This window comes from Dyella sp. C9 (genome assembly GCF_003332825.1).
Lineage (GTDB): Bacteria > Pseudomonadota > Gammaproteobacteria > Xanthomonadales > Rhodanobacteraceae > Dyella.
Genome location: NZ_QIRF01000019.1, coordinates 1 through 56946, shown reverse-complemented (window position 1 = coordinate 56946; position 56946 = coordinate 1). Strand labels below are relative to the sequence as shown.

Sequence of the window (56946 nt, the reverse complement as noted above, 5' to 3'; positions counted from 1 at the left end):
GTCGTCCACGGTTGCGCCCATGGGCGGCGAGGTTAAGCCAAAGTGCCGGTGCGGGTAAGCGTCAGGCACCGGCGACACGGGCAGGGAAGCCGATGGCATGGGGTGGAAGCGTCGTGGCGTGGTCCATACCGGTGAAACGCACGCCGGGCGCAAACGGGGTCAAGCATCGGGGCAAGGCCCGTCAGGCCGGGAAGGCCAAGGCACATGGGCAAGCCTTCGGGACAACGGTGGCGATGCTATTGCGGCGTGTAGACCCACACCTTCGATTCGCCACCGGTGCGCAGGATGTGCCCGTTGCGGCGGATAAGGCGCTCCGTGCTGCGATCCCGTCCCAGCGTCATGTCGCCCAGCCGGGTCGTGCTCACCGTTTGCACGATGGCTTCCTTGCGGTCCTTGGACAGCTCGATGTTCTTGATCTCGACATCGACATCCGGCTCGACCAGGCCGCCGGTGGCGGCGCTGATGCGCTGGGTCAGCGCCGTACTTTTGCGGATGCGGTCGCACAGCCGCTGCTTGTCGTAATGCTGCTCGGTGGTGCTGCCGCCCTCCCGGGTGACCTCGTCGCCGGAGAAGTCGTCCGACAGCTGGTTGCACAGCGCGTCGGCATCAAACCGGCGCATGGCGGCGATGGTGTCGTCGTAGGCTGAGCGGATCTGCGCGTCGGTCATGCGACGGCTGACATCGAAATACCACCAGGCCAGGCCGGCAAGTACCAGCAGCAGGATCAGCTTCTTCATGCCCCTCTCCCTGTGAGCGCCTGTTCCCGGACAGGCAATACGCGTTATCCGTCACGCGTCGTAAGTTATTGCGACTATAACGAAGACCTCGGGCTTTGTCGCGCCTGCACGCGAACTCAGGGAATGGCTTCTCCAGGCGCAGGCAGGCTGAAGTCCTCGGGCTCCAGCCTGCGGGTGAAGCGGAATACGCCTTCATGCACGCGGCGCGGCAGCACGACGTCGAGCACCGTGGTCTGGTGCGCAGCCAGTACGTCCAGCAGATCGTCGCCGGGCAGGGTGGCGGCCTGCAGGTGATGCACCAGCCCCTGATGTATGGCTGGCTGCACGGCGGCCCCGTACGGCCGGTGCGCGTCGACTGCCGCGCGCAGCGTACGTCGACCGGAAGGGTTGCTCACCCTGGGCGTGCCGGCCAGCAGCGCGTGGTTGAGGAACAGCGAGATCACATGGCGTTGGCGGCTGTTGGCCTGGCGGTCGAGCAGGAAGCCGGCGGGCATCCAGTCGGGGTTCGGCGGGTCGCCTGCGGTAAGCAGCAGCCGGCTGCCCGTGAGTGCTTCGCCGCTTTCATCGGTGAGGCGAACGATCAGCAGGCAGCGCGGATCATGGATGTGGATGCGGTCGGGGAAGGGACCTACCGGTTCGCGTTCGACCTTGTCGGCATCGCGCTGCGCGTTTTCCCGGTCGAAGTCGTCGCACAGCTGCGCGTAGGCGGCGCCATCGGTCACCCTCAGGCAGCGCAGCAAGGCGTCCACGGTTTCGGTGGGAGCGCTGGCCATGATGCCCTTGGCTTCGCCGGAGTGCGCTGCACCGGCGACCAGCTTGAAAGCCGTGCGCGGCGCGCGGGTGACATGCAAGGCCAATGCATCGTCGGCGCTGCCGAGCGTATGCGAAAGCACCGCATGGCGGGCGTTGAGGTTGGCGGCGGCGATGCGCACCACGCCATCGGAACCATCCTCGCCGGTGTAGCTGTTGATGTGGTCGTAGAGCTCGCGGTCGGGACGGTCGCCGGTGAGCACGAACAGGAACCGGCCGCGTTGCGCGGGATCGTCGCCGTGGATGTGGTCGAGGTTGAGCGAAAGTGATTCGGCGCTGCCGAGCTCCAGCCAGTCGAGGACGCGCTGTCCCGGCTCCACCCCATCGGCCCAGGCACGCAGGCGACCGAGCACGCCCTTGCCCAATTGCGCCAGCGCCGAGCCGAAGTTGGCCGGCGCCAGCATCATCAGGTGGGTAAGCCGGATGGTGCTGAACGCGCCCGGCCGCTCGCGCTGCGCGCGCAACCATTCGCGCACCACCGGTCCGCCGGTGGAGTGGGTGATGCACGCGAAGCTCGCGTCGAGCAGGTGCAGGTCGCGCAGCGCGTGATCGAAGGCCCGCACGATGTCGACCATGGTGACGTCGTCGTCGAAGCTCACGTATTCGGAGAGCCAGATATCCGCGATGCGCAACGCCATGCCCGATGCGGCGGCCTCCTGCTGCAGGCGCAGCGGAAGGCGGCCATAGGTCGAGGTGTTGGTGACGCTCCAGCCGTGCACGAAGACGAGGGTGGTCATGCGGGTTCCATGATGGGCCGCGGGCGTCCATTGGTCATATCGCCCCGCGTGGCGGTCGGCCCTAAGATGCCATGACTGTCCACGGACCGGGAAACGGCATGCTTACCCTCCTGCTTGCGCTGCTGTTGCTGGCCGCCCTGCTGTACCGCTTGCGTTGGCGCCGTTGTGGACTGGCATGCGTGGTGGTGACGCTGGTGCTGCTTTTCGGGGTTGGCTGCGGCACGGTTCCGCGCATGCTGCTGCGCGACCTGCAGAGCCCGTACGACGTGGAACCCGCCATCGCGTGGGCGCCGCGCAATGCGATCGTGCTGCTCGGCGGGGGCACCGTGGTGGCCGGCGACGAGCCATTGCAGCCATCCTATTTCGCCGATGGCCGGGTGCTGCGCGCGGCGCAGCTCTATCACGACTGCAAGCAGGCACAGCGGGAGTGCAAGCTGCTGGTCACCGGCGGCGACTCGCAGGATCACGGCGAAGCGGAGTCCGTGGTGTACGCGCGGTCGTTGCGCAAGCTGGGCATTCCGAACGAGGACCTGATGCTGGAAACACGCAGCATGACCACCTGGCAGAACGCCCAGTTCAGCCGTCCGCTGCTCGCGCAGTACGCGCCGCAGCACACCGTGCTGGTGACCTCGGGCATTCATTTGCGCAGGGCGCTGTTGTACTTCGCGCACTTCGGCATCGTGCCGCAGCCGGTGGCCGGCGATTGGGTGAACACGCGGCGTGAAGTGCTGCCCGACTCCTGGAACTACCTGCTGACCGACGCGGTGCTGCACGAGTACCTGGGCCTGTTGCAGTACCGCATCTACAACCTGATGGGCTGGAACGCGCCCAAGGCCCCGCCGTTGCCGACTTGAGTGGCCCGCAGGCCGTTCATTTTCCAGCCAGCTATCGCGGCCGCACTCGCGTAACCTCTGCGCGGCCTCCGTTGCAGACGGCTCACGATGCCCCCCGATACGAACAACCCACCGCACTCGCGTGCGGCGCTTCCGCTCGCCCCTTCGCTGGATCCCACGCTCAGCGCAGCGCATATGCCGCGGCATTTCCGGCCACTGGAGCTGCGTGTGCTGTGGATCGCCGTACTGGCGATGGCACTGGGCCTGCTGGTGGCGCTGGCTGCGCAAGCGCTTACCGGCCTGATCGGCCTGGTGACCAACCTGGCGTTCTACGGCCGCTGGAGCACGCAGTTCAGCAGTCCGGCCGGCAACCACCTGGGACCATGGGTGATCGCGGTGCCGGTGTTGGGCGGACTGGTGGTCGGTGGCATGGCGCGCTGGGGTTCGCCGGCCATTCGGGGTCATGGCATTCCCGAAGCCATGGAGCAGGTGCTGCTCAACGAAAGCCGCATTGCGCCGCGGATGACCTGGCTGAAGCCGGTGTCGTCGGCGATCGCCATCGGTACGGGCGGCCCGTTCGGGGCGGAGGGGCCGATCATCGCCACCGGCGGCGCACTGGGTTCCTTGCTGGGACAGTGGCTGCACGTGACGGCGGACGAGCGCAAGACCCTGCTGGCGTCGGGCGCGGCCGCCGGCATGGCCGCGGTGTTTGCCGCGCCGATCTCCGCGGTGCTGCTTGCGCTTGAACTCCTGTTGTTCGAACGCCGCGCGCGTTCGCTGATTCCGGTGGCGCTGGCGGCGGCGATGGGCACCGGCCTGCGCTACATGCTCGAAGGCAGCGCGCCGATGTTTCCCATGCCGGGCATGGCCGTGGCGACGCTGCCGGCTTTGGCCGCCTATATGGCCATGGGCATGCTCACCGGCGTGGCCAGCGTCGGGGTCACCAAACTCACCTATGCCATCGAGGATGGTTTCGAGAAGCTGCCGATCCACTGGATGTGGTGGCCTGCGATCGGCGGCGTGGTGGTGGGCGTGGTCGGCTACCTGATGCCGGCGACGCTGGGCGTGGGCTACAACAACATCGCGGCGGAGATCGCCGGGCAGATCGGCATGGGCGGCATGCTCGCGCTATGCCTGATGAAGCTGCTGTCATGGTCGGTCGCGCTGGGCAGCGGTACGTCGGGCGGTACGCTGGCACCGCTGTTCACCATCGGCGGCGCGCTGGGCGGTGTGCTCGGGTTGGCATGCGTGACGTGGCTGCCCTGGTTGCAGGTGGACCCGCGCGTGGCGGCGCTGGTATGCATGGCGGCGATCTTTGCCGGTGCATCGCGGGCCTTCCTTGCCTCGGTGGTGTTTGCCTTCGAAACCACCCAGCAGCCGCACGGGCTGTTGCCGCTGCTCGCGGCCTGTGCCACGGCTTACCTAGTGTCGGGCCTGATGATGCGCAACACCATCATGACCGAGAAGATCGCCAGGCGCGGCGTGCGCGTGCCATCGGAATACGCCGCCGATCACCTGGAGCGGATCAGCGTGGGCGATGCGTGCAGTCGCCAGGTTTCCAGCCTGCGCGCTTCGATGCGCGTGGCCGACGCGCGTGCCTGGATGTCATCCGGTGATGGCAATGCGAAGCACCAGGGGTTTCCCGTGCTTGACGATGATGGCCGCCTGCTGGGCGTGTTGACCCGACGCGACCTGCTCGGCACGCAGGCGCAGGATGGACAGGCTGTGGCTGCCCTGCTGCATCGCCCTGCGCTGGTGGTTCGCGAGAATCACAGCCTGCGCGAGGCGGCCGACCACATGGTCGAGGCCGACGTGGGGAGGCTGGTGGTGCTGGGCGGTCAGGATGGCCGGCGGGTGGTGGGCATCATCACCCGTGGAGACCTGCTGGCGGCGCATGCAAGGCGCTTGCGCGAGGCGCGTGAAGCGAGCCGGCATTTCCGGCCACGCGCGGCGGGCGTACCCCGATAGTTGCCGCGCCCCGCGGATCGGCTCCGACGACCCCGCCTGCGCGGAATCGCCGGAGCCGGGCAGGCCGGCCTTAGCCGGCCTTCTTCAGCGAGGCGAGGTCGATCACGAAGCGATAGCGCACATCGCTCTTGAGCATGCGCTCGTAGGCGTGGTTGATGTTCTGGATGTCGATCATCTCGATGTCGCTGACGATGTCGTGCTCGGCGCAGAAGTCGAGCATCTCCTGCGTCTCGGCGATGCCGCCGATGGCGGAGCCGGAGATCGAGCGGCGACCGAGCACGACCATGCCTGCCTGCACCGGCGGCTCGATCGGCTCGAGCAGGCCCACCAGGCACAGCACGCCGTTGAGGTTGAGCGTGGCCAGGTAGGGGTTGAGGTCATGCTGCGACGGCACGGTGTCGAGGATGAAATCGAACTGGCGGGCGACCGCCTGCATCTGCGCCGGGTCGGTCGACAGCACCACGTGGTCCGCGCCCAGTCGACGCGCTTCCGCTTCCTTGCCGGGGGTGCGGGTGAACAGGGTAACGTCGGCGCCCATCGCCTTGGCGAACTTCAGGCCCATGTGGCCCAGGCCGCCCAGGCCGATCACGGCCACCTTGCTGTCCTTGCCGACCTTCCAGTGGCGCAGCGGGGACCAGCTGGTGATGCCGGCGCACAACAGCGGCGCGGCCGCCTTCGGGTCCAGCTTGTCGGAGATGTGCAGCACGAACTTGTCGGACACCACGATACGCTCGGAATAGCCGCCGAACGTCGGCAGGCCATCGTGGCGATCCTTGTCGTTGTAGGTCCAGGTGGCGCCCTTTTCGCAGTACGGCTCGAGGCCGGCCTGGCACGCGCTGCAGTGCTGGCACGAATCGACCATGCAGCCGACGCCCACCATCTCGCCGACCTTGAAGCTGGTGACCTCGGCGCCGACGACGCTGACGCGGCCAATGATCTCGTGGCCCGGCACCATCGGGTAGACGCTGCTATGCCACTCGTTGCGGGCCTGGTGGATATCGGAGTGGCAGACGCCGCAGTAGAGGATGTCGATCACCACGTCGTCCGGACGGGGCTCGCGGCGCTGGAACGAGTGCGGGGCGAGCGGCGTGGTCGCGGACTGGGCGGCGTAACCGAGGATGGAAAGAGCCATGCGTAACTCCTGGAAGGCGGGGGACGGCAATGGCGGGGAGTATGCGCGGCCGGGTGCGCGCCTCGGTAGCCGGATCCTCCGAGATCCTTGCACGATCCTGCAAGGCGACGACGTGGGCACTCGCCATGGGGTGGAGGAACAGGCAATCTAGGCTCTTCTGGTTTTTGGCAATGCCATGAATAATCAATCATTTGACCAAGCGGCCGGGCAGCGGCTTGCGCAGGGTCGCGAGGAATTGACAGCGATCGTTGAACGATTGGCGCAAAGCGAGGGTGTGCACGCCACCGCCTGGTCATCCCTGAGCCTGTTCCGTGCCAGCTCGCCGAGCGTGCGTACCTGCGCCATGTACGAACCGGGCCTGGGCCTGGCGTTGCAGGGCGCCAAGCAGATCCTGCTGGGCCAGCAGTCGTTCGTGCACGAGCCGGCCTCATACCTGGTGACCTCGGTGGATGTGCCGGTGTCCTCGCAGGTGGTGCGGGCCTCCCGCGAGGAACCCTGCCTGTGCCTCACCTTCCGGCTCGACCTGCAGCGCATCCGCGAACTGCTGCCCGAGGTGCAGGCGGCGCGCGGCCCACAGCCGTCAGTGCCCGGACTTTCGCTGAGCCCGCTGGATGGCCGGCTGCTCGATCCGCTGCTGCGCCTGATGCGCCTGCTGGATGCGCCGGACGACCTTGCCGTGCTCGGCCCGCTGATCGAGCGCGAGCTGATGTATCGGCTGCTCACGGGCGAGCAGGGCGCGCGCCTGGCGCAGATCGCCAGCGCCGGCAGCCAGAGCCACCAGGTGTCGCGCGCCATCGACTGGCTGCGTCGCCACTACGACGAGCCGTTGCGCATCGAGGCGCTGGCAGCGCGCGTGAACATGAGCACGTCGTCGCTGCATCATCATTTCCGCGCCATCACGGCGATGAGTCCGCTGCAGTACCAGAAGCAGTTGCGCCTGCATGAGGCCCGGCGGCAGCTGCTGGCGGGCGAGTGCGATGTAGCCACCGCGGCGCATCGCGTGGGTTACGAAAGCCCCTCGCAGTTCAGTCGCGAATACAGTCGCCACTTCGGTGCGCCACCATTGCGCGATGTGGCACGACTGCGCCTGGCCGATGCGGAATCGGCCGCGTAAGCGTGCCGTCAGCACTTGACGATGCGCGAGTGCAAGGCCGAGCATGCCGCCTCTCGATGGGCTTCATCCTTCGGATGAGTCCGCCTCATGGATGCGGCCGCAGGCCAGGGAGCACGCGTTGAATCTCGCCTTGTTCGATTTCGACGGAACCATCACCACGCGCGAGATGTTCCGGCCTTTCCTCGAGTTCGCCGTGCCGCGGCGCAGGCTGGCCTGGGGCGGCGCGGTGCTGGCACCGATGGTGGCCGGCTACAAGGCGGGCCTGGTGTCGTCCAACCTGATGCGCGCCAGCGCGCTCCGCTTCGGCCTGACCGGCATGGCCGCCGAACACGCCTCCGGGCAAGGGCGACGCTTCGCCACCGAGGTGTTGTCGCAGGTGTTGCGCCCGCACGCCATGGAGCGCATTCGCTGGCACAAGGCCCAGGGCGACCGGGTGGTGGTGGTGTCCGGTGGGCTGGACGTCTACCTGTCGCACTGGTGCCGCCTGCACGCGCTGGAACTGGTGTGCTCCGAGGTCGCGGTGAAGGACGGGCGTCTCACCGGGCGCTATCGCGGCGCGCAGTGCGTGGGTATGGAAAAGCCGCGGCGCGTGCGCGCGGCCTACGACCTGGCCGAGTACGCGCGGGTCTATGCCTACGGCGACACGCACGAGGACCTGGACCTGCTGCAGATGGCCCACCACCGCTACTACCAGTGGCAGGAAGTGGGCTGATCCTTCCGGCGGACGTGCTCAGCTCTTGGCGGTCGACGCGCGGGCGGCCTGCTCGCAGTGGCTGCCGTAGTCCTTGAGGTTGTTGCGCACGGCATCGAGGAACATGGTGAAGCCGTAGCGCACGTTGCCGCCCTTGTCGCTGAGCCAGGCGCCCATGGACTTGGCCGTGAGCAGCGGGTCGAGTTCGGCCAGCGGCATCGGCCGGCTGATCACCAGCGACTGGTCCACCGCGCTGATGCGTTCGCGATCGCCCTGCAGCGTGGGCTGCTCGTTGATTTCCAGGTAGGAACGATTGGCGCGCGCCGCGATGCGCTGGGCGCGATCCTGGCCGAGCATGTAGTACGCGGTGAAGGTCAGGCCGTCGGGCTTGCACAGCAGGGTGATGCGCCGCTCGCCGTCGCGTGAAGTCTGGCGCAGCGTCAGTTGGGGTGCGCCGGAGACCAGTGCGTAATCCGCGGCAGGTGGCAGGTAGCCGTTGTTGGCGATGCCGGTGGCCAGCATCTGGTCGCCACTGAGCCACACGGTGCGATCGACCGACGAATGCGAGGTGACGCCGAACAGCAGCGGGTCGAAGCCCATCTGGCGCAGATAGCCGGCGAGCTCACCCTTGTCGGCGGCGATCTTCGGCGCATCACCCGGGGCCTGCACGGCGAAATGGTCGTTGCCGGTCGGTGCCCAGCGATACAGGCCGCCGACATAAGCAAGCGCACAGGCGCCCTGGCAGCTTGCTTCGCGGGGCTGCGCCGGCGTCTGCGCATTGCGCCGCGGCACACCGAGGTGGGTGGTCATCTTGGCTTCGCGGAACAGCCGGCCCAGTGCCGCGCCGGCGGCCAGGTCGCCAGCGGGCGAATTGAGATAGATGTCCGAGCCGGCACGGATGCGACCGGAGCGGATCATCGCCTCGATGCGGTTCGGCGCGTCGGCGTCCAGGGTGCCGTAGAGATAGATCTGTGGCGCGCGCGTCACCGCCAGGGTGAGCTTGTCGTCATTGACCTGCACGGCCAGTGGCGGTGGTGGCGGATCGTTCGCGGCCGGCTGCGCCGCGGGTGTGGCGGGCGCCGTCGATGGCTGGGTGGTCTGTCCGTGGGCCATCGAGGCCAGCGCGACACTGGCGGCGAACCAGGCGCGCCGCAGCCAGGGGCGGCTACGCGAATGAGGGGAGAGCGGGGTGTGGAGCACGTGCACGGAACCGGTCCAGCCAGGCGAACGCCCTAGTTTCCGGGGTTTGACCTCGCTTGCAAGTGAGGCCGTGCAGCTGCGGCACAGGTAGCTGAACAGGTGGGCCGCCGGCCCGCCGGGTGGACCCCTGTCTTACGGCACTGGTGGCAGCCATGGGCCAGACGCTTGTATGCCGCTTCGCACTGGTGGGCTCCGCCAGCCGGCCCGGGCTTCGGGCAGCGGGCTGGCGAACCACGGGCGTCGTTTCCACGCTTGCCTCCATGAGATCGCTGATGACCCCTGATTCATCCATTCGCTCCCGTATGGTCCACGCCGCACGGGGTGCCGCCTGCTGTGCCGCGGTGCTGCTGGCCGGCCTGGCCTTCGCCCCCTGCTCGGTGGCCGCCGATGCCAAGCCGCCCGCAGCGGACGGCGCGGCGGACAAGAAGCCCGCCAGCGACCTGCCGCCGCTGCCGGCCGACAAGACCATCAAGCAGAGTGTGCGCGTGGGTGGCCGCACGCTCTCTTACGAGGCCACGGTGGGCACCATCCCGGTGCGCGACGCCACGGGCAAGAAGATCGCCGAAGTGGTCTACACCGCTTATACGGTGCCGGGCAGCGATCCGCGCAGGCCGGTGACGTTCGCCTTCAACGGCGGTCCGGGTGCCTCGTCGGTGTATCTCAACATGGGCGCGATCGGTCCCAAGCGCATCCAGTTCGGCGTGGAAGGCGATGCGCCGTCCGACGCCGCGGTGACCAAGGACAACCCGAACACCTGGCTGGACATGAGCGACCTGGTGTTCATCGACCCGGTGGGCACTGGCTATTCGCGCTCATTGGTCGACGAGGACCAGACCAAGAAGGATTTCTACTCCACTGAAGCCGACATCCAGTACCTGTCGCGCGTGGTGTATGACTGGCTGGTCAAGCATGGCCGCCTGCGTTCGCCCAAGTACGTGATGGGTGAGAGCTACGGTGGCTATCGTGCGCCGCGCATCGCCTACGCGCTGCAGACCAAGATGGGCGTGGGCGTGAACGGCCTGGTGATGGTGTCGCCGTACCTCGACCCGGCCGCAATCGGCGATGGCGATGCGCTGTCGCCGCTGCCGTGGATGATCAACCTGCCGTCGATGACCGCCGCCCACCTGGAATCGCAGGGCCGCCTCACCCCGGCCGCGATGGCCGACGTCGAAGGCTACGTGCGCACGCAGTTCGTCACCGATTTCCTCGCCGGCCGCTCCGATCCGGGCGCGATCAGCCGCATGGTGCAGAAGGTCTCGGCCTATACGGGCCTTGATCCGGCGCTGGTGGCCAAGCTGGACGGTCGTGTCGACATCGACACCTACCTGCGCGAAGTGCATCGCAACGAAAAGAAGATCGGCAGCGTGTACGACTCCAACGTGACCGCGTTCGACCCGTTCCCGGGCTCGGCCGAGCGCCAGTCGGGCGATCCGATCCTCGACGCGCTGCTGGCGCCGACCACCAGCGCGATGGCTGACTTCATCACGCGCGAGGTGGGCTGGAAGACCGACGCCCATTACGAGGCGCTGTCCTTCGCCGTGAACAAGGCCTGGGACCGCGGCGCTGCGGACGACAAGCCGGTGGCCGACCTGCGCAAGGCGATTGGCAACGATCCCCACATGAAGGTGCTGATCGTGCACGGCTACAACGATCTGTCGTGCCCGTTCTTCACCTCGCGCCTGATCATCGACCAGATGCCGAGCTTCGGACAGGCGCAGCGCGTGAAGCTGGCCGTGTATCCGGGTGGCCACATGTTCTACAGCCGTCCGGGCAGTGCCGAGTCGTTCAAGGCCGACGCGGCCGAGCTGTACAACAGTTCCAAGTGACATCCGGCCGGCTGCGCTCCACCTCGGGGTGCAGCCGGCTCATCCGGTGGTCACGGCGCCAGTCCGTCCGGCGGACGGACCTGGTAGCCCAGTGATTTCAGGCGCGCGATGTAGCCGTCCGGCGCCATCACCTGGTCCATGGTGAGTATCGCCACGGTGCTGCGGTTGCGGGTCAAGGCGGCTTGCGCCGCTTCGATCCAGGTGTCCTCGATGCGCTTGGGCAGGTCGGGCACGTTGAGCTGGTGCTCGAAATCCCCATTGATGGCCGCTACCACGCAAGGATCGTAGTGCGTGCCCTTCATGAGGTCCTGCAGCGACGTCATGTCGCCGGTGGCCCAGGCGTTGGCGCGCGCGGCAAGCGCGGGAATGTCCTTCTCGACCATATGCATGGTCTCATCCAGGCAGGCCACGCCCTGCTGCTGGTCCTTGTCGGTGGCTTTGACCGGCGGTGCACGCGTGATCACCAGCTCGTAGCGCACGCCGATCACGCGTACGCCGTGGCGATGGGCGATTTTTTCCACCAAGCCCGGTACGTCGACATCGTTGCTCAGCCCGGCCGAGCGCAGCGCCTTGTCGTAAAGTTGTTCGGCCACCACGATGGGCCGCTGGTACTCCAGCGCATCGTCGTCGCCCAGGTACTTGTGGCGCAGCACCCGCCAGCGCGCGTACATCTCCGGCGAAAGCAAGGACTCGAGCGTCACGCCCCCGGGGTTGAGCTTGGCCGAGGGTTGCAGGGCCAATCGCGAGAACAGGCTCGGCGGCATCTTCAGATAGGCCGAAGGCGCCTCCAGCAGCTCGGTGGAGTTGGCCAGCGCATTGTTGAGTTCCGGCGATTGCCACTCCGCGTGCGTCGGCAGTGGCAGCAGGGTGCCGATCACCCAGAGCACGTGGCTGCCCTTGCGTACTTCCCACAAGGCCGGTCCTGGCTGTTCGCCATGGACGGTTACCGTTTGCAGCTCCACTGCCGTGGCCGGGGATGCCGGTTGCACGGAACTGGCCGTGGCTGGCTGCGTCGATTGGGCAAAGGCCTGCGAAGCCAGTAGCAGGGTGCCTAGGCAGAGGGCGCTTTTCGCGTGCATCCGGCGAGCTCCATGTGGTGGACGCGACGGCTGGGGCCCGCCGTGTTCAGCGGGCCTCGCGATTGAACAACACCCGTGCCTGCGGCGCCATACATGGCAGGTGAAGGGGGCGGTCTGCCGGGACTGGCCGTTCGCTCCACTCCCGGGTCAGGCGGCCATCGCCGCCCGGAACCCAGAACGCTCAGAAGACCTGGCGGAGGACAACGTACAGCACGCCCGACAGCAGGATCGAGGCGGGCAGGGTGAGCACCCAGGCCATCAGCAGGTTGCGCACGGTGGCTGCCTGCAGACCGGAACCGTTGGCGGCCATGGTGCCGGCCACGCCGGAAGTCAGCACGTGGGTGGTGCTGACCGGCAGGTGGTACATGTCCGCGGCCTGGATCAGGCTCATTGCCACCAGCTCGGCGGACGCGCCCTGGGCGTAGGTGAGGTGCTCCTTGCCGATCTTTTCGCCCACCGTCACCACGATACGCTTCCAGCCCACCATGGTGCCCAGGCCCAGGGCGAGTGCCACCGCCGCCTTGACCCAGGGCGGGATGAACTGGATCGCCTGCGTGCCGAGCCCCCGCCAACTGGTCAGCGTAGCGGTCTGCTCCTTGCTCAGGCCCGGCTTGGCCAGCATCAGGGGAATGGCGCTGTTGGCCAGGTAGATGTCATTGCGCACGTTGCCCATCTGCTCCGGCGGCACCGACTTCAGCGATGGGCGGTTACCTACTTCGTGATCGATCTGGGCGATCAGTTGAGTGAGCGCCGGCGCGGTATCGGGCAGCGCCTGGCGTTGCTGCACGGCGGCGGTGATGGTGGTGCGTGGATCGCCGATGTAAGGCGCGCCACCCAGGCTGGAAAGCACCTGCTGGGTTTCCACCGACACCTCGTGGAAGGTCTTGACCTGTCCACTGGAAACGGCGCCATTGAGCGCATACGCGGTAGGCACCGTGCCGATCAGGATCAGCATGATCAGGCCCATGCCTTTCTGGCCGTCGTTGGAGCCGTGACTGAAGCTCACGCCGGTGCAGGTCAGTACCAGCAGTGCACGGATCGGCCACGGCGGCGGCTTCTTGCCTTCGGGAGCCCGGTACAGCGCCGGCACCTTCACGAACGCCTTGAGCAGCATCATCAGCAGGCCGGCCAGCAGGAAGCCGGCGATGGGGGAGAAGATCAGTCCCTTGAACACGCCGATGGCCGCGTCCCAGTTCACGCCGCTGGTGCCGGTGCGGCTGGAGATCAGCTGGTTGGCCAGGCCTACGCCGATGATCGAGCCGATCAGGGTGTGGGAGGACGAATTGGGCAGGCCGAAATACCAGGTGCCGAGGTTCCACAGGATCGCCGCGATCAGCAGCGCGAACACCATGGCGAAGCCGGCCTGTCCGCCGACCTGCAGGATCAGCTCCACCGGCAGCAGCGACACCACGGTGAAGGCCACCGCGCCGGACGAGGTAAGCACGCCGAGGAAGTTGAATGCGCCCGACCAGATCACCGCCATGTTGGCCGGCATCGAGTTGGTATAGATCACCGTGGCCACCGCGTTGGCGGTGTCGTGGAAGCCGTTGACGAACTCGAAGCCCAGCGCGATCAGCAGCGCCACGCCGAGCAGGACGAAGGGAGCGATCGAACGGGCGTGGACCGTGGAAAGGTCCTCGACCAGATGGACGCCGGCGTAGGAAACGCCGACCAGCAGAATCACCCCGAACAGCAGTCCGAAGATGCGGCCCGATCCCTGGGGTTGGCGTGTGGCAGTAACGACAGCGGCTTCGGTCTGCATGACGTGCCCTTCGTGGTCGGCCTCAAGAAAGCTAAGCACCCCCGCAAGACAGAACCGTGACAACCTGAAGGCTGTCCGCCACGCGCGTGCCTCTTGCGCTGACACGGCGTGGCGATGACCGAAGGCAGGCCTGCGCGGTCAGAACTCCCGCATCACCATCAGGCGCAGTTCGGTCATGTCCTCGATGGCGCAGCGCACGCCCTCGCGGCCGATGCCCGACAGCTTTACGCCGCCGTAGGGCATGTTGTCCACGCGGAAGCTGGGCACGTCGTTGACCACCACGCCGCCTTGTTCCAGCTCGTTCCAGGCGCGCATGGCGTGGGCGAGGCTGTCGGTGAAGATGCCCGCCTGCAGGCCGTAGTCCGAGTCATTGACCAGGGACACCACCTCGTCGAACGTCTTGAACGGGGCGAGCAGGGCGAATGGCCCGAACGCCTCCTGCCGATACGCCTTGGCGCTGCTCGGCACGTTTTCCATCAGGGTGGCTTCCAGCATGGCGCCATTGCGCTTGCCGCCGCACAGCACCTTGCCACCGGCCTTGCGTGCCTCCTCGATCCAGCCGTGCAGGCGCTCGGCGGCAGCCTCGTCGATCATCGGCCCGAGGAAGGTGTCCTTCTTCTTCGGATCGCCCGCCTTGAGCTTCTTCACCGCGGCGACCAGGCGCTTCTTCAGTTCGTCGTACAGCGACTCGTGCGCATAGATGCGCTGCACGCTGATGCAGCTCTGGCCCGACTGGTAGAAGGCGCCGAACACCAGGCGATCGATCACGCGGTCCAGGTGCGGCTTCTGGTCGGCGTCGATGATGCACGCCGCGTTGCCGCCCAGCTCCAGCGTGACCTTCTTGTGGCCGGCGCGGGTCTTCAGGTCCCAGCCGATCTGGCTGCCGGTGAAAGAGAGCAGCTTGAAGCGCGGATCCTCCACCAGCGGGTTGGCATGCTTGCCATCCAGCGTGAGCACCGAGAACGCGCCCTTGGGCAGGTCGGTTTCGGCCAGCACCTCGCCGATGATCAGCGCGCCGATCGGCGTGCGCTCGGCCGGCTTGAGCACGAACGGGCAACCGGCGGCGATGGCCGGCGCCACCTTGTGCGCCACCAGGTTGAGCGGGAAATTGAACGGCGTGATGAACGACACCGGACCCAGCGGCACGCGCTTGGTGTAGCCGTGGTAGCCGTCCAGGCGTCGGGCGATTTCCAGGTTGATGGTTTCGCCGTTCACGCGCACGGCTTCTTCGGCGGCGATGGTGAAGGTCTCGATCAGGCGGGTCACCTCGCCATCGGAATCCTTGATCGGCTTGCCGGCCTCCACGCACAGCGCATAGGCCAGTTCATCGCGTCGCTCCTGGAAGCGCTGCGCGCAATGCTGCAACACCTGCTGGCGCGCCCAGGGCTTGAAGTCGCGCATGGGGATCGTGGCCTTCACCGCCGCGGCGATGGCCTTCTCGGTGGCCTTGGCGTCGGGCACGGCCACGCGCGTGGCGACCTTGCCGGTGTACTTGTCCAGCACATCCATCGTTTCCTTGGAGGTCTGCGGCTGGTTGGCCAGGTAGTACGGGTAGTTCTTCGCGAGCATGGTGTCTCCGGCGATCAGACAGCTGCGCTGAGCTGGCGGATCTCTTCGTTGAGGATGCGGTGATTGTCCGAATAGTCGATGGCCAGGTCGATCAGGTGTACGCCGCCAGCGTCGAAAGCGCGCGTGAGTGTGGGCAGGAAGGCATCGGCGCTGTTGGGGCGATGGCCATGTGCACCATGGGCCTCGGCGAACTTCACGAAATCGGGATTGCCGAACACCATGCCGTAATCGGCATAGCCCATCTCGGCCTGCTTCCAGCGGATCATGCCGTAGGCATCGTCGCGCAGCAGCAGGATCACCAGGTCCAGCTTCAGCCGCACCGCGGTTTCCAGCTCCTGGGCATTCATCATGAAGCCGCCATCGCCACAGATGGCGAGCACCTTGCGCCGCGGGTAGACCATCTTGGCGGCCATGGCGGAGGGCAGGCCGGCGCCCATGGTGGCGAGCGCATTGTCGAGCAGGATGGTGTTGGGTTGGCGGGCACGGTAATAGCGCGCGTACCAGATCTTGTACATGCCGTTGTCCAGGCACAACACGCCATCGTCGGGCATGAAACGGCGGGTGTCATCCACCACGCGCACCGGATGCATGGGAAAGCGATCGTCGCGTGCGTGGTCGCCCAGCTGCAGCAGGAAGGCCTCGCGCACGCGATCAAAGAAGCCGAAGTCCCAATGATCCTGCGGCTGCAGCGCGTCGGTGAGACGCTCCACCGTATGGGCGATGTCCCCCACCACCTCGATCTGCGGGAAATACACCGCATCGACCTCGGCGCTGGAGAAATTGATGTGGATGACGGTGCGCCGCCCCTTGCGCATGAAGAACGGCGGCTTCTCCACCACGTCATGGCCGACGTTGATGATCACGTCCGCCGCATCGATGGCGCGGTGCACGAAGTCGCCATCGGAAAGCGCCGCGTTGCCCAGCCACAGCGGGTGATCCTCGTCGATCACGCCCTTGCCCATCTGGGTGGTGAAGAAGGGGATGCCCAGCTTGTCGACGAATGCGCGCAGCGCAACTGTGGTGCGCTGGCGGTTGGCGGCGGCGCCGATCATCAGGATGGGATGCCGGGCCTTGGTGATCGCTTCCCCGGCCTGCACCAGTGCGGCTTCATCGGGGGCGGGACGGCGCGCGTATTCGGTGGGCAGCAGGATGGCTTCCTCCACCGTGTCGCGGGCGATGTCCTCGGGTAGCTCGAGATGCACCGCGCCGGGGCGCTCCTCTTCCGCACGGCGGAACGCTTCGCGGATGCGCGCCGGAATGGTGGATGCGGAAACCAGTTGCCGCGTGTACTTGGTCAGCGGCTGCATCATGTCGACCACGTCGACCAGCTGGAACATGCCCTGCTTGTGTTCGCGTATGGGCTTCTGGCCGGTGATCATCAGCATCGGCATGGCGCCGAGCTGGGCATAGGCCGCGGCGGTCACCAGGTTGGTGGCGCCGGGTCCCAGCGTGGACAAGGCCACGCCTGCTTCGCCGGTGAGGCGACCCCAGGTGGCGGCCATGAAACCGGCGGCTTGTTCGTGGCGGGTGACGATCAGCCGGATCGACGATTCACGCAAGGCTTCGACCAGGTCCAGGTTCTCCTCGCCAGGCACGCCGAAGATGCTGTGCACGCCTTCGGCTTCCAATGCCTTCACGAACAGCGCTGCTGCCTTCATGCCGCGATCCTCGGGTTGAAGCGGCGAGCATGCGGTGCGGCGCGTTGACGGGGCGTGAGGCACGCCCTTGCCGGCTCGCGCAGGAGCGCACCCCGTGCGCGACCGGCGATACGTCGTTGCTGCAACGCAGACTTTTCGCGCACAGGGTGCGCCCCTACAGAGCGCGGTGCGGCCGTTATCGCTTCTTGGACTGTTCGCGCACAGGAGGCGCTGCCACGGAAAGCGGCAGTTCGCCATCGGCGAGGCGGGCGCGCAAGGGGGTGCCTTCGGCCACGTTCTGCGCCGAGCGCAGCACCTTGCCCTGGGCATCGAACAGGATCGCGTAGCCGCGATCCAGCGTGGCCAGCGGGCTGATGGCATGCAGGGCGCGGCCCGCCTGCTGCAGGGTGAGGCGGTCCCGCTCCAGTCTGCGTTCGATGGCCTGGCGCAGGCGCGGTGACATCTCGGCCAACTGTCGTTGCAGCAAGGCAAGCCGCTGTCGTGGATGCTGGGCCAGCAGGCGCGCGTGCACGCGCTCCAGTTGCATGCGACGCCAGCGTGCCTGTTCGCGCTGCGCGCCAAGCAGGCGCCGATGCAGGTTGGCCAGGCGTTCGTGGTCGCGGGTCAGGCGTGCCTGGGGACGCTGTGCCTGCAGGCGTGCGAACAGGTGGTCGACGCGCTGGATGCGCGATTGCAGTCGGCGCCGTTCCAGCGTCGCCAGTCGTTGCTGCAACTGGTGCAGGTGTCGTTGCAGTGCGTGCTTGTCGGGCACCAGCAGCTCGGCCGCGGCAGAGGGCGTGGGCGCACGCAGATCCGCCACGAAGTCGGCGATGCTGAAGTCGACCTCGTGGCCTACGGCGGACACCACCGGCACCGCGCTGGCGTGGATCGCGCGTGCGACCTGTTCGTCATTGAAGGCCCACAGGTCTTCCAGCGAACCGCCGCCGCGGGTGAGCAGCAGCACGTCATAGCGACCGCTGGCCGAAGCCCGGCGCAACATGTTGACGATGGCCGGCGGCGCCTCGCGGCCCTGTACCGGCACCGGCAGCACGTCCACTTCGGCCAGTGGCCAGCGCCGCGACATCACGCTGAGCACGTCACGCACGGCCGCGCCGGTGGCAGAGGTGATCACCCCGAGGCGCCGCGCGTACTGGGGCAGGGGGCGCTTGTGCGCGGGGTCGAACAGGCCCTCGGCGCCGAGCCGGGCCTTGAGCTGCTCGAACTCGCGCTGCAACGCGCCTTCGCCGGCCGGCTCCATATGCTCGGCCACCAGTTGGAACTCGCCGCGCGGTTCGTACAGCCCCACCCGGGCGCGCACCAGCACATGCGTGCCGTCCGCGGGCCGGAATTTGAGCCAGCCGCTCTTGGGGCGGAACATCGCACAGCGCACCTGGGCGCCGGCATCCTTGAGCGTGAAGTACAGATGGCCGGACGCCGGGCGGGCCACGTTGGACAGTTCGCCCTCGATCCAAATCAGCGGCAGTGCGTCCTCCAGCAAGTCGCGCACCAGCCGGTTGAGCGAGCTGGGCGTCAGGATCTGGCGTGAGGGCGGATGATCGTCGGACATCTGCATGGACTGTGCAGCCTATCACGGATCGCTTGGAGAACAATCGCTTGCCTGAACCTGTGCAAGCGCTTTCTCGCTTGTGCGAGGGTCAGTCCCCGGCCGCCAGACTGTCGCGCTGGCGACGCCGCCGGCTCAGCTGCCAGGCGCGGCCGGCAAGGTTGAGCGACAACCATACGGCGATGACCGCCAATGGCCAGCCCAGCACGGCGGGCCACCACACGCCGACCGCCGCCACCAGCAGCAGGACCAAGGCGCCGATCAGCAGCGGGCTGATCGAGGTGTCGCCCAGCACGCGCCGGTCGGTCAGCGCCGCACCCATGGTGTTGGCGATGCGCAAGGCACCCGCGGCGGTGCGACTGGAGCTGCCGCCCGCATGGCGTTGCCGCGGCGGCCGCGCGGTGCTGCTGCGCACCTGGTCGCTGTGCTGCCGCCAGCGGCGCGGGGCCAGCACGATTTCGGTGGCGTTGGCCAGGTCCTTCTCGTATTGCATGGCCAGCGCCGTGGCGAAACCGGCGTCCTCCACCGCCACGTCGATCTCGCGGTTGCTCAGCCAGCTGGCCACGTTGAGGTTGGACGAACCCACGCGTGCCCATTGGCCGTCCGCCACCGCGGTCTTGGCATGCAGCATCGAGCCATTCCACTCGAACACACGGATACCCGCCTTGAGCAGCGGCCGATAGCCCGAGCGGGACATGCCGGCGACCATGGGAATATCGCTGGTGCCGGGCACCAGCAGGCGTACGTCGACACCGTCGCGCGCCGCCGCGGCCAGCGCCTGCACGTAGGGCGCGACGCCGACGAAATAGGCATCGGTCAGCCACAGCGTGCGCCGTGCCATGGCGGCGATCAGCTGGTCGAGCCGGTACATGCCCGCGGTGGCGGGCTGGGTGGCGATGACGCGCAAGGCCACGTCGCCGGCGGGCGCCGCCTCGTCGATGTCCGGATGCAGTGGCGGCAACGGCGTGCCGATGCTGGACCAACTTTCGGCGAAGGCGTCTTCCAGTTCGGTCACGGCAGGGCCCCGCAAGGCCACGCCCGTGTCGCGCCATGGCGCCACGCCGTGCGAGGGATCGCCCAGCCATTTCTCGCTGATGCATACGCCGGACAGGAAACCCAGCTCGCCATCGACTACCAGCAGCTTGCGGTGGTCGCGACTGATCCAGCCGAACGGCTGGCCGAAGCGTGGCGGGTTGAACGCACGCACCTGGCCACCGGCCACCCTCAGGGGTGCCCAGAAACGATCGCCGGATTGACCGCGGCAGCCCAGCCAGTCGTAGACCACGGCCACCAGCACGCCGCGTTCGGCGCATTCCACCAGCGCCTTGAGGAAAGCCCGGCCGATGTCGTCGTCGCGAATGATGTAGTTTTCCAGCAGCACCCGATGGCGTGCACCGCGAATGGCCGCCAGCCAGGCATCGTAGTGGGCCGCGGCGTCGATCAGCAGTTCGGCAGCGTTGCCACCCAGCAAGGGGGCGCCGGCGGCGCGGCTGAGGGCCTGTGCGGCAAGCAGGCGGGCAGGCGCGGGGGCAAGCAGCATGGGGCTCATGGGGTCGAGTGTAGGACATGCATGCGGCGGTTCTTCAAGTCGTGTTCACTGCTACCGTGCGACCAATACGCGCCACTGTCCGACCGTGCCGTTCCCATGAACCTTCTGCCATGATCGCCCCATGTCGCCAGAGCAATGTCACACGGACACCGAGGGTTGCGCGCAGCACATCGCCGAACGTATCGGCCCTGACCTGCGCGTCGCCGCGCCATTGGGGCTGGGCAAGCCGCATGGCTTGCTCAATGCGTTGTACCGGCTGACGGTTGCGGACACTTCACGCTCGCTCTCGATCTACACGGCGCTTTCGCTGACCCGGCCACAGCCTGCACCGGGACTGGAAGCGCGTTTCCTCGGGCCCTTCGTGGCACGCCATTTCGGCGCCGACGCGGAAGACCTGCAATACGCCATCGACCAGGCGCGCAACGCGTTGCCGTCCAACGTGGCGGTGCACGAGTTCTACATGCAGTCCGGCGCGCTGCTGCATTCGGGCAGCGCGCAGCGCAACTACATCAGCCAGAACTACACGCACGTGGCGCGCGACCTGGCCGTGCAGGACATCAACGTGCTGGTGCAGCTGGTGGCACGGCGCGAGACGCCGGAGGGCGTGCGTTACAGCCTTTCGTGCAATCCCGACCTCACACTCGACTTCATCGACCAGGTGGTGCAGGCCGGCAAGGCGCGCCCGCTGTGCGTGGCGGTGGTGCACCCGGACCTGCCCTACGTGAGTGGCCATGCGGAGGTCGCGCAGGATTACTTCGACGTCGAGTTGCGCCCGGAAAGCCTGCCGCCGCTGTTTGCATTGCCGCGCCAGCCGGTGGACCTGGTCGAGTACGCGCTGGGCATGCACGCCAGTGCGCTGGTTCGCGATGGTGGCTGCCTGCAGATCGGCATCGGCGCGTTGTCCGATGCGCGCGTGCACGCCATGCGGTGGCGCCAGGAGGACAACACGCAGTGGCGGCGGGCGCTGGTGGCGCTGGATCCCCGCGGCGGTACCCACGCACTGGCCGCACGGCTCGGCGGCTTGGCGCCGTTCCGCAGCGGTCTGTACGGCGCCAGCGAAATGGTGATGGACGGCTTCATGCACCTGCAGCGTGCCGGCGTGCTCAAGCGGCGCGCGTGGGACAACATCGCGCTGGAACGCGCCGCTGCCAGCGGGCGCCTGTCGCCCGAGACGCCGGGCGGGCACTATCTGCGCGGTGCGTTCCTGCTGGGCTCGCGTGAACTCTACGACTGGGTCTCGCAGTTGGAGGCCGACGACCCCGATGCGCTGGACATGTGCCGCGTGTCCAACGTCAACCAGCTGTACGGCGACCACCAGGCGCTGGCCGTGCTGCAGCGCCGTGGCGCGCGTTTCTTCAACACCTGCATGATGGCCACCTTGCTCGGCTCGGCGGTATCGGACGGGCTGGAGAACGGCGAGGTGGTCAGTGGAGTGGGCGGGCAATACAACTTCGTCGCGATGGCGCACGAATTGCCCGACGGGCGCTCGGTGCTGCTGCTGCGCTCGACCCGACGGGGGCGCGCGGGAGTGGAGACCAACATCCGCTGGAACTACGGCCACACCACCATTCCGCGCCACCTGCGCGACATGTACGTTACCGAATACGGCGTGGCCGACCTGCGCGGCAAGACCGACAGCGAGTGCATCGAGGCGATGCTCTCGATCACCGACGCGCGCTTCATCGACGCGCTGTGCGCGGAGGCCAAGGCGCACGGCAAGCTGGCCCCGGATTTCCAGGTGCCTGAACGCTGGCGCAGCAATCGCCCGGAAACCCTGCACAACGCCCTGGCGTCATGGCAGGACAAGGGACTGCTGCCGCCGTTCCCGTTTGGCAGCGATTTCACCGCGGTGGAGCAGCGCCTGCTGCCGGCGCTCAACTGGCTGAAGGCCCGCAGCACCACGTGGCGCGGGAAGTGGCAGATCCTTCGCGCGACGCTGCACCCGGGCGCGCCGGTGGAGGGGGAGGCCGAGGCGATCGAGCGCATGGCATTGCAACGTCCGGCGGGCATGGGTGAGCGGGTGCTGCAGCGGCTGCTCGTCGCTGCCTTGCGCCGAACCTGATGCAGCGGTTCCGTCCGGGCATCATGCTGGCAGACCAGCCAAGAGGAGAACGCGACCATGCTTGAGGGAAGCTGCCACTGCGGCTGCATCGCCTTTGATGTCGAGGGCCAGCCCGTGGAAGCGTTCGAATGCAACTGCACGTACTGCAGTCGCAGGGGACTGTTGCTGTGGTTCGTGCCGCGGGACCAGTTCCACCTGCGCACCCCGGAGGAAGCGATGTCCAGCTACCGGTTCAACCGGCACGTCATCGATCACCGTTTCTGCCCCCAATGCGGCGTACAGGCCTTTGCGTTCGGGCAGGATTCCAAGACGGGCGGCGCCGTGGTGGCAGTCAACGTGCGCTGCCTGGAAGGAGTGGATCTGGCGGCCATCGAGCGCAAACCCTTCGATGGCCGCCATCGCCTGTGAAGCCCGGTGCCGGACTCAGTGCATCAGCAGCGACTGGCCAAGTTCGCGCAGGGCGGGCAGGTCGAGCACGTTCAGTCCATGACGATCCAGTGACACCAGTCCGCGCTGGCGGAAGCGGCCCAGCAGCCGGCTCACGGTTTCGGTGGTGAGGCGCAGGTGGTTGCCGATATCCGCACGCGACATCGGCAAGGGCAGGTAGTCGGCCGACAGGCCGAGCATGGCGCGACGGTCGCGCAGGTCGACGATGAAGGCGGCGAAGCGTTCCTCGGCAAGGTAGTTGCCGCCGCTCAGCTGCAGTCGCGAAATGCGCTGGCTGGCTGCCTGCATGAGATGCCAGGGCACTTCAGGCTGCTCGGCCGCGACCTGGCGCAGGGCGGCGAACGGGAAGCGGCAGAATTGCGTCTTGCCCAGCGCGACCACCGCGTTGTCGTGAAACTCGCGGTCGATCGCATCGAGCCCGATCATCTCGCCGGGAAGGTGGAAGGCCAGCACCTGCTCCCGCCCGGCGATATCCACCGCGACGGTCTTGGCCATGCCCGACTGCACCGCATAGATGGCGCGAAATGGCGACATGGGACGGTACAGGTATTCGCCGGTGCGCAGGGGGCCGATGCGTTCGGCGATATGGCGCAGGCCCGACAGTTCCGGGCGGTCGAAGCCGCCCGCCTGGCAGACCGCGGCATGACCGCAGCCGGCGCACGAGGGCGAGGGCGTCATGGCCCGGCACGTTTCCTGGCGATGATGTGTCGTGAGCATGTGCGTGAGGCCTCCTGGTCCTTGCCCGTTTCCGGCTTCCTATGATCCTCGTCCAAGTGTCTGGCGCGGCGGGGATGTGCGTTTTTGCCGCATAACGGCGCGGTGCCGGAGGGTTGCTAGGGCGTGCGAAGGCGTTCGGGTATCCTCTGCCCGTTGCCGCCGGTGGCGGCCCAACCCGTGCGACCCTTGCAGCCCATGAGCGACCATTCCCCGCGTCCCGCCCAGCCGTCAGCCCGCCGCCCCAGCGTGGGCGTGAAGATCGGCAAGATCACTGTCGGCGGGGGAGCACCCATCGTGGTGCAGTCGATGACCAATACGGATACCGAGGACCCGGCCAGCACCGCCAGGCAGATCGCCGAACTGGCCCGCGCCGGCTCGGAGCTGGTGCGCATCACGGTAAACCCGCCTGCCGCCGCGGCCGCGGTGCCGCGCATCCGCGAAAAGCTGGAGATGATGGGCGTGGACGTGCCGATCATCGGCGACTTCCACTACAACGGACACCAGTTGCTGGAGGCCGAGCCGGCCTGTGCCGAAGCACTGGCGAAGTACCGCATCAACCCCGGCAACGTGGGCTTCGGCAAGAAGAAGGACAGCCAGTTCGCCTCGATCATCGAGATGGCGCTGCGCTACGGCAAGCCGGTGCGCATCGGCGCCAATTGGGGTTCGCTGGACCAGAGCATGGTCGCCACCCTGATGGACGAAAACCACAAGCGCGCCGAGCCGTGGGACGCCTCCCACGTGGCGCGCGAGGCCTTGATCCGTTCCGCCCTCGACTCGGCCCATCGCGCCGAGGAAATCGGCCTGCCGCGTGACCGCATCATCCTTTCCTGCAAGGTGTCGGGCGTGCAGGAACTGATCGCGGTGTACCGCGATATCGCCGGTCGTTGCGATTACGCGCTGCACCTGGGCCTGACCGAAGCCGGCATGGGTTCCAAGGGCATCACCGCTTCGTCGGCGGCGCTTGCCGTGCTGCTGCAGGAAGGCGTGGGCGACACCATCCGCATCTCGCTGACCCCTGAGCCGGGAGCGTCGCGTACCGGCGAAGTCATCGTGGCGCAGGAACTGCTGCAGACCATGGGTCTGCGCGCGTTCACCCCGCTGGTGACTGCCTGCCCGGGTTGCGGCCGCACGACCAGTGAATTCTTCCAGGAACTGGCGCGCACCGTGCAGTCGCATGTGCGCGAGCAGATGCCGTTGTGGCGGGTGAAATACGACGGCGTGGAGAACCTCACGCTGGCGGTGATGGGCTGCGTGGTGAACGGGCCGGGCGAATCCAAGCACGCCAACATCGGCATTTCGCTGCCGGGCAATGGCGAGGCGCCGTCGGCACCGGTGTTCATCGACGGCGAGAAGGCCATGACGCTGCGTGGCGACAACATCGCCAACGAGTTCATCGGCATCCTCGACAACTACGTGGCCACCAAGTACGCCAGCCGCGGCGGCTGATCCAGGCCATGACCGCGCGGCCGGACGAAGCGCAGATCCTCAATGCCTGGCTGGCCAACGCCGGGCCGTGGGAGCGGGCCGTCCGCGAGGGCCGCATCGAAAGCCGCCAGCTGGTCACCGACCGCGCCATCGTCGAGGCGGTGCTCGCCCGGGCGCCGCGCCGGGTGATTGACCTGGGGTGTGGCGAAGGCTGGTTGGCCCACGCCCTGGCGGCCAAAGGTATCGAGGTGATCGGCGTCGACGCGGTGCCTGCGCTGATCGACGCGGCTAGCGTGCAGGGTGGCGATTTCCGCGTGATTTCCTACGAGCAGATTGCTGCGGGCGCCCTGCGCGAGCAGGCGGACGTGGTGGTGTGCAATTTCTCCCTGCTGGGCGATGCCTCGGTCTCCGGCCTGCTGGCGGCGGTGCCGGGGCTGCTCGCACCGGGAGGCGTACTGCTGGTGCAGACTCTGCATCCCCTGGCGGTGGCGACCGACGAGCCGTACAGCGACGGCTGGCGCCAAGGTTCGTGGATCGGCTGCGGCGACGGCTTCGGACAGCCCGCTCCCTGGTATTTCCGTACGCTGGGCAGCTGGCTGGCGGCCTTCGCCACGGCGGGCCTGCAGCTGCATTCCCTGGCCGAGCCCGTGCATCCCCACACAGGCCGGCCCGCGTCCGTTATCTTCATGGCGGGGGCAAGCTAGGGGAGCGGGGCATGAACAGGCATCGTGCGGTCGCGTTTCGCGCCATCGTGCAGATCGGGCCCAGGCACTGGGCCGTGGCTCTGCCGTTCGATCCGGTAAGCCAGTGGTCCACACCCGCGCGGCCGCTGTGGAAATGCGGCCACGGACATCGTGTGCGCGGCAGCCTCAATGGGCAGAGCTTCAAGGGCTCGGTGGTGGAACGCGCAGGCGCGTTCTGGTTGTTGTTGGAAGAGTCGCTCACGGCTGCCATGGGCGTCAGCATCGGACAGTCGGTGGACGTGTTGATCGAGCCGGAAGACGCCTGACGGGAAGGGTGTGACAAAGAGCCGCCTTTCCCGTCGCGATACGGGTATGCTCCGTCCGTTCCCCGCAGGGTGGGAGTTCGGCGGAGAGTGGGGAGCAGGGGGCTTGGTGAGGCTGAAGCCGCAAATTCGCATCGTCTTGATCTACGTGTTGCTCGCGTGGCTGTGGGTGTTCTTTTCCGATCGCCTGCTGTTCTCTTTCAACTACGACAAGCACACGCTGAGCATGCTGCACTCGGCCAAGGGCGGCTTCTTCGTGCTGTGCACGGGCATCCTGCTGTACTGGATGATCGATCGCGCGATGAAGCGCATGGATCGCCTCAATCACCTGCTGCTCACCGGTAACGAGCAGTCGCTGCGTGCCCTGGTGTCGGCCATGGACGTGCGCCACAAGGAAACTCGCGACCATTCCGAGCGCGTGATGCGCATGACCGTAGCGCTGGCGCGTCGCGCGGGGCTCGATGGCGATGCGTTGCGCCACGTGCGTTTCGGCGCGTTGCTGCACGACATCGGCAAGCTGGCGCTGCCCGACGCGATCCTGATCAAGCCCGGCCCGCTGACGCCCGAGGAGGTCACCGTGATGCGTACGCATCCTATCCTGGGCCGGGACCTGCTGATGCGTACTGCCTTCTTGCGTCCGGCGGTCGATATTCCCTACGCACACCACGAACGCTGGGATGGCACCGGCTACCCTCGGGGCCTGCGTGGCGAGGAGATTCCACTGGCCGCGCGCCTGTTCAGCGTGGTGGACGTGTGGGACGCCTTGAGTTTCCCGCGCGTCTACAAGCCCGCATGGCCCGAGCAGGAGGTGCTCGACTACCTGCGCAACGCGGCAGGCAGCCAGCTCGATCCGCAGATCGTGGCGTTGTTCCTGGAGCATTACGACGAGCTGAAGGCCATCGGCATGGACGAACTGTCGCCGGATTGAGCGCCTCCGGCTTCTGCGCTGGCACCCTGGCAGGTTAGGCTGTACCCGGTCCAGCAGGAATCGGAAGCCTATGTACGTCTTGCTCGATTACGTCGCCTTCGGCTTGTTGGGCCTGTTGCCCATTGCCAACCCGCTCACCAGCGCCACCGTCCTGTTGGCCCTCACCGGTCGCTATCCCGAGGCGGAACGAAACCGCCAGATCAATCGCGCCACGCTGTACGTGGTGATCGTGCTGCTCATCTGTTTCTACGCCGGCAATGCGGTGATCGGCGGCTTTGGCATCTCCATCCCCGGCCTGCGCGTGGCCGGCGGCCTGATCGTGGCCTTCATCGGCTTCGGCATGCTGTTTCCGCCAGCGCGTGCAGCAGAGGACGAAGTTCAGGCCGAGATGGCCTCGCATGAATCCAGCGCGAAGCTGAAGGACATCGCCTTCATTCCGCTCACCATGCCGTGCACCACCGGCCCGGGCACGATCGCCTTCATCATCAGCGCGGGCTCGTCGATTCCCGGCGGCAAGCTCACCATGATGGTGCACCTGGTGGTGGCGGTCACCACGCTGCTGTTCGCGCTGGTGTTCTGGCTGTGCCTGCGCGGCGCCACCAAGATCATGCGCTTTCTCGGCGAGACCGGCATCGATGCGTTGTCCCGCGTGATGGGTTTCCTGCTGGTGTGCATCGGCGTGCAGTTCGTCATCAACGGCGTGTACGACCTGCTGCTGGGTTGGGGACTGGTCGCCGTTTCCTGACAATCGGTCCCGCGTCTTGCTTCGCCGCGTTGGCGGCCAGCGCCGCCGCTCACTCGCCGCCTGAGGCTTGCAACTGGGCCAGCGCGGAGAACGGCGCCCAGCTTCCCGGCTGCCCGGGCAGCTGGCTGAGCTGGGCGATCGTGCGCAGGAACTGGGCGCGTGGGTATTCCACCGCGCCCAGCTGCAGCAGGTGGGGGTTGGTGACCTGGGCATCGATCAGCGGAAAGTCCCAGCCACGCAGCACCTGGGCCAGCGCCACCAGCGCGGCGCGTGAGCCGCCGCTTTCGCGGCTGAACATCGACTCGCCACAGAACAGCCGCCCCACCGCGATGCCGTAGATGCCGCCGACCAGGCTGTCGCCGTCCCAGACTTCTGCGCTGTGCGCATGCCCGAGCCGGTGCAGATGCTCATAGGCGTCGATCATCGCCGGCACGATCCAGGTGCCGGCCTGTCCCGGGCGCGGCGCGGCGCAGGCTTCCACCACCTCGCGGAATGCCTGGTCGAGGGTGATCCGCCAGGACACCTCGCCGAGGCGGCGGCGCAGGTTGCGATTCACCCGCAGGGACGCCGTGTGGAACACGCAGCGGGGATCGGGCGACCACCACAGCAGCGGCTCATCCTCGTTGAACCAGGGAAAGATGCCCTGCGCATAGGCGGCCAGCAGCCGGCGAGGCGAAAGATCGCCGCCGAAGGCCAGCAGGCCGTTCGGCTCGTCCAGCGCCTTGCGCGGATCGGGAAAGTGCTCCGGCTTGGCCGAATCGAGCAGGGGCAATCGGATCATCGCGGCATTCGAGGAGGGCGACAGACCAGGGTGGCCATAAGACACATGCTACCGGCATGCCGGCGTGATTAGCATGCTCCACCCTTGTCGACCTTGCGGATAACCATGCGTCGCTTTGCGCTATCCCTCTCGTGGCTGGCCCTGGCGCCTGCTTTTGCAACGGCCAGCCAGGCCGACCGGCCACCGACGGCGCGCATCGATGCCGACGTGCAAGCGGTGCTGCAACGAACCGCAACGCCCGGCGCGGTGATCGCCGTGTACCGGGACGGCAAGCTGATCTATGGCCATGCCTATGGCTACCGGGACCGGGAGCGTCGGCTGCCGGCGACCATGGACACCTGGTACGAGATCGGCTCCATCACCAAGCAGTTCACCGCCGCGGCGATCCTGCAACTGCAGGAGGCCGGCAAGCTGGATATCGACAAGCCGTTGTCCACCTGGTTGCCGACCGCGCCGCATGCCACGGAGGTGACGCTGCGGCAGCTGCTGTCGCATACCAGCGGCCTGCCCGAATACCTGGATGGTCCCGACGTGGAGCAGTTCGCCACGCGGCCGGCCACCTTCGACCAGCTGATGGCGCGCATCAAGGACAAGCCGCTCGATTTCAAGCCGGGCAGCCGCTGGTCCTATTCCAACACCGGCTACGCGCTGCTGGGACGGGTGATCGAGGTGGTTTCCGGCGAGGATTACCGGCACTACGTGCGCATACACCTGCTCGATCCGGCCGGCATCTCGCACACGCATGGCGTGGCCGATGAAGAGCGGCTTTCGCCCATGGCCGTGGGCTACCGCCATGAGGGCGGCAAGCTGGAACGGGCCCCGACCATTCATGACTCGGTAGGCGGCGCCGCCGGCTACCTGGTGTCGACGGTGGCGGATCTCGAACGCTGGAACGAGGCGCTAGTCAGTGGCCGCATCGTCACGCCCGCTGACTACGCCATGATGATCACCTCGGTACAGACCACCGGCAGCGGCAGCGCCGACTACGGCCTGGGCCTGTTCGTGGACGAGATGGAAGGGCAGCCGCGCGTCGGCCACACCGGAGGCTCGCTGGGCTTCACCACGGCCAACGAATACTTCCCCCGCCAGCGCGTGCGGATCATTGCCTTCACCAACAACGGCGATAATCCCGAGCCTGGTGAGATGCTCACCTCGGCCATCTTCGATGATCTGTATCCCGCCGTTGCCGCCGCTGCGCGCGCGCCGGCCGCGGGCGAGGACACCGAGGCCACGGCCGCGGCGCGCGCCTTGTTCGTGCAGATGCAGCAGGGCAAGGAAGATGCCTCACGTTTCGGCGGGCATCTCGGCGCCAAATTGAATGCCGGCCTGTCGGCGCGGCTGGCCGACAAGCTCGCACCGTTCGGCGAACCCACCGCGTTCGTGTTCAAGGGCCAGCGTGACCAGGACGGCGTGCACTGGAACGACTACCTGATCGCATTCGGTCCGGGCAGCCTGCTGAAGTTCGCGTTTGGCCTGGATGCGAACGGCAAGGTCGTCAGCATCTCGTACGGCTGAGTCGCCGAAAGATGCATCAGAGCGATGCGACGTGTTGCTTGTGGCGCAGGGGATCGGCCGAAGCCACGTGCTCGATCGGTATCACATGGCCAATGCGGTAGCTGATGGTCACGCCGTGCGAGCTGAATTCCTGGGTGTCCACGCGCGAGGCCGTATCCACGTCGATCTCGAGATGGTTCGGCGACAGCCAGCGCACTGTGGGCGGCTGGTTGCCGTCGTCTTCATCGTCGCCGTTGTCCACCGGTTCGTAGACGAATACCGTGGCGTCTGAGCCGAGCAGGCCGGCGCCCTTGAGCTTCACATGCACGAAGTTGAGCGTGCCATTGGCGGTACACGATTCGCCGCGAACCTCCACGGCATACTTCGATGGACCACCGGCGACCATCGATGCGTCGCTGGAGCAGGCGTACTCGTGCCACGCATACCGTCCGGTGGCCGCGACGGCGAGCACGGCAAGTGCGATGAATGCCACCGCCACCAGGGCGGGCCAGACGCTGAGTCGCTTCGTGTTCATTGGGTCCACGCCCCCACGCGAAAACTTGAGCCAGTCCCCTGATTGCCTGCCACAACCGACCGCGCCCTCGATACGGTCAGCCTGAAGCGATCGTGCACTTCGAATATGTCACTGCGCCGACAGTGGCAAGGCGGTTGCCAACTTAGGACGTCAGGCAGTCAAGGCAGCGTGAAGCGTGCCTAGGTAGTGGGTGCGTGCCTGGCGTATGGACTGTGGGTCTCAAGATCCTGCGCGTAGTCGTCCATCGCTTCGGCCTCGCGCAGCAAGGCGGTGCGAACGGCCTCGCGGAAGCCGGTGTTCACCAGGTAATGGCGTGAATGCGTGCGCACCGGCAGGAAGCCGCGGGCCAGTTTGTGTTCGCCCTGGGCTCCCGGCTCGAACCGCTGCAAGCCGCAACGGATCGCGTGCTCGATGCCCTGGTAGTAGCAGAGCTCGAAGTGCAGGCCCGGCACGTCGACCTCGGCGCCCCAATAGCGCCCGTAAAGCGCTTGCCCGCTTTGCAGGAACATCGCCATGGCGACGATCCGGTCGCCGTGACGGGCCAGTGCCAGCTGCGTGGCATCGCCAAGCGTCTCACCGATGCCGAGAAACAAGTCGCGGGTCAGGGCGGCGTGATTGCCCTTGGCGTCGAACGTGGATTCGTACAGTGCGTGGATGCGCAGCCAGTCTTTGGAGGCCAGTTCGCGCCCGCTGCGCCATTCCACCGACAACCCGCTGGCCGCCACATGGGCGCGTTCCTGGCGAATGTTCTTCCGCTTCTTGTGATTGAGCGTGCCGAGGAACTGGGCGAAGTCGGCGTAGCCAGGGTTGCGCCAGTGAAACTGCACGTCGGAGCGTGCCAGCCAGTGCAGATCGAACGCTGGCAGTTCGTCGTCGCGCAGGAAGTTGGCGTGCACCGACGACAGGTTCATGCGCTCCGCGAAACCGCGCATGGCGGTCAGCAGCGCCTGCTGGAGGGGCAGCACACCGGCCCCGGCCCCGGCCAACAGGCGCGGCCCCGGCACGGGGGAGTAGGGCACCGCGTTGAGCAGTTTCGGGTAATAGTCGCCGCCCGCGCGCTCCCACGCGCTGGCCCAGCTCCAGTCGAACACGAACTCGCCGTGCGAATTGCCCTTCAGGTAGAGCGGCGCGGCGGCCAGCAGCCGGTCGTGTTCGTACAGGCCCAGGTGGTGGGCCTGCCAGCCCCAGTCGGGGCGAATGCAGCCGGTGCGCTCCAGCAGGGACAGGAAGGCGTGCGAGACGAACGGATTGTCGTCAGGACGCAAGGCATCCCACGCCGGGGCGGGGATGCTGTCGATGCGGTCGTGGAAACGGGCTTCGATCACGTCTCAATCAAGGCGGGGAGGCCGCATCGGACATCGATGCGGCCTGTTCGGCGCAGGCTTCAGCTCGCCGGGCCCTGCTGGTCCAGCCAGCGCTCGGCGTCCAGCGCGGCCATGCAGCCGAAGCCGGCCGAGGTGATCGCCTGGCGGTACACATGGTCGGCCACGTCGCCGGCGGCGAACACGCCCGGCACCGAGGTCATGGTGGCCATGCCGCTCAGGCCGCTGCGGATCTTGATATAGCCGTCGTGCATGTCCAACTGGCCGTCGAAGATGCCGGTGTTCGGCGTATGGCCGATGGCCACGAAGAAGCCGGTGGCCGGGATGTCGCGCGTCTCGCCGGTGTTGATGTCCTTGACGCGCACGCCGGTCACGCCGCTGTTGTCGCCCAGCACTTCGTCGACGGTGTGGTTCCACACCAGCTCGATCTTGCCGGCCGCGGCCTTGTCGAACAGCTTGTCCTGCATGATCTTCTCGGCGCGCAGCTTGTCGCGGCGATGCACCAGGGTGACCTTGCTGCAGATGTTCGAAAGGTACAGTGCCTCTTCGACCGCGGTGTTGCCGCCGCCGATCACCACCACTTCCTGCTCGCGGAAGAAGAAGCCGTCGCAGGTGGCGCAGGCCGACACGCCCTTGCCCTTGAAATGCTCTTCGCTGGCGATGCCCAGGTACTTGGCGGTGGCGCCGGTGGAGATGATCAGCGCGTCGCAGGTGTACTCGCCCGAGTCGCCCTTGAGGCGAAACGGACGCTGCTTGAGATCGACGCTGTGGATGTGGTCGAACACCATGCTCGTCTCGAAGCGCTCGGCATGCTGCGCCATGCGCTGCATCAGCTCCGGTCCCTGCACGCCCTTGTCGTCGCCCGGCCAGTTGTCCACCTCGGTGGTGGTCATCAGCTGGCCACCCTGCTGCAAGCCGGTGATCAGCGTCGGCTTGAGGTTGGCGCGGGCAGCGTAGACGGCGGCGGTGTAACCGGCGGGGCCGCTGCCCAGGATCAGCAGGCGGCTGTGCTTGGTGGCAGTGTTCATGCGTTCCTTCTGTCCGCCTCGCGGGCGGATATCTGCTTGGGTCGGGTTGAAGATGGGGGCGATCCAACCGTCGGGGTGGGAGACGCTCCGGCGAATGGTAAGTGGGCGAGCCCCCATGATGGGGGCGAACCCCCGGGATTTCATCGGGGCGCCCGTATCCCCTTGAGTTTACTTGCCCCCGGCGCACAACTGGAGTCTGGCTGGCCGGGGCAGGGTGCCTGAAGCGGCAGGCCTGCCCCGTGATCCCGGCGGGCAGCCAGGCGTTGCGGCGCCCGCGCAAGCCGCGGCCACGTCACGAATATGCGGCCTGTCATCTCGCAGACCTCGTCGATGACGAACTCTGCCGTTATCCTTGCCCTGCGTGACGCGCGCAGGCCGAGGGCCGGCGCAGGTTGCGCGGGGGCATCGATGTCGACGGCGGCGGGCTGGTTCATCCAGCGCTCAAGGTCATGATCTAAGGTCTTGCCTGCCGATACGGCGGATGTAACGCGGGATGGCTGCCAACAGGTGGCTGGCCCCTGGCACGAGAACGGGAAAAGGACCACGGTGGCGCGTAGCGCGAACGTCAAGAAGGAAAAGCAGCGCGAGGGCCTCAGCGAAGAGCTGAAGCGTCGCCTGCGCGAGGCTGGCGCATTGCTGGTGCTGCCATTGGCCCTGTATCTGCTGGTCTGCCTGTTCAGTTACAACGACCAGGACCCGAGCTGGGGCCATGTGGGCACGGTGGAACATGCGCGGAATTTCGGCGGCTCGATCGGCGCGAACATCGCCAACGTGCTGCGCTACATCTTTGGCCTGGTCTCCTATTTCTTCCCGCTGCTGCTGTTGCTGCTGGGCGTGCAGGTGCTGCGCCATCGCGGCGAGCGCACCGTGCAGCCGTGGGAGCCGTCGCTGCGCCTGATCGGCTCGGTGTTCTTCTTCATCACCTTGCCGGCGCTGCTGTACCTCAATTTCCATGACGAGCCGATCCTGCCGCAGGGCGTGGGCGGCATCATCGGCATGTGGGTGGGCCGCGGCCTGCTGCATGCGCTGGGCGACAAGGGCGCACCGCTGCTGCTGCTGGCGCTGTTCCTGGTGGCGGTAACGCTGGCCACCGGCTTGTCCTGGTTCCGCGTGATGGACGTGACCGGGCAGGGCGTGCTGCGCCTGGCCGGCTGGTTCGGCGGCAAGCTGCGCGAGGCGCCGGAAGTGATGGCTGCCCGCCAGGCCCGTGCCGAGCGCGACGTGGTCAAGAAGACCGAGGCCGTGAAACAGGCCAGGCGCGAGCCCGTGCGCATCGAGACGGCACCGGCGCCGGTGGTCAAGAGCGAGCGCGCCAAGCTCGAGACGCAGATTCCGTTGTTCACTGGCGCTTCCGCGCCGGGCGAGCTGCCGCCGCTGTCGTTGCTGGACGAAGCGCCGGAGCAGGGGCCGGGCTATTCGGAGGAGACGCTGGAGGTCCTGTCCCGCCAGGTCGAGCTCAAGCTGAAGGATTTCCGCATCGAGGCCAAGGTGGTCGGCGTCTATCCGGGCCCGGTGATCACCCGCTTCGAGCTGGAGCCCGCCGCCGGCGTGCGTGGTTCGCAGGTATCCAGCTTGGACAAGGACATTGCGCGTGGCCTGTCGGTGGTCAGCGTGCGCGTGGTCGACGTGATCCCCGGCAAGAACGTGATCGGCCTGGAGATCCCCAACGCCAAGAAGCAGATCGTCTACCTCTCGGAGATCCTGCGCTCCGACCGCTACGACGCCATGAAGTCGCCGCTGGCGCTGGCGCTGGGCAAGGACATTGCCGGCCGCCCGGTGGTGGCCGACCTGGCCAAGATGCCGCACCTGCTGGTGGCCGGTACCACCGGCTCGGGCAAGTCGGTGGCGGTGAACGCCATGGTGTTGAGCCTGCTGTACAAGGCCAGCGCCAAGGACGTGCGCATGATCATGATCGACCCGAAGATGCTGGAGCTTTCGGTCTACGAAGGCATTCCGCACCTGCTGGCGCCGGTCGTCACCGACATGAAGGAAGCCGCCAACGCGCTGCGCTGGTGCGTGGCCGAAATGGAGCGCCGCTACAAGCTGATGGCTGCGGTGGGCGTGCGCAACCTGGCCGGCTTCAACAAGAAGGTGAAGGACGCCGAGAACGCCGGCCAGCCGCTGCTGGACCCGCTGTTCCGCCCGAACCCCGAAATGCCGAACCTGGCGGCCGAGCCGCTGGAACCGCTGCCGTACATCGTGATCATCATCGACGAGTTCGCCGACATGATGATGATCGTCGGCAAGAAGGTCGAAGAACTGATCGCCCGCCTGGCGCAGAAGGCGCGCGCCGCCGGCGTGCACCTGGTGCTGGCCACGCAGCGTCCGTCGGTGGACGTGATCACCGGCCTGATCAAGGCCAATATCCCCACCCGCATCGCCTTCCAGGTGTCGAGCAAGATCGACTCGCGCACGATTCTTGATCAGTCCGGCGCGGAGGCCCTGCTGGGCCACGGTGACATGCTGTACCTGCCGCCGGGCACCGCCACGCCCGAGCGCGTGCACGGCGCCTTCGTGGACGACCACGAGGTGCACGGCGTGGTGAACTGGCTGAAGTCGCAGGGCGCTCCGCAGTACATCGAGGGCGTGCTGGAGGAAGTGCAGGCCACCAGCGACGGCAAGTTCATCAACGATTCCGGCCTGCCGCAGGAAGGCGAGGAGGGCGGCGACGCCGACGCACAGCTGTACGACAAGGCCGTGCGCATCGTCACCGAGACCCGGCGCGCCTCGATCTCGGGCGTGCAGCGCCACCTGCGCATCGGCTACAACCGCGCCGCACGCCTGATCGAGCAGATGGAGCAGGATGGCGTGGTCAGCGCCCCGCAGCACAACGGCAACCGTGAGGTGCTGGCGCCCCCGCCGCCGAAGAATTGAGGCCGGGTAGGTGCGCCACCTGGTTCCCCCGCACGGTCATCCCAGCGAAAGCTGGGATCCCGTGACTTGAGCTTCGCCGCACGTTCGGGCAACGCGTCACCGGGCTTCCGCCCTTGCCTCTTTGGAGAGCGCTGGAGTAACGAGCCCCAGGGTCTTGCCGTTAAGCCTCATCGCTCCACAATTCACCTCATCGCCGCACCGCCAAGGCACCCATGAAACGTTTCCTGCTACTCGCCACCGCTGCTGTCGCGCTCTCGCTGGGTGGTCTCGCCCAGGCCGCGACCGGCCCGGCCCGCGCCCGCCTCGACGCCTTCACCACCGGGTTGCATTCGCTGACCGGCAAGTTCTCCCAGACCATCCGCGACCCCAATGGCGACCCGGGCAAGCCCAGTTCGGGCACCATCGCGCTGGAAGCGCCGCGCCAGTTCCGCTGGGAGACGCTGGCACCGTCCAAGCAGACCATCGTGGCCGACGGCAGCCGCGTATGGCTGTACGACCCGGACCTGCAGCAGGTGACGGTGCGCGTGCAGAGCGCCGAGGAATCGCACAGCCCGCTGACGGTGCTTACGGACGTCAAGCAGATGGACAAGGACTTCAACGTCGCCGAGCAGGGCGAGCACGATGGCCTGGTCTGGCTGCGCCTGACCTCCAAGGCCAAGGACCCGCAGTTCAATTACGCCGACCTCGGCTTCGACGCCAACGGCCTGGCCCGCATGATGTTCAGTGACCAGCTCGGCGCGGTGACCGACATCCGCTTCTCCGGCTGGCAGCGCAACGTCGACATCCCGTCGTCCACCTTCAACTTCGTGCCGCCGCAGGGCGCCGACGTGATCGGCGACCTGCCGGTGATCCAGACCCAGCCGATCAAGAACTGAGCACGGCGGTGCTGCGCCAGCTGCCCCGTTGGGCCTGGATAGGTGGGGGGCTGCTGGCCTTCATCGCCGGCAGCATCAATACGGTGGGCTACCTGTGCTTCCGGCACCAGCCGATCACCCACCTCACCGGCACCAGCACCGAGTTGGGCATTGCACTGGCGCAGCTCGATGCTGGCGAGATCCTGCATTGGGGCGCGGCGATCGCGTCGTTTCTCGCCGGTGCCGTGCTCAGCGGCTACATCGTGCAGCAGCGCACCCTGCAGCTGGGGCGCCGCTACGGTGTGGTGCTGATGCTGGAATCGCTGCTGCTGTTTGCCGCCACGCCCCTGATCCACGGTGGTCACGACGCCGGCCTGTACCTGGCCTCGGCCGCCTGCGGCCTGCAGAACGCGATGGTCAGCACGTACAGCGGCGCCACCTTTCGTACCACGCACCTGTCGGGCATGTTCACCGACCTGGGCATCTACCTGGGGCAGCGCCTGCGCGGGCTGGAGGTGGATATGCTGCGCATCCACGTGTGCCTGCTGGTGATCAGCTGCTTCATCGTCGGTGCCGCTGCCGGTGCGGTGGGTTTCGTGGCCTGGCAGGAACGCGTGCTGCTGGTGCCCGCCACCCTCACGGGCGTGGTCGGGCAGGGTTACGCCATCTATCGGTATCGCCACCTGACCTGAGTAGCGGTCAGCTGGCGGCGACCACGCGGTTGCGTCCATTGCGCTTGGCGGCGTACAGCGCGTCGTCGGCACGCGACAGCCACTGCGCCAGCGTTTCGTCGGGCCGCGAGGCCGCCACGCCCACGCTGGCGGTGACCTGGATGGGCTGTCCTTCATGCACCACTGGATGCGCGGCAAGCGCGGCGCGCATGCGTTCGGCGACGGCAACGCCCTCGCCAAGGCCGCCATTGGGCAGGCACACCACCAGTTCCTCGCCGCCGTAACGGCCGATCAGGTCGCCATCGCGGCTGCGTGCGCGGATGATCTGGCCGGCCACGCGCAGCACCGCGTCGCCGGCCAGGTGCCCGTAGGTGTCATTGATTTGCTTGAAATGGTCCAGGTCGAGCAGCGCCATGCAGGCTTCGCCGTTGCGGGCCTGCTCGCGCACCTGCTCGGCCAGTTCCAGGAAGCGGCGGCGGTTGTAGACGCCGGTCAGTGCGTCAGTGCTCGCCAGTTCGTCCAGTCGCCGGTTGGCGTCGACCAGGTCGCGTGTGCGTGCATCGATCTGCTGCTGCAGCTGGCGCGCGCGGCGAGTGAGGTAGAGCGTGCGCAGCTGGATCACGCCGGCCAGCAGCAGCAACAGCACCACGATGCCGCCGACCAGGGCCGCGCGGGTCTCGTACCAGCGTGGCTCGGCGGTGATGTTGATGGCTGTTTCCACCGAGCGCGGCTGCAGGCCCGGCGTGCTGGCGCGCAAGCGCAGCACATACTCGCCATGCGGGAGGTTGGCATACAGCGCCGTGGGCGGCGTGCCTTGCGGGATGTCGATCCAGCCTTCGTCGTAATCCTCCAGGCGATAGCTGTAGCTGGTTTCGGCGGGCGACTGGTAGTCGAGCAACGCGAAGTCCACCCGCAGCCGGCGGTTGTTGGGACCCAGGCGCAGCGTTTCGCCGGAGCGCGGCAGCTTGCCGAACGGCAGGGGCTGGCTGTTCACCGAGGCATAGGTGATGGCCAGCGGAATGTCGTTCTGTTCCGGCGGGCGCCATTCCGGGCGCACCACAGTGAGGCCGCCGAGGCCGCCGAACAGCAGCTCGCCATCCGGCGCACGCGCGGCCGCGGCATAGACGTAGCTGGCGATGTGCAGGCCATCGCGCCGGCTCAGGTTGTGTATCGCATGTGTGTTGCCGTCCACCAGCGCGATGCCGTTGGGCAGGCTGGCCCAGGCGTTGCTCTGGTCGTCGGCCTGCACGGCGTTGATGTTGTCGCTGCTCAGGCCCTGCGCCACGCCCAGCGTCTCGAAACGGTAGGGCTCGCTGGCCGACCGTTGCTGCAGCAGGGCCAGTCCGCCATAGGTGCCCACCCACACGCCGCCCTGCGGATCAACCGCCAGCGAGGTCACCAGGTTGTTCGGCAGGCTGGACGTATTGCCGGCTTGCTTGAGCAGGTTGGTGTAGTCGCCGGCCTGGGTGCTGTTGGAGGCGATGCTGATGCCGCGCCCGGTGAGGTACCACACGTCGTCGCCGACGCGGGCGATCTGGCGAACGGTATCGCTGGTGAGGCTGTGCGGGTTGTTGGCATCGTGCTCGATATGGGTGAGCACGCGCTTGCGCAGGTCGTAGCGGTAGGCGCCATCGTAGGTGGCGATCAGCAGCTGCCCGTCGTCCGCCAGCAGGTGCAGCACGGGCTTGTCTTCGAGCCCGGGCACCATGGAATCCTGGATGGCGTAGTTGCCCGGCGATATCCGCGCCAGCCCCTGCGTGCCCACCCAGATAGCGCCGTCCGGAGTCTCGGCAAAGGCCTGCACATCGCGGCCGGCCTGGTTGCCGCCCAGCTGGAGGTGGCGGATGGTGCCGCGATCGAGCTCGATCACATCGATCCCGCCAGCGTTCATGCCCAGCCATACGCGACCATGGGTATCGACGAAAATGCCGCGCACATTGGGGCTGGACAGCGACACATCCGAACGGCTGGAAGGCAGCACGGCAAAGGCGCTGCGTGCCTCCGGCGCGTAGCGGGCAACGCCCAGGTCGGTGGCGACCCAGATGTTGCCGGCATGGTCCTGCATCAACGCGCGCACTGAATCGCCCGGAAGCGAGGAGGGCACGGCCGTGTCGTAGGAGACCTGCCGGGGCGGGCCGTCGCCCGGTGCGTACACTTCCACGCCACTGCCATCGGTGCCCAGCCAGAGCGTGTCCTGGTCGAGTTCGAGAATGTCGCGCACGGTGGAGCGTCGGCGGTGGTCGGCGCGATAACCGCTGAAGCCCGGCACCGCATGCCAGTTGCCGTCGCTGTCGCGATACACCGCGCCGGCCTGGGTGCTGCCCACCCACAGCCGCCCTTCGCGATCCTCGCGCAGGGCCCAGATACCGTCGGCCAGCACCGTGTCGATGTCGCCGCCGGGATGCCGCGGGCGCACGAACTGCGTGCTGCCGGCATAGCGCACGAACAATCCGGCGTTGTTGCCCAGCCACAGATTGCCGGCACGATCCTGCAGCACGCTGAAATTGCGCGGCGAGGTGTCGGTGCCCGTCGGCACGGGCGTGATGCGCCCGGTGCGCGGGTCCAGGTAGTCGAGCCCGTGGTCGGTGGCGATCCACGCGCCGTTGCCGCCATCGCCGGCCAGTCCGTAGATCTTGCGGTCGGAGGTGCCGCCCTTGCCGACCGGGTAGTTGTGGAAATGGTTGTCCTGCGGATTGAAGCGGCTCAGGCCGCCGGCATTGGTGCCTACCAGCAGGCTGCCGTCGGGCAGGGCCAGCAGGCTGCGCACATAGCCGTCCTCGAGCCCGCCCCGGGCGCCGGGCCCGGAGGTGAACACCAGCACGCGATACCCGTCGTAGCGCACCAGCCCGCCCATGGTGCCGATCCACACCAGCCCGCGCTCGTCCTGCGCCAGCGCGGTGGTGATCGAGTGGGGCAGGCCATCGTTGACGCCCAGCCGGTCGAACCAGGGTTGGTCGAACGGGGCCCAGGGGTCGGCGGCATGGGCCACCGCTGCCGGCAGCAGCACGGTCAGCAGCACCGCCAAGACCCGGAGCAACGCGCTCCGGCGAGGGCCTCCTTGCCAGCGTCGGAGCCTCACAGGTGCCAGCCACCGCGAGGTTGGGCCTGGACGCACGGCTGGATGCCGCACACGTCGGTGGCAATTCGCGGGTTGATCACGGTGATTGCCTCGCAACACTGTCGATACCATGCGCCTGGTCGAATGATAGCGGGTGAGCAATGTCTCCCGTACGTCAATTTTCGGCACTTCATGGCGGCAAGCTGGCATGGCCTGCCATGGGGCTGGCCGGCCGGGTGTGCTTCGGCGGGGCGCCGATGCCCTATCATCTGGCCCATGTCACGCAGCGATATGTACGACGCGCCGGGCCTGTTTGCCGAGCCCGACGACCTCAAGCCCCTGGCCGAACGCATGCGGCCGCGCAGCCTCGATGAAATCGTCGGCCAGCAACGGGTGCTGGCCCCCGGCAAGGCGTTGCGCCGCGCGCTGGAGGCGGGAAGGGTGCATTCCATGGTGCTGTGGGGGCCGCCTGGCTGCGGCAAGACCACCCTGGCGCTGCTGGTGGCGCGCTACGCGGACGCCGATTTCCGGGCGATCTCCGCCGTGCTGTCGGGCCTGCCCGAGGTGCGCAAGGCCCTGGCCGAGGCCGAGGCGAACTTCGCGCAGGGGCGGCGCACCGTGCTGTTCGTGGACGAGGTGCACCGCTTCAACAAGGCCCAGCAGGATGCCTTCCTGCCGCACATCGAGCGCGGCGTGATCATCTTCGTGGGCGCCACCACCGAAAACCCCTCGTTCGAGCTCAACTCCGCCTTGCTGTCGCGCTGCCGCGTGCACGTGCTGGAGGCGGTCACCGCCGACGACATCGTGGTGGCGCTGAAGCGGGCCCTCACCGACAGCGAACGCGGGCTGGGCGAGCTGCAGCTGGAAGTCTCCGATGAATCCCTGCGCCTGATCGCACAGGCCGCCGACGGCGACGTGCGTCGTGCGCTGACCCTGCTGGAGATCGCCTCCGAGCTGGCCGAAGACCATCGCATCGACGAGGGCACGCTCACCCAGGTGCTGGCCGATCGCACGCGCCGTTTCGACAAGGGCGGCGAGCAGTTCTACGACCAGATCTCGGCGCTGCACAAATCGGTGCGTTCGTCCGACCCCGATGCCGCCGTGTACTGGCTGTGCCGCATGCTCGACGGCGGCGTCGACCCGCTCTACCTCGCGCGCCGCATGACGCGCATGGCGGTGGAAGACGTGGGCCTGGCCGAGCCTCGCGCCTGGCGCATGGCGCTGGACGCCTGGGACACCTACGAGCGCCTGGGCAGCCCCGAGGGCGAGCTCGGCCTGGCCCAGCTGGCGATCTGGCTGGCCATTGCGCCCAAGAGCAACGCCGCCTACATGGCCTACAACCAGGCCCGCGCGGTGATACGCGAAACCGGCACGCTGGAAGTGCCCATGCACCTGCGCAACGCGCCGACCAAGCTGATGAAGGGCCTGGGTTACGGCAAGGGCTATCAGTACGACCACGATGCCGAGGGCGGCGTCGCGCTCGACCAGCAATGCCTGCCCGATGCGCTCGACGGCACGACCTTCTACGAACCGGTCGAGCGTGGCCTGGAACTGAAGCTGCGCGAAAAACTGCTAAGCCTGCGCGAAAGCCGTCGCCAGGCGCGCGGCAAATGAAGCACTGATCATCACCCCGGGCGAGGGCATGCCATGCAGGTCACCTGGTACTTCGATTTCATCTCGCCGTTTGCCTGGCTGCATTGGCCCAAGGTGAAGGCGCTGGCCGCCGAGCGGCCGGTGACGCTGCGGCCCATCCTGTTCGCCGGCGTGCTGGACCGGCTCGGCCAGAAGGGCCCGGCCGAGATTCCCGGCAAGCGCGAATTCACCTACCGCCACGTGCTGTGGCGCGCCCGCCAGGCGCAGGTGCCGCTGCGTTTTCCGCCCGCGCATCCGTTCAATCCACTGGCCGCGTTGCGGCTGTGCATTGCGGCGGGGAGCACGGTGGCGGCCACCGATGCGATCTTCGACTGGATCTGGGGGCAGGGGCAGGCCGGCGACAGCATCGAAGCGCTGGCGCCGGTGGCGCAGTGCCTGGGTGTTGCCGACCCGGTGGCCGCCACGGCCGATCCCGCGGTCAAGGCGCAGCTGCGCGACAACTTCGAGGCCGCCGTGGCGGAAGGCGTGTTCGGCGTGCCCACGCTGTCGCTGGACGGTCGCCTGTTCTGGGGCGAGGACGCCCACGCGTTCGCGCTGGCCTGCCTGCACGATCCATCGCTGTGGGACGAGCCGGAGATGCGCCGCGTGGCCGGCCTGCCCGTGGGCGTGGCGCGCAAAGCCTGAGCCTGTCTCTGCATCGTTTGGCCGACTTGCGACCCCGTCAGGCGACGGCATAGATTCGGGCGGCCGACAGCCACGAGAGGGAACGCAGCCATGCGGGTACTCGTCGCAGCCTTGATGGGCGGTATCGTGATGTTCCTGTGGGGCGCCGTGGCGCACATGGCGCTGGGCCTGGGCGAGGCCGGCATTCGCCAGCCGGTGAACGAGGACGTGGTGCTGAGCGCGCTCGGCCCCGGCCTGGGCGATCGCCCAGGCGTGTACATCCTGCCTTCGCTTTCCCCCGAGAAAATGCGCGACAAGGCCGCGGTGCAGGCCTATTCGGCCAAGGCCAAGGCTTCGCCGTATGCCTGGGTGGTCTACCTGCCGCAGGGCGAGGACCTCAGCGACATGAGCGGGCAGCTGCCCCGCCAATGGGCCTCGGACACCTTGTCCGCGCTGGCGTTGGCCTTCGTGATGGGACTGGCGGCCTTTAGCTTCATGACCCGGCTGAGCATCGCACTGGCCGCGGCGCTGTTCGCCTGGCTGAGCAACCTGGTGCCGTTCTGGAACTGGTACCGCTTCCCGACCAGCTTCACCGAGGCCGCGCTGATCGAGCAGGTCATCGGCTGGCTGTTGGCCGGCGCGGTGATGGCCTGGTGGCTGGACCGCAAAAAGCGCTCCGCGTTCTGAGCCCCTGGCTTCCTCTCCGCTCCGGGGAGAGGATTGAGGCGAGGGGCGGGTGCTCGCGAACTGGGCGAAAACAGCCCCAGTCCCCACCCAAACCCCCGACATTGCGGCCGTCGCAGCCGCCCAGCGATAATCCCCGGCTCTGAGTCAAATCCTGGATCGATCATGCTGGACCCCGCACTGCTGCGCTCGCGCCTGGCCGAAACGGCTGCCCGCCTCAAGGAAACCCGCGGCTACGAACTCGACGTGCCCTCCATCGAGGCGCTGGAGTCGCAGCGCAAGCAGCTGGCCACCGAGACCCAGGAGCTGCAGAACCTGCGCAACACGCGGTCCAAGGCGATTGGCCAGGCCAAGGCCAAGGGCGAAGACGTCGCCCCGCTGATGGCCGAGGTCGCCGGCATCGGCGACAAGCTCAAGGCCAACGAGGCCGCCCTTGCCGAGGTGCAGGCCAAGCTGGCCGACATCGCGCTGGGCATTCCCAACATTCCCCATGAGTCCGTGCCGCTGGGCAAGGACGAAACCGAGAACGCCGAACAATTGCGCTGGGGCACCCCGCGCACGTTCGACTTCGAAGTGAAGGACCACGTCGACCTTGGCGCCCGCCACGGCTGGCTCGATGCCGACGCCGGCGCCAGGCTCTCCGGCGCGCGCTTCACCGTGCTGCGCGGCCAGCTGGCCCAGCTGCATCGCGCGCTCGCGCAGTTCATGCTCAACCTGCAGGCCGGCGAGCATGGCTACCTGGAATGCAACGTGCCGCTGATCGTCAACGGCGAGACCATGCAGGGCACCGGCCAGCTGCCGAAGTTCGAGGAAGACCTGTTCTCCACCCAGGTGGGTGACAGCAAGCGCTACCTCATTCCCACCGCCGAAGTGGCGCTGACCAACCTGGTCGCCGACAGCATCGTCGAAGCCGACGCACTGCCCATGCGCCTCACCGCGCACAGCATGTGCTTCCGCGCCGAGGCCGGCAGCTATGGCCGCGACACCCGCGGCATGATCCGCCAGCACCAGTTCGAAAAGGTCGAGATGGTGCAGATCGCCACGCCCGAGCAGTCGCACGCGCAGCTCGAGGAAATGGTCGGCCACGCCGAAAAGGTGCTGCAACTGCTGGGTCTGCCGTACCGCAAGGTGCTGCTATGCACCGGCGACATGGGCTTCGCCGCCATCAAGACCTACGACCTGGAAGTGTGGCTGCCCAGCCAGAACACCTACCGCGAGATCTCCTCGTGCTCCAACTGCGGCGACTTCCAGGCCCGCCGCATGCAGGCCCGCTGGCGCAACCCCGCCACTGGCAAGCCGGAGCTGGTGCACACCCTCAACGGCTCCGGCCTCGCCGTGGGCCGCACCCTGGTGGCGGTAATGGAGAACTTCCAGAACGCCGACGGCTCCATCACCGTACCCGACGTGCTGCGCCCCTACCTGCGCGGCCTCGAACAGATCGCCTGAGCCCATCGCCATGAGCAGCCAGCGTTGGGACAAGGTTGAATTCACCGCCAGCTACACGCTGCTGACCATCCTGGCCACCGAACTGCTGACCCGCCTCGGGCTGGTCAGCATGTTCGAGATACCCACGGTGGACCTGGTGCTGAGCATCATCGCCACCGTGCTGGTGATCGGCGCCTTCTGGTTCGCCCGCCGCAGCCGCAAGCTGCGCTTCGCCGTCATCGGCTTCGCCGCCGCCACCCAACTGGTACCGATGGTAATCCGCCAACCGGTACTGCTGCTCCCACTGGTGGGCGCCGCCATCCCGGTGGGGATCATGCTGTGGGCGATGATCGCGCTGTCGAAAAAGGGGCAGGGCAGAGCGCATTCCTGATAGGATGCGCCTCTGCGAGACGGGCAGGGCTCCGCACAGCCTTATTGGCTCGTCATTCCAGCGAAAGCTGGAATCCAGCGTCTTTCAAGCCACGGATCGCCAAAACTTCGGAGAGATGGCCGAGTGGTTTAAGGCAGCAGTCTTGACGCGAAGGCAGGAAGCCGAAGCGAACATCGACGAAGTCGATGGCCCCGAAGGGGTGGAGGGCAGGATGCCCGGAATCAAACTGCCGTAGCGGCGCGCAAAGCGCGCCTGCCGCGGAGACAAATCGGAGAGATGGCCGAGTGGTTTAAGGCAGCAGTCTTGAAAACTGCCGTAGGTGTAAGCCTACCGTGGGTTCGAATCCCACTCTCTCCGCCAAAACGGCAAAGAAGCCCTAGAAATAGGGCTTTTTTGTTGTCTGAGAAAAGGCACGTCACTCCACATATCGCTCCACAAGTGAGCCGATATGCGTATTCCCAACTATCTCAGGTTGGCACCCTCAGGCATCTGGCATTTTCGCCAAAGATTGCCCTCTAACCAGGCCCGTCTCACGGGCAAGACTGAACTCACCAAAAGCCTTGGTACCCGTGACCTTCTGACGGCGCAGAAACGTGCGCTGGCCCTTGTTCAGGGGTATGCTCAAAGCCAGCAAGGTGATGGGGAGTGGCTGCGTCTTATGACGCGTCCGCGACACGTCAACGGGCATCCACAGGTCAGGGGGCTGAGTGTGGTGGCTAAGGATAGCGTCCCAACTATTACTCAAATCCTCAAGGCCAAGCGCCTAGAGGATTACAAGCTCATCCGGCGACCGGATGGCACCGTTGAGCTTGAGGTCAGTGGCGAGGATGACCATGCCCTTGCCATGGATGCGCTTGAGCGCATCGGTCCACTAGACCAGGAGCCCTACTATCAGGAACTCATGCGAGCCGCTCGGGCCGCTGAGTCTCAACGGTCTCTAGCATCCGACCCTGCATCGAAGATTCCCGCCGTACCGATTGGAAAATTGGTCACTCAGTGGCTGACTGAGATCAAACCCTCGACCAAAACCAAGACTTTTAAAATAAAAACGACGGCGGTCGAAGGTTTCGCCAAACACTATGGCGAAAAAAATCCCCTGAAGGATGCTGGTCGCATCGATGTGGGTGCCTGGGTCATGACACTTCGGGCAAGCAAGCTTGAGACGCCCACCATCGTGAACAAGCTGTCTTACCTACGTGGCTTCTTTGATTGGGCCAAAGCCCGTGGGTACTTCGAACCGTTCGCCAAGGATGGGAACCCCGCAGCAGGCCAAGTTATCTACGGCATGCGGGAAAAGAGGCAACGCCGCGTATTGGGTTTTAAGCCTTTTTCCAAGGAACAGGTCCAGGCCTTGTATGACACCAAGGCGATGGAGCAGGGTCTGAGTGAGTCTGCCCGTTGGGGTGCATGGGTGGGTTTGTATACCGGTGCCCGTGTTGCAGAGGTCGGACAACTGACCTTGGCTGATTTTGTGGAAGTCGAAGGCATTCCATGCATCCGCATCTGTGATGAATCGGAAGGTCAGTCCGTCAAATCGGACATCAGCATCCGAACGGTTCCCATCCATCCAAAGCTCATCAAACTCGGCCTTCTTAAGCGTGTCGAGTCACTGCGGAAAGCAGGGGAAACGCGTCTGTTTCCCAGCGTGAAAACAGATGGGGTCAACGGGATGGGGAACTGGTTGAGCAAGGCTTTCAGTCGTCATGTCTTGGCGACCGTTGGTAAGCCGGAGAAAGGCAAGTTCGGTTTCCACAGTCTCAGGAAGTCTTTCATTCAGGGGCTTCAGTCCCTGGGGGTGGCTTCAGAGGTTCGCGCTGCGTATGTGGGGCATGAGTTGGACGATGAACATCACGCTGCTTACAGCAGGGCTCCAACCATGAAAGAGCTGTTGGATGCGGTGAAGAAGTTGGATTGGGGATCCGTATGACTGGCAAGGAACACCCACTCTATCGCAATGCACTTAATGCGATTCAAGTCGGAGTTGAAGATTTTAAGGCTGATTCTCCAGCCCGTATCGCCTCCGCTGTTCGCAATTTGACTTCGGGAATCTTGCTTCTCTGCAAAGAAAAACTGCGTCGTCTATCTCCAGATGATGAGATTCTTATCTGGAAGAACATCAAGCCTGTTTTGAAGGCGGATGGCAGTGTTCATTTTGAAAAGGCTGGTCGAACGACGGTCGATGTTCGAGATATTTTGGAGCGCTTCAACAATTGTGGGGTGGAGTGCGATTCAAAACTTCTCCAGCGCGTAGCGGATGTTCGAAACGCTGTGGAGCACCACTATGTAGAAGACCAGGCTCAGATTCGTGGCGCCTTCGTAGATGGACTGCGTTTCCTTTCCCAGTTCATGCCAGAGCACTTGGGGATCAATCCGCGAGACGCGTTGGGGGCCGAAGTCTGGGAGACTCTTGTTGGTCTGAAGGAAATCGAGGACGCATTGCGGGCTGAGTGTCGTCTCACCTATCAAGACATGGATTGGCCACCTTTGTTAAAAGAGGCCATCGAAAACGTAGGTTGCCCTGAGTGCCGTTCGCCCCTTGTTAGGCAGGTAGAGACTGAAAACACGGACGCTTTTATGGCGACATGGGAGTGTGCTGCCTGTGGTCATCAAGAGGATGCGCAGGATTGGGTGGGAAAGGTCATTCCGGAGCACTATGCGGCTGAAAGCTTCATTGCAGCCAAGGATGGTGATGGGCAACCCATAGATGCTTGTCCAGAGTGTGGTGAGGATGCCTTCGTTCATGAAATATCCCAGTGCCTGGCGTGTGGATTTGAGTTCGAGGGTGCTGGGGAATGCGCCATTTGTGGGGAGCCTCTTGGTCTAGAGGACTACGAAGAGACCCTCTGTTCCTATCATCGATATGTGGTGGAAAAGGAGCGCGACCGATAGAGCGGTGATTGGTTTCACCGGGGGATGTTTTTCGCTGTTCTTGCTCGAGGACTTCTGGAAGATGAGTAGCACCTGGGATGAAGTCACCGCTATATGTACGGGCGTGGCAGCAATTGCTACCGCCGTGATGGCTGGTTTCACTTGGAAAGCCATTAAGGATAGTCAAAAACAACACTTTGACTTGCACCAGCAAGGTACCGATGCTCAAGTACTAAGCGAGAAGCATCATCAGAATTCGTTCCGTCCCATAGTGGTCGTCTCTCCATATGATGGAGTAGATCCGGTGGACCGTTCTGGCATTCTAAGTTTCGATGGCACAGCTCGAACCGGAAACACCCGCCTGATCTTCATCTACGGACTCCTAAAGAATGTTGGCGTGGGTCCGGCACTAGTTGTTCGCCTTCACCTTCGGGCAATGGAAACCAAGGACTACGGGAGTACCCACGAACTCTCGCCCCTTCAACTTGGAGAGGCGAGGGGTGGTGTTGATGCACCTCTCAAGCTAGTTCTACAGGTCAATGACGCGTTCAATGAAACCGACTTTGCACTTGCAAGCGGGACACTTTGGGAGCTTGTCGTTGAGTATGAGGATGTGTTCGGAAATAGGTTTAGAACGACTCACGCTAAGAACTCTCAACGTCCGTGGACCTTGGTTGAAAAGGTGTAAGGGCTTGCAAGGATGAAGCATGGAAAAGTGCTACATGTGCGACAGGCAGGCCACCTCAAGAGAGCATGTGCCGCCCAAATGTTTGTTCCCTGAGGGCAAGGACATGGATGGAGAGAATCATCGAAGTAACCTGATTACGGTTCCTTCATGCGACCTCCACAATACGGCGAAGTCCAGGGATGATGAATTTTTGATGGTGAGCCTTGCTGGAATTATCGGTAACAACTCCATCGGTTACCGTCATAAATTTGGAAAGGTCAATAAAGCAATCAGGCGCAGTGCAAACAAGCTTCTTTTAGCAACGTTCAAAGGCAAGCAGCGCTTCTATGTGGTCGAAGTTGGTCCGAACAAGTTCGTAGATGTCATCTGGGGAACGCCTGATTCGGAAAGATTGAAAGTCTGCTTCGAGCACATTGTTCACGGCCTTCATTTCCACCACTTTGGCCACACGTTCAAAGGTCGCATCAAGCTGCATTTTGCGTATCTTTGGAGTGATAACAAGAACGCGACAAGCTTCCGCGATCTTATAAAAGCAAAGCTGGACGTTGAGCTTGCCGGGAGAGATAAATTTGGTGAGAACCAAGGTGTCTTCTACTACCAAATCACAGACAGAGACCAGTTTGACCTCTACATGTTCAGACTATGCTTCTACGGTGGAATTAACGTGCATGCCGCCATGATTCCGGAGCATGCTGACGTACAAAAGGACCTGGCTTGGATGCTGGTTGAAGGTGGCATCAAGACCATCTTTAACGTCGGTGATAAAAAATTTGAGTTCAACTGATTTTCGTATACGGACAAGGGTGGCTAGATGAGTGATGAAGGGAAGTTGACGGTTGAGATTGAGCGCCTACGTTTCGGTGGCGAAGTGATGGCGGACCACCCCGTAACCATCCTTCCCGCGAATATGAAAGCATCGCCATCAAAGTACGAGTACAGCTCAACTTCGATGTCCTTCTATAAGTATGCAAGAGGGCACCTTGCGCTTGACTACCTCACGAAGCCGGAAAGGTTGTACACACAGCAGTCAGTGGATGTGTTTCTACCGGCTTTCCTGTTTGGTGTTGGTCAGGTTGTCGAAAATCCAGATTTGGTGAAGATGCTCTTGGAAGTCATCGTCAACTTTGCCAAGGAGACCTTTGTTGGTGACAAGGCGCCGACAGTCAAGGCGACTTTCTTATCAAGGGAAACCGAGGAAGAGAAGTACGTTAGTGTGACCTATGAGGGTCCCTTGGAAGGTCTTGCGAGTGTCGCTCCTGCTTTCCTTAAGGCCATCAAGCATGAGGACTGATTGGTTTGGTGAGGATGTGTGCTCTTCGCAAGACATCATTGATAGCTACAACAGCTTCATAGATTCGGCAAATTCACTGAACCTTCTTGTTCGCTCGTCTCGTTTGCAGCAGGAGAAGGTTCTAGAAATTGACGAGTACATCGGCTACATCAAAGGTTTTAAACATCAAGTTGCTTCGCGCGGTGATGAGCGCTTTGCGAATCTTCTCTTCCACTTCCAGTGCATGCTTCGATGTGTGCAGTCTTCTATCAGGATGTGGATGCATCTTAAAGAAGATAACCATCAGAAAGCTTGGTGCTGCCTAGTTGATGCCCAAGAATACAAAGATGTTGCGTTGAAGATTGAGGATCACGTTGGGGTGCGGCGTGTTGAGGAGTTCTTAGAGAAGGTCCGGGACACAGTCTTCCCTCCATGGACGCATTACAACAGCGCAGCATTCACCTCCACGATTGGGCGGTGTTCCATCTGCGGCAAGCCGTTTGGTGATTGTGATCATGTCGAAGGCATGGTGTACCTGGGGAGGCTTTGCCGAAGGGTCGGCATACAGCTACTTGAGGCCAATCACTGCGCGATTGTGAGTAATCCGCGAGACAGGCGGTGCATCTTTGCTGAGATATCCAGGGATGATGGGCGAATGATGAACGTGTTCACCTTAGAGGACACGGGGGATGTTCGCGAAAAGGAAGAAGGGGTGGCGGGTCACGTAAATGGGGTGATTCTTACCACTGTCAGTCTGGACTTCGATTGAATAAATTTTCCTTCATTTTTGCATGAGGCGATTATGATCGAATTAAAACTTGTACAGAATCTTGTAATTTGGTTGGGCTCAATTATTGTCATTTCTAGTATTACTCTTTACGTCTTAGATAATCCAAAAAAGGCGGGAAGGAAAACCTGGAGTCCACACGATATATGGGTCCTTCTTATACTTGAGATGGTATCTTTTGGTTCGGTTGCGGTAGTGGTGTCATTATTAAAGAAGCCAGAAGAGCTGGCGGACTATTTAGCCTTCTCGGCTCCCTGCGTTGCCGCAATCATCGTTGGCATCGGCTTGGTGAAGCGTGCAACGAAGTTGACTGATAAATCATTGAAGAAATGTTGCTGTTGCCAGGACGAAAGTTCAGAAGTGATGGGGGATTTTAAGTCGTACCTGTGGTCATCTGGCGTACTATTTGGGGCTCTCATTGCTTATCTGGCAGCCAAGTTCGACCCAAAGGTTTTCGGATGGTCTATTTGCTTGTTTTCTGCCTGTTGCCTATTCGCCTATGTTGCTTCATTTAATAAGTCTGATGATACAAGGTGGAGATATAGGGGTAATACTCCGCAGGTGCTTATCGGTTGTCTTTCTCTGATGTTGTTAATTATTATCCTTATGTGGGTGGCCGGTAACGGATAGGTTATAGGGATTTCCAGATGGCTATTGCTGCCGCGAGTAATAAGAGACTCGCTCCGAATACCTGAAAGAAGTAAGTGTATTTTGCTATTTGATCGTTGTTCGTTGTCTTATTCATCTTAATCTCAAAGGGATGTCTCTTCTACATCCTTTCTTGATTTTATCTTTTATCAAGAGCCTGGTTTTACATCCAAGCGAGAGCGCGTCTATGTGTTGTTCCAACACTCCGCTCAAGGCCAAGTCAGAATCCAGAGCCTTATCAAGCCAACCCTCTTCAAGGTTGGCTTTTTTATTGCCTGTCATGCCTTGACAGCTCTCGATAATCTGCTTGGATGTAATGCAGGTCACGGATTGACCTGATCAGAGACACTAAGACGCTGTCACGGAGGACACCTATGGATATTCACGCCCACGCAAGACCCCATCTTGAAGTTCACTCACGCTCGAAAGGTCACTCTGCTGTAGCCGGTGCGGCTTACCGGCTTGGTCTGCGCTTATATGATGAACGGCAGAAGTGTTGGCACGATTTTCAGAAGCGGGCTTTGGGCGAAGAAATCGTTCGCGCACTGACCGTTGCTCCGACAGGTTCACCTTCGTGGTGTACAGACCCTCAGGAGCTTTGGAGTCGCGTTGAGCGGGCTGAGCGACGTTGTGACTCGCAGGTTGCCAGGGATTACAGAATCCCCCTCCCGCTGGGGCTATCAGACCAGGATGCAGGGGGTCTGGCTGAGGAAATGGCCCGCTTCATCTGTGATGAATTGAACACGCCTGTTTCCTTGGGGCTCCATCGCGATGCTGATCGTGATGCGCTGGGCAACCTCAAGCCCATCGAGCGGCAGGGATTCCACGCACATCTTTATTTTCCGACGCGCCCTCTACTGGATGTTGCAGAAGGAGATGATGGAAAGGGCGCGGCAAGTATGGGTTTCGGTCCCAAGCTTCATGAGTTTTCAAAACAGCACTTGGGGTCGGCCTTCATCGAACTGCTCAACTGCCGGTGGAGTGAACTTGCCAATGATTACGCGAGGAAGGCTGGCTCGGATGCCAAGTATGAGTACAAGAGCTACAAGCGCCTTGGGGTAACCATCACCCCACAGCCAACCCTTGGGCAGGGCGCCACTGCCCTGGAACGTCGTGGCGTGTACACGAGCAAGGGTGACAACCTTCGTGAGGCATTGGTGATGGCGCGGGTCTACGAGAAGGCACATGCAGGGTCTCTGGATGCTCAACATGTCCAGGCCCTTCGGGATGTGAGGCGTGAAGGTGGGAAGGGCTCACAACGCCAAACAGAGGCGCTACCGAAGTTCGCCACTTCCCATTTTAAAAGTCGGAAATCTCCTGCTGTTACGCAACCCTTCATAACGCGCCAAGGGTCTTTGGCATATCGGCTTCGAGCATCGGCACCCTCCCCCAAGAACAAAGAAGAAGCGGATGAACTCGAACGTTCGCTGGTGCTTGTCGAAGCGCTGGATAAGGCCTTTGCTGTCTACCACGAACTCATGCAGCAACTGGATGAAGTATTAAAATCCATCGAAGTTGCACGTGCGGAAAAGCTCAGCGCTGAGTACCAGGCTGACCAAAGTCATCAACATCGAAGCAAAGCTCAGGTTCGGCTGAGTCGATGGGAGGAAGACCACCGTTGGCGAGTGCGAATGTTTGCCAGCATGGGTGGTTCACCCTTGCCGGAGCATGGGCGTCTTCGAGACGAAGTTCGTCGGCATGATGAACACGTTCAGTCCTTGAAGAGGTCCATCGCCCAACATGCATCTGAGGTGGTCACACTGGAGCTGGAAGCCAGTGCTTTAAAGACCAGGCAAGCTGATGTGGTGGCAACGATCAGGAATGCGGTCGTCAAGCTACATGGCCAGTCCGTTTTGTTTCCAGAAATAATAAAAGCCCTACCTGACTCCGGTAGGGCTTTGGTGAAAGAGCAGCTTCCGACAATGTTTGAAGCTTCGGAACCGATTGATGAGGTTCAGTCGCTTGGGTTGACTTCATCACCGACGAAGAAGGATGGCATGCATCCCTAGCATCGATGGGTAGCCTAGTTGCTCACCATGCGCTCCATTTTCCATCGGGGTTTCGTTGCAAGCGGATAGGATTGCGGTTTGGGTCATCCTTACCGTTCAACTGGATGTAGCACATGAAGTAGACGCCCTTGTCGATAGGGGGATTGGGGTCACGCTTGCATCCATCAACCATGGCTTGAGGTGGGAGAGGAAGCGTGTCTTGCCCAATCTTCTTCCACAATGCAGTCCTCTCCTTCCAAGCATTCAGAACATCATCGTCAGTCGGACCAGATGGGCCACATCCGGTCAACAGCAATGCGATGGGCAACATCATTGACAGCGCATAAAAAGCTTTCATCATGTCTTCCCTGATGGTTTAAATGCTGAGCTTTCGGCTGAGGGCCTGCATCAGGCCATTTGCGGTCACTTCGTCCATGCCACCGGCCACCACGTGGCGTTTGCCTTGTGCGTGGATTTCCAGCGTATAAGAATGGTCTGCAAACCAGTTTGCCCACTTGGCTCGTGCCCGTTCGCCCCAACTTTGGACAGCCGCACCTGGGCTTACACCGGCAACCTGCACAAGGATTTTGTTAGCAATCGACTGCTGAATCCGAAGACGGTCGATGTTGCCAACCTGCACCATGGTCAGTGCAAAGTCTTTGGCTGGGTCGGGATAGTTGATGGTGTGGGTTGACGCATAGCTGCGTCTATCGATAGCACATTCTCGACGGTCTGCATTCCTGTGCAACACGGCCAAGGCAAAACCGATACCGGCAATCGGTGACAGCAGCAAAAGAAAGGGGCTGCCGTTGAATCCAACCATCACCCCGGTGACCACTCCAACGATGGCGGCCATCATCAAGCCAAGGAAAATGGCCGCAGGGATGGTGAAGCTCCGACGTTGGGCGGCATGTACGTCGAATCGGATTTGGCCGTCCGATTCCTCTTGGGCCGTATACGAGCTGCTCTGGTAGACCTTGCGTTCCTTCTTGTTAATTTGGATGAGTCTGGAGATGCCCCATCCAACCAGAACCAGTCCAAGCAAGGCCAGATGCGCGTGTTGGGCCAAGCTCAGTCCCACCCCAACCACCACTCCCAAAATAACGGCGCTGACCGCAACCCCTTGCTGGTTCATATGTACCCCTGGTTCCCATGGCGAAACCAATCTAACCTGTTTTTGGGATACGTGCATGAAACTCAGGTAAATGAAATAGGGATAAAGACTTGGCTGGCCTTCTCGGAACCAGCTTCGATGAAACCCACATCCGTCTACCGTCCTGAACACGTCATCCTCATCACGTTGCTCAAGGAATACCGTCTCAAGGCAGGGCTCACCCAAGCGGCGGTCTCAGAACATCTGGGCATCAGCCAGACGGGGGTGTCGGACATGGAGATAGGGAGCAGGGGGGTTGATCATCTCGTCCTCCGTGACCTCTGCAAGCTCTACGGGGTCTCAATGGCACAGCTAGAGGCAGAGTTGGAAAAGCGAACTCTGGATGGGCGAATCGAACCAGCTCCCCGTATTGAGCGGAAGGACAAGAAGAGGTTGTGATCATGGACAGACGGCTGTTGGGTAAGCGTCATTGCTAACCAGCGTCAGTACCCAAGATTGGGGAAAACGTAGCAAATTTGACGGGGAGGTTCGAATGCCAAAAAGAATTAACTTAAGTGGGTCTCTGGATCTGGGTGCTCCCAAAACTCGATTGGGTTACCTCGATATAGCGAAGGTGCGTTCGCATTACGAAGAGCGAGTCAGCACTGGCAAACAGCTACGCGCGTACCTTAATGAAGGCAACCGGCGGGCCTATGTCAAGCTTGCGCTTGGCATCGATGGCGCGCGTGCAAATTACAGTGCAGACGAACATGAGCTTGGATACAAAATTCTTCACTCTGCATCCGATGAGGCCATATTTGATTTGGCAGTTAGCCTCAAGCAAAGCAAAAATTCGCAGTCCATGGTGAAGCACATTTATGACGCGAACATCAGCAACCTTAAGATAAGTGTCGGTTCTGAGATGGCGATGATGCTTGCGCCAACCAAATTTTGGGTGGCCAATACACGAAGTGTTTGGGCCTATCTCCTGTTGAAGCATGACTTCAAATACAGGGATGCCAATGAAGAGCTTGCCAGCTATCGGCAGGGCGATGCGTCATCCGAGATGAACTACCAGCTATGGAAGTCCATCTATCCGAAGATGGAAGAAAAGCTCATCGAGCTGGGAGATCTCGGCGATAAAGAGGCTGAAAGTAAGGGTGTAAAGCCTGGAAAGAGCAGATACATCTGGGCCGATGCGATTGCAAATGAGCTCTACGAGCGCAGGGCAAAAGTGTGATCTAACCCTTGCTGAGGCTGGGCTTCTGGCTGAATTGCCTGGGTTGATGTAGCACGTCGAAAGGGCTACTGACCGGCTGGGGGAGTCAGGGCTTGCGTTTGCTCTTGAGGGGGCATGTTCTTTTTCCTTGGCCGTCCTCTCTTTTTAGGTTCGGGAGGAGAGGTCAGGATGTCTCGACTTGCATACTTCAACTCGTCTGCAAAATATCCTTCAAACTGAGCGGCATCGAAGGTCGGATAGTCAAAGGTTGGAAGCTGGATGGCATCCATGGCTTTCTTGCAGGCAACAATGTCCGCTGACTTGATGTAATGAACCCATGCGACGTCTCGACCCCGACCTAGCCCTGCCAACGCCAGGAGCGATGAGTACGGGACGTGCACGCTCAACTCTGCATAGGTAATGAAGTGGTTCCTGAAAGAATGGAATTTCTTCCTGACGTCATCGATGCCACACCAGCTCTTCAAGTGTGTGGTGTTAAACCACGAGGATATGTAGCTACCTGGGCGACTTCGTCTTCCCTGTAGGTCAGGAAAGAGGTGCTTGAAGCCAAGCTCTTTCACGTGCTTCACCAGCTCTAGAAATCCAATCTCGATGAGTTTTGCATGGATGGGAACCAGGCGTTTTGCGTTGCGTGTTTTGAGCTTTTTCCTGTGACAGGCATTGAGCGATATGCATGGGGTAGTGATGGGGGCGCCACGTTCATCTACTCCGATGGGGACGTCATGGATATCTTCGACACGAAGTTGCGCTATCTCATTGATCCGCGCTCCGGTGTAGTACCCCAGCGGAATGGCGAAAAACTTCCATGCCTTGTTAAATGATTTGACGAATTCCTCTGTGCCAATTTTCTTGAGATCTTCGCCATCGAACGGAGTTCGAGCCTGTTCTTCGTCTCTCGTATAGTCGCTGCCTTTAACGCAGCACGTGACATCGCGCTTCATCTCAAACGCTTCCATGCACCAGTGGAAGAACGAGCGCATGGCCTTGACGTGTTTAAATTGCGTCGATGTTTTGATGGGTTTTAAATTCTTTGACTGGGCTATCTTGACGATGTCCAGGTAACTCTTGCCAACAAGGTCGGGATTTTTCTTGGCGTTGGGCGGAATGTGCCTGAGTGCATTGGTATAGCGTGAAATATCCTTGTATAGAATTTCAGAGAGAAGTTTGTCTCCGACGATGTCAACGAACGCTTGCGCAAAGAACCGATAAACCCCTTTGCGAGTGATGTCCAAGCTTGTGTAATGATTAGACTGAAAGAATTTTTCCATCGCAGCAGAGAAGAGGTGGTCCTCTTGAATGACTTGCTCTTTGATGGACGACATGAGCTTTGAATTCTCATGCTCGATGGTCGCCTTGATTTCAATCCCCATCCGATTTGTCGACTCCCCGCTAATCAGTGCCACGTAAGACCAGAGGTCTCCGGTTCGTTTTGAAGGCGGAATTCGGCGGGCGT

General features: G+C 64.0%; 51 protein-coding genes and 1 tRNA gene (1 of these 52 only partly in view). 32 read left to right on the top strand and 20 right to left on the bottom strand.

All coding sequences use genetic code 11. The features are described 5' to 3' along the window. From DVU99_RS17365 to DVU99_RS17355, 3 genes are all read right to left on the bottom strand, one after another. A protein-coding gene (locus DVU99_RS17365; RefSeq protein ID WP_114241494.1) for an RNA polymerase sigma factor crosses the window boundary here: on the bottom strand, positions 1-21 show its 5' end (the start). Its footprint begins 534 nt before the window's first position; the window shows 21 of its 555 coding nt (coding positions 1-21); its start codon is at positions 19-21; the stop codon falls past the left edge of the window. A gap of 215 nt (positions 22-236) precedes the next feature. Continuing rightward, complete coding sequence (locus DVU99_RS17360; protein ID WP_114241493.1) at positions 237-737, bottom strand: hypothetical protein; 501 nt, start codon at positions 735-737, stop codon at positions 237-239. A gap of 116 nt (positions 738-853) precedes the next feature. Next, the gene (locus DVU99_RS17355) at positions 854-2284 is read right to left on the bottom strand and encodes a phospholipase (protein ID WP_114241492.1); all 1431 of its coding nucleotides are present in this window, start codon (positions 2282-2284) and stop codon (positions 854-856) included. A gap of 98 nt (positions 2285-2382) precedes the next feature. On the opposite strand from DVU99_RS17355, the gene DVU99_RS17350 reads away from it, so the two are divergent. Together DVU99_RS17350 and DVU99_RS17345 are read left to right on the top strand one after the other, a co-directional pair. After that, on the top strand, positions 2383-3138 hold the full coding sequence (locus DVU99_RS17350; RefSeq protein ID WP_114241491.1) for a YdcF family protein: 756 nt from the start codon (positions 2383-2385) through the stop codon (positions 3136-3138). 174 nt (positions 3139-3312) lie between these two features. Further along, positions 3313-5085, top strand: coding sequence for a chloride channel protein (locus DVU99_RS17345; RefSeq protein ID WP_114241490.1), 1773 nt, complete (start codon positions 3313-3315; stop codon positions 5083-5085). A gap of 70 nt (positions 5086-5155) precedes the next feature. On the opposite strand, the gene DVU99_RS17340 is transcribed toward DVU99_RS17345, so the two are convergent. Beyond that, a complete protein-coding gene (locus tag DVU99_RS17340) occupies positions 5156-6217 on the bottom strand; it encodes an NAD(P)-dependent alcohol dehydrogenase (protein WP_114241489.1) in 1062 nt (353 codons plus the stop codon). 175 nt (positions 6218-6392) lie between these two features. On the opposite strand from DVU99_RS17340, the gene DVU99_RS17335 reads away from it, so the two are divergent. Together DVU99_RS17335 and DVU99_RS17330 are read left to right on the top strand one after the other, a co-directional pair. Next, positions 6393-7331, top strand: a complete 939-nt coding sequence (locus tag DVU99_RS17335; RefSeq protein ID WP_198670368.1) for an AraC family transcriptional regulator — start codon at positions 6393-6395, stop codon at positions 7329-7331. A 118-nt stretch (positions 7332-7449) separates the two neighbouring features. Next, positions 7450-8043, top strand: coding sequence for an HAD family hydrolase (locus DVU99_RS17330; RefSeq protein ID WP_114241520.1), 594 nt, complete (start codon positions 7450-7452; stop codon positions 8041-8043). Positions 8044-8061: 18 nt separating this feature from the next. On the opposite strand, the gene DVU99_RS17325 is transcribed toward DVU99_RS17330, so the two are convergent. Next, the gene (locus tag DVU99_RS17325) at positions 8062-9228 is read right to left on the bottom strand and encodes a hypothetical protein (protein ID WP_114241487.1); all 1167 of its coding nucleotides are present in this window, start codon (positions 9226-9228) and stop codon (positions 8062-8064) included. Between the two features lie 266 nt (positions 9229-9494). Here DVU99_RS17325 and DVU99_RS17320 point away from each other — a divergent pair, with 266 nt between their 5' ends. Next, positions 9495-11048 carry a S10 family peptidase gene (locus DVU99_RS17320; protein WP_232823644.1) on the top strand — a complete coding sequence of 518 codons (1554 nt, stop codon included), beginning with the start codon at positions 9495-9497 and terminating at the stop codon, positions 11046-11048. A gap of 50 nt (positions 11049-11098) precedes the next feature. On the opposite strand, the gene DVU99_RS17315 is transcribed toward DVU99_RS17320, so the two are convergent. From DVU99_RS17315 to DVU99_RS17290, 6 genes are all read right to left on the bottom strand, one after another. Beyond that, a complete protein-coding gene (locus DVU99_RS17315) occupies positions 11099-12037 on the bottom strand; it encodes a TraB/GumN family protein (RefSeq protein ID WP_232823643.1) in 939 nt (312 codons plus the stop codon). Positions 12038-12308: 271 nt separating this feature from the next. After that, entirely contained in the window at positions 12309-13889 is a 1581-nt protein-coding gene (locus tag DVU99_RS17310; RefSeq protein WP_114241484.1) for an inorganic phosphate transporter, read from the bottom strand. A gap of 138 nt (positions 13890-14027) precedes the next feature. Then, positions 14028-15458 (bottom strand): aldehyde dehydrogenase family protein, encoded by a 1431-nt coding sequence (locus tag DVU99_RS17305; protein WP_114241483.1) that lies wholly within the window; start codon positions 15456-15458, stop codon positions 14028-14030. A 14-nt stretch (positions 15459-15472) separates the two neighbouring features. Beyond that, complete coding sequence (locus DVU99_RS17300) at positions 15473-17116, bottom strand: acetolactate synthase large subunit (protein ID WP_114241482.1); 1644 nt, start codon at positions 17114-17116, stop codon at positions 15473-15475. A 175-nt stretch (positions 17117-17291) separates the two neighbouring features. Next, on the bottom strand, positions 17292-18668 hold the full coding sequence (xseA, locus tag DVU99_RS17295; RefSeq protein WP_114241481.1) for an exodeoxyribonuclease VII large subunit: 1377 nt from the start codon (positions 18666-18668) through the stop codon (positions 17292-17294). 82 nt (positions 18669-18750) lie between these two features. Then, positions 18751-20208, bottom strand: coding sequence for a phosphatidylserine/phosphatidylglycerophosphate/cardiolipin synthase family protein (locus DVU99_RS17290; RefSeq protein ID WP_114241480.1), 1458 nt, complete (start codon positions 20206-20208; stop codon positions 18751-18753). A 121-nt stretch (positions 20209-20329) separates the two neighbouring features. Between DVU99_RS17290 and DVU99_RS17285 the strand changes: the two genes are divergently transcribed. After that, entirely contained in the window at positions 20330-22270 is a 1941-nt protein-coding gene (locus DVU99_RS17285; RefSeq protein ID WP_114241479.1) for an acetyl-CoA hydrolase/transferase C-terminal domain-containing protein, read from the top strand. A gap of 57 nt (positions 22271-22327) precedes the next feature. Then, positions 22328-22678: a GFA family protein gene (locus DVU99_RS17280; protein ID WP_114241478.1), complete on the top strand. Its 351-nt coding sequence runs from the start codon at positions 22328-22330 to the stop codon at positions 22676-22678. A gap of 15 nt (positions 22679-22693) precedes the next feature. Here the strand turns inward: DVU99_RS17280 and DVU99_RS17275 are convergent, their stop codons facing one another. Further along, entirely contained in the window at positions 22694-23395 is a 702-nt protein-coding gene (locus tag DVU99_RS17275) for a helix-turn-helix domain-containing protein (RefSeq protein WP_198670367.1), read from the bottom strand. A gap of 234 nt (positions 23396-23629) precedes the next feature. Between DVU99_RS17275 and ispG the strand changes: the two genes are divergently transcribed. The 5 genes from ispG to DVU99_RS17250 all read left to right on the top strand — a co-directional run bounded on the left by ispG (position 23630) and on the right by DVU99_RS17250 (position 27538). Beyond that, positions 23630-24880: a flavodoxin-dependent (E)-4-hydroxy-3-methylbut-2-enyl-diphosphate synthase gene (gene ispG / locus DVU99_RS17270; RefSeq protein WP_114241476.1), complete on the top strand. Its 1251-nt coding sequence runs from the start codon at positions 23630-23632 to the stop codon at positions 24878-24880. A gap of 8 nt (positions 24881-24888) precedes the next feature. Beyond that, a complete protein-coding gene (locus DVU99_RS17265; protein ID WP_114241475.1) occupies positions 24889-25563 on the top strand; it encodes a bifunctional 2-polyprenyl-6-hydroxyphenol methylase/3-demethylubiquinol 3-O-methyltransferase UbiG in 675 nt (224 codons plus the stop codon). An 11-nt stretch (positions 25564-25574) separates the two neighbouring features. Continuing rightward, the gene (locus DVU99_RS17260) at positions 25575-25868 is read left to right on the top strand and encodes a DUF1905 domain-containing protein (RefSeq protein WP_114241474.1); all 294 of its coding nucleotides are present in this window, start codon (positions 25575-25577) and stop codon (positions 25866-25868) included. 106 nt (positions 25869-25974) lie between these two features. Further along, positions 25975-26793, top strand: coding sequence for an HD-GYP domain-containing protein (locus tag DVU99_RS17255; RefSeq protein WP_198670366.1), 819 nt, complete (start codon positions 25975-25977; stop codon positions 26791-26793). A 70-nt stretch (positions 26794-26863) separates the two neighbouring features. Then, positions 26864-27538, top strand: coding sequence for a MarC family NAAT transporter (locus tag DVU99_RS17250; RefSeq protein ID WP_114241472.1), 675 nt, complete (start codon positions 26864-26866; stop codon positions 27536-27538). A gap of 49 nt (positions 27539-27587) precedes the next feature. Here the strand turns inward: DVU99_RS17250 and aat are convergent, their stop codons facing one another. Further along, entirely contained in the window at positions 27588-28319 is a 732-nt protein-coding gene (gene aat, locus DVU99_RS17245; RefSeq protein WP_114241471.1) for a leucyl/phenylalanyl-tRNA--protein transferase, read from the bottom strand. 105 nt (positions 28320-28424) lie between these two features. On the opposite strand from aat, the gene DVU99_RS17240 reads away from it, so the two are divergent. Continuing rightward, positions 28425-29834, top strand: a complete 1410-nt coding sequence (locus DVU99_RS17240) for a serine hydrolase (RefSeq protein WP_114241470.1) — start codon at positions 28425-28427, stop codon at positions 29832-29834. Between the two features lie 16 nt (positions 29835-29850). Here the strand turns inward: DVU99_RS17240 and DVU99_RS17235 are convergent, their stop codons facing one another. The 3 genes from DVU99_RS17235 to trxB all read right to left on the bottom strand — a co-directional run bounded on the left by DVU99_RS17235 (position 29851) and on the right by trxB (position 32698). Then, positions 29851-30348 (bottom strand): hypothetical protein, encoded by a 498-nt coding sequence (locus DVU99_RS17235; RefSeq protein ID WP_114241469.1) that lies wholly within the window; start codon positions 30346-30348, stop codon positions 29851-29853. Positions 30349-30527: 179 nt separating this feature from the next. After that, complete coding sequence (locus DVU99_RS17230) at positions 30528-31673, bottom strand: GNAT family N-acetyltransferase (RefSeq protein ID WP_114241468.1); 1146 nt, start codon at positions 31671-31673, stop codon at positions 30528-30530. Positions 31674-31732: 59 nt separating this feature from the next. After that, a complete protein-coding gene (gene trxB / locus DVU99_RS17225) occupies positions 31733-32698 on the bottom strand; it encodes a thioredoxin-disulfide reductase (RefSeq protein WP_114241467.1) in 966 nt (321 codons plus the stop codon). Between the two features lie 546 nt (positions 32699-33244). Here trxB and DVU99_RS17220 point away from each other — a divergent pair. The 3 genes from DVU99_RS17220 (at position 33245) to DVU99_RS17210 (ending at position 37118) form a co-directional block, all read left to right on the top strand. Next, on the top strand, positions 33245-35572 hold the full coding sequence (locus DVU99_RS17220) for a DNA translocase FtsK (protein ID WP_114241466.1): 2328 nt from the start codon (positions 33245-33247) through the stop codon (positions 35570-35572). A 212-nt stretch (positions 35573-35784) separates the two neighbouring features. After that, positions 35785-36447 carry an outer membrane lipoprotein chaperone LolA gene (gene lolA, locus DVU99_RS17215; protein WP_114241465.1) on the top strand — a complete coding sequence of 221 codons (663 nt, stop codon included), beginning with the start codon at positions 35785-35787 and terminating at the stop codon, positions 36445-36447. An 8-nt stretch (positions 36448-36455) separates the two neighbouring features. Beyond that, the gene (locus DVU99_RS17210) at positions 36456-37118 is read left to right on the top strand and encodes a YoaK family protein (RefSeq protein WP_114241464.1); all 663 of its coding nucleotides are present in this window, start codon (positions 36456-36458) and stop codon (positions 37116-37118) included. A gap of 7 nt (positions 37119-37125) precedes the next feature. Here the strand turns inward: DVU99_RS17210 and DVU99_RS17205 are convergent, their stop codons facing one another. Beyond that, a complete protein-coding gene (locus DVU99_RS17205; protein WP_232823642.1) occupies positions 37126-40134 on the bottom strand; it encodes a ligand-binding sensor domain-containing diguanylate cyclase in 3009 nt (1002 codons plus the stop codon). 297 nt (positions 40135-40431) lie between these two features. Here DVU99_RS17205 and DVU99_RS17200 point away from each other — a divergent pair, with 297 nt between their 5' ends. The 14 genes from DVU99_RS17200 (at position 40432) to DVU99_RS17140 (ending at position 53181) form a co-directional block, all read left to right on the top strand. Beyond that, the gene (locus DVU99_RS17200; protein ID WP_114241463.1) at positions 40432-41769 is read left to right on the top strand and encodes a replication-associated recombination protein A; all 1338 of its coding nucleotides are present in this window, start codon (positions 40432-40434) and stop codon (positions 41767-41769) included. 33 nt (positions 41770-41802) lie between these two features. After that, positions 41803-42432, top strand: coding sequence for a 2-hydroxychromene-2-carboxylate isomerase (locus DVU99_RS17195; RefSeq protein WP_114241462.1), 630 nt, complete (start codon positions 41803-41805; stop codon positions 42430-42432). Positions 42433-42522: 90 nt separating this feature from the next. After that, on the top strand, positions 42523-43098 hold the full coding sequence (locus tag DVU99_RS17190; protein WP_114241461.1) for a hypothetical protein: 576 nt from the start codon (positions 42523-42525) through the stop codon (positions 43096-43098). Positions 43099-43260: 162 nt separating this feature from the next. Beyond that, complete coding sequence (gene serS / locus DVU99_RS17185; protein WP_114241460.1) at positions 43261-44541, top strand: serine--tRNA ligase; 1281 nt, start codon at positions 43261-43263, stop codon at positions 44539-44541. Between the two features lie 10 nt (positions 44542-44551). Further along, a complete protein-coding gene (locus tag DVU99_RS17180; RefSeq protein WP_114241459.1) occupies positions 44552-44911 on the top strand; it encodes an LrgA in 360 nt (119 codons plus the stop codon). A gap of 270 nt (positions 44912-45181) precedes the next feature. Next, positions 45182-45271, top strand: a tRNA-Ser gene (locus tag DVU99_RS17170). Positions 45272-45359: 88 nt separating this feature from the next. Next, positions 45360-46838, top strand: coding sequence for a DUF6538 domain-containing protein (locus tag DVU99_RS17165; protein ID WP_114241457.1), 1479 nt, complete (start codon positions 45360-45362; stop codon positions 46836-46838). Then, positions 46835-47800 (top strand): hypothetical protein, encoded by a 966-nt coding sequence (locus DVU99_RS19835; RefSeq protein ID WP_157971474.1) that lies wholly within the window; start codon positions 46835-46837, stop codon positions 47798-47800. The genes DVU99_RS17165 and DVU99_RS19835 overlap by 4 nt, the downstream gene beginning before the upstream one ends. A gap of 61 nt (positions 47801-47861) precedes the next feature. Next, positions 47862-48467: a hypothetical protein gene (locus DVU99_RS19830; RefSeq protein WP_157971473.1), complete on the top strand. Its 606-nt coding sequence runs from the start codon at positions 47862-47864 to the stop codon at positions 48465-48467. A gap of 19 nt (positions 48468-48486) precedes the next feature. Continuing rightward, on the top strand, positions 48487-49251 hold the full coding sequence (locus DVU99_RS17155) for a hypothetical protein (protein WP_114241455.1): 765 nt from the start codon (positions 48487-48489) through the stop codon (positions 49249-49251). A gap of 27 nt (positions 49252-49278) precedes the next feature. Beyond that, on the top strand, positions 49279-49758 hold the full coding sequence (locus tag DVU99_RS17150; RefSeq protein ID WP_114241454.1) for a hypothetical protein: 480 nt from the start codon (positions 49279-49281) through the stop codon (positions 49756-49758). Then, positions 49748-50506, top strand: coding sequence for a hypothetical protein (locus DVU99_RS17145; protein ID WP_114241453.1), 759 nt, complete (start codon positions 49748-49750; stop codon positions 50504-50506). The genes DVU99_RS17150 and DVU99_RS17145 overlap by 11 nt, the downstream gene beginning before the upstream one ends. 33 nt (positions 50507-50539) lie before the next feature. Beyond that, positions 50540-51154 (top strand): hypothetical protein, encoded by a 615-nt coding sequence (locus tag DVU99_RS19825; RefSeq protein ID WP_157971472.1) that lies wholly within the window; start codon positions 50540-50542, stop codon positions 51152-51154. A gap of 392 nt (positions 51155-51546) precedes the next feature. Next, positions 51547-53181: a MobA/MobL family protein gene (locus tag DVU99_RS17140; protein WP_114241452.1), complete on the top strand. Its 1635-nt coding sequence runs from the start codon at positions 51547-51549 to the stop codon at positions 53179-53181. 22 nt (positions 53182-53203) lie between these two features. On the opposite strand, the gene DVU99_RS19820 is transcribed toward DVU99_RS17140, so the two are convergent. Continuing rightward, on the bottom strand, positions 53204-53518 hold the full coding sequence (locus DVU99_RS19820; RefSeq protein ID WP_157971471.1) for a hypothetical protein: 315 nt from the start codon (positions 53516-53518) through the stop codon (positions 53204-53206). Positions 53519-53536: 18 nt separating this feature from the next. Next, complete coding sequence (locus tag DVU99_RS19815) at positions 53537-54295, bottom strand: hypothetical protein (RefSeq protein ID WP_157971470.1); 759 nt, start codon at positions 54293-54295, stop codon at positions 53537-53539. A 117-nt stretch (positions 54296-54412) separates the two neighbouring features. Between DVU99_RS19815 and DVU99_RS19810 the strand changes: the two genes are divergently transcribed. Beyond that, positions 54413-54712 carry a helix-turn-helix transcriptional regulator gene (locus tag DVU99_RS19810; protein WP_157971469.1) on the top strand — a complete coding sequence of 100 codons (300 nt, stop codon included), beginning with the start codon at positions 54413-54415 and terminating at the stop codon, positions 54710-54712. Positions 54713-54806: 94 nt separating this feature from the next. After that, positions 54807-55493, top strand: coding sequence for a hypothetical protein (locus tag DVU99_RS17125; RefSeq protein WP_157971468.1), 687 nt, complete (start codon positions 54807-54809; stop codon positions 55491-55493). A 65-nt stretch (positions 55494-55558) separates the two neighbouring features. Here DVU99_RS17125 and DVU99_RS17120 read toward each other — a convergent pair. Further along, on the bottom strand, positions 55559-56946 hold a 1388-nt coding region (locus DVU99_RS17120; protein ID WP_232823641.1), incomplete at its 5' end, for a hypothetical protein.

Excerpts from the sequence above, each read along its gene's own strand:
- DVU99_RS17360 (WP_114241493.1), bottom strand. The coding sequence starts at position 737 with ATGAAGAAGCTGATCCTGCTGCTGGTACTTGCCGGCCTGGCCTGGTGG.
- DVU99_RS17355 (WP_114241492.1), bottom strand. The coding sequence starts at position 2,284 with ATGACCACCCTCGTCTTCGTGCACGGCTGGAGCGTCACCAACACCTCG.
- DVU99_RS17350 (WP_114241491.1), top strand. The coding sequence starts at position 2,383 with ATGCTTACCCTCCTGCTTGCGCTGCTGTTGCTGGCCGCCCTGCTGTAC.
- DVU99_RS17345 (WP_114241490.1), top strand. The coding sequence starts at position 3,313 with ATGCCGCGGCATTTCCGGCCACTGGAGCTGCGTGTGCTGTGGATCGCC.
- DVU99_RS17340 (WP_114241489.1), bottom strand. The coding sequence starts at position 6,217 with ATGGCTCTTTCCATCCTCGGTTACGCCGCCCAGTCCGCGACCACGCCG.
- DVU99_RS17335 (WP_198670368.1), top strand. The coding sequence starts at position 6,393 with ATGAATAATCAATCATTTGACCAAGCGGCCGGGCAGCGGCTTGCGCAG.
- DVU99_RS17320 (WP_232823644.1), top strand. The coding sequence starts at position 9,495 with ATGACCCCTGATTCATCCATTCGCTCCCGTATGGTCCACGCCGCACGG.
- DVU99_RS17310 (WP_114241484.1), bottom strand. The coding sequence starts at position 13,889 with ATGCAGACCGAAGCCGCTGTCGTTACTGCCACACGCCAACCCCAGGGA.
- DVU99_RS17305 (WP_114241483.1), bottom strand. The coding sequence starts at position 15,458 with ATGCTCGCGAAGAACTACCCGTACTACCTGGCCAACCAGCCGCAGACC.
- DVU99_RS17300 (WP_114241482.1), bottom strand. The coding sequence starts at position 17,116 with ATGAAGGCAGCAGCGCTGTTCGTGAAGGCATTGGAAGCCGAAGGCGTG.
- xseA (WP_114241481.1), bottom strand. The coding sequence starts at position 18,668 with ATGCAGATGTCCGACGATCATCCGCCCTCACGCCAGATCCTGACGCCC.
- DVU99_RS17290 (WP_114241480.1), bottom strand. The coding sequence starts at position 20,208 with ATGAGCCCCATGCTGCTTGCCCCCGCGCCTGCCCGCCTGCTTGCCGCA.
- DVU99_RS17285 (WP_114241479.1), top strand. The coding sequence starts at position 20,330 with ATGTCGCCAGAGCAATGTCACACGGACACCGAGGGTTGCGCGCAGCAC.
- DVU99_RS17280 (WP_114241478.1), top strand. The coding sequence starts at position 22,328 with ATGCTTGAGGGAAGCTGCCACTGCGGCTGCATCGCCTTTGATGTCGAG.
- DVU99_RS17275 (WP_198670367.1), bottom strand. The coding sequence starts at position 23,395 with ATGACGCCCTCGCCCTCGTGCGCCGGCTGCGGTCATGCCGCGGTCTGC.
- ispG (WP_114241476.1), top strand. The coding sequence starts at position 23,630 with ATGAGCGACCATTCCCCGCGTCCCGCCCAGCCGTCAGCCCGCCGCCCC.
- DVU99_RS17265 (WP_114241475.1), top strand. The coding sequence starts at position 24,889 with ATGACCGCGCGGCCGGACGAAGCGCAGATCCTCAATGCCTGGCTGGCC.
- DVU99_RS17260 (WP_114241474.1), top strand. The coding sequence starts at position 25,575 with ATGAACAGGCATCGTGCGGTCGCGTTTCGCGCCATCGTGCAGATCGGG.
- DVU99_RS17250 (WP_114241472.1), top strand. The coding sequence starts at position 26,864 with ATGTACGTCTTGCTCGATTACGTCGCCTTCGGCTTGTTGGGCCTGTTG.
- aat (WP_114241471.1), bottom strand. The coding sequence starts at position 28,319 with ATGATCCGATTGCCCCTGCTCGATTCGGCCAAGCCGGAGCACTTTCCC.
- DVU99_RS17240 (WP_114241470.1), top strand. The coding sequence starts at position 28,425 with ATGCGTCGCTTTGCGCTATCCCTCTCGTGGCTGGCCCTGGCGCCTGCT.
- DVU99_RS17235 (WP_114241469.1), bottom strand. The coding sequence starts at position 30,348 with ATGAACACGAAGCGACTCAGCGTCTGGCCCGCCCTGGTGGCGGTGGCA.
- trxB (WP_114241467.1), bottom strand. The coding sequence starts at position 32,698 with ATGAACACTGCCACCAAGCACAGCCGCCTGCTGATCCTGGGCAGCGGC.
- lolA (WP_114241465.1), top strand. The coding sequence starts at position 35,785 with ATGAAACGTTTCCTGCTACTCGCCACCGCTGCTGTCGCGCTCTCGCTG.
- DVU99_RS17200 (WP_114241463.1), top strand. The coding sequence starts at position 40,432 with ATGTCACGCAGCGATATGTACGACGCGCCGGGCCTGTTTGCCGAGCCC.
- DVU99_RS17195 (WP_114241462.1), top strand. The coding sequence starts at position 41,803 with ATGCAGGTCACCTGGTACTTCGATTTCATCTCGCCGTTTGCCTGGCTG.
- DVU99_RS17190 (WP_114241461.1), top strand. The coding sequence starts at position 42,523 with ATGCGGGTACTCGTCGCAGCCTTGATGGGCGGTATCGTGATGTTCCTG.
- serS (WP_114241460.1), top strand. The coding sequence starts at position 43,261 with ATGCTGGACCCCGCACTGCTGCGCTCGCGCCTGGCCGAAACGGCTGCC.
- DVU99_RS17180 (WP_114241459.1), top strand. The coding sequence starts at position 44,552 with ATGAGCAGCCAGCGTTGGGACAAGGTTGAATTCACCGCCAGCTACACG.
- DVU99_RS17165 (WP_114241457.1), top strand. The coding sequence starts at position 45,360 with ATGCGTATTCCCAACTATCTCAGGTTGGCACCCTCAGGCATCTGGCAT.
- DVU99_RS19835 (WP_157971474.1), top strand. The coding sequence starts at position 46,835 with ATGACTGGCAAGGAACACCCACTCTATCGCAATGCACTTAATGCGATT.
- DVU99_RS19830 (WP_157971473.1), top strand. The coding sequence starts at position 47,862 with ATGAGTAGCACCTGGGATGAAGTCACCGCTATATGTACGGGCGTGGCA.
- DVU99_RS17155 (WP_114241455.1), top strand. The coding sequence starts at position 48,487 with ATGGAAAAGTGCTACATGTGCGACAGGCAGGCCACCTCAAGAGAGCAT.
- DVU99_RS17150 (WP_114241454.1), top strand. The coding sequence starts at position 49,279 with ATGAGTGATGAAGGGAAGTTGACGGTTGAGATTGAGCGCCTACGTTTC.
- DVU99_RS17145 (WP_114241453.1), top strand. The coding sequence starts at position 49,748 with ATGAGGACTGATTGGTTTGGTGAGGATGTGTGCTCTTCGCAAGACATC.
- DVU99_RS19825 (WP_157971472.1), top strand. The coding sequence starts at position 50,540 with ATGATCGAATTAAAACTTGTACAGAATCTTGTAATTTGGTTGGGCTCA.
- DVU99_RS17140 (WP_114241452.1), top strand. The coding sequence starts at position 51,547 with ATGGATATTCACGCCCACGCAAGACCCCATCTTGAAGTTCACTCACGC.
- DVU99_RS19820 (WP_157971471.1), bottom strand. The coding sequence starts at position 53,518 with ATGAAAGCTTTTTATGCGCTGTCAATGATGTTGCCCATCGCATTGCTG.
- DVU99_RS19815 (WP_157971470.1), bottom strand. The coding sequence starts at position 54,295 with ATGAACCAGCAAGGGGTTGCGGTCAGCGCCGTTATTTTGGGAGTGGTG.
- DVU99_RS19810 (WP_157971469.1), top strand. The coding sequence starts at position 54,413 with ATGAAACCCACATCCGTCTACCGTCCTGAACACGTCATCCTCATCACG.
- DVU99_RS17125 (WP_157971468.1), top strand. The coding sequence starts at position 54,807 with ATGCCAAAAAGAATTAACTTAAGTGGGTCTCTGGATCTGGGTGCTCCC.